This is a genomic window from Pseudomonas ekonensis (genome assembly GCF_019145435.1).
Taxonomy (GTDB): domain Bacteria; phylum Pseudomonadota; class Gammaproteobacteria; order Pseudomonadales; family Pseudomonadaceae; genus Aquipseudomonas; species Aquipseudomonas ekonensis.
Genome location: NZ_JAHSTS010000001.1, coordinates 1 through 55,090 on the forward strand (window position 1 = coordinate 1; position 55,090 = coordinate 55,090).

General features: G+C 59.9%; 62 protein-coding genes and 4 tRNA genes (1 of these 66 cut by a window edge). 56 read left to right on the forward strand and 10 right to left on the reverse strand.

What is annotated here, in order from left to right:
- Window positions 1-72 precede the first annotated feature (72 nt).
- The 50 genes from birA (at window position 73) to bfr (ending at window position 36,670) form a co-directional block, all read left to right on the forward strand.
- Complete coding sequence (gene birA, locus KVG96_RS00005) at window positions 73-1,026, forward strand: bifunctional biotin--[acetyl-CoA-carboxylase] ligase/biotin operon repressor BirA (protein WP_217892413.1); 954 nt, start codon at window positions 73-75, stop codon at window positions 1,024-1,026.
- A complete protein-coding gene (locus KVG96_RS00010; RefSeq protein ID WP_217890372.1) occupies window positions 1,016-1,762 on the forward strand; it encodes a pantothenate kinase in 747 nt (248 codons plus the stop codon). The genes birA and KVG96_RS00010 overlap by 11 nt, the downstream gene beginning before the upstream one ends.
- A gap of 7 nt (window positions 1,763-1,769) precedes the next feature.
- Window positions 1,770-2,207: a hypothetical protein gene (locus KVG96_RS00015; protein WP_217890373.1), complete on the forward strand. Its 438-nt coding sequence runs from the start codon at window positions 1,770-1,772 to the stop codon at window positions 2,205-2,207.
- 143 nt (window positions 2,208-2,350) lie between these two features.
- Window positions 2,351-2,435, forward strand: a tRNA-Tyr gene (locus KVG96_RS00020).
- A gap of 25 nt (window positions 2,436-2,460) precedes the next feature.
- Window positions 2,461-2,534, forward strand: a tRNA-Gly gene (locus tag KVG96_RS00025).
- Window positions 2,535-2,560: 26 nt separating this feature from the next.
- Window positions 2,561-2,636 (forward strand) — tRNA-Thr (locus KVG96_RS00030).
- 83 nt (window positions 2,637-2,719) lie between these two features.
- On the forward strand, window positions 2,720-3,913 hold the full coding sequence (gene tuf, locus KVG96_RS00035; RefSeq protein ID WP_217890374.1) for an elongation factor Tu: 1,194 nt from the start codon (window positions 2,720-2,722) through the stop codon (window positions 3,911-3,913).
- Between the two features lie 53 nt (window positions 3,914-3,966).
- A tRNA-Trp gene (locus KVG96_RS00040) sits at window positions 3,967-4,042 on the forward strand.
- A gap of 45 nt (window positions 4,043-4,087) precedes the next feature.
- Entirely contained in the window at window positions 4,088-4,456 is a 369-nt protein-coding gene (secE, locus tag KVG96_RS00045; protein WP_085585790.1) for a preprotein translocase subunit SecE, read from the forward strand.
- Between the two features lie 9 nt (window positions 4,457-4,465).
- Complete coding sequence (nusG, locus tag KVG96_RS00050) at window positions 4,466-4,999, forward strand: transcription termination/antitermination protein NusG (protein WP_007957598.1); 534 nt, start codon at window positions 4,466-4,468, stop codon at window positions 4,997-4,999.
- 117 nt (window positions 5,000-5,116) lie between these two features.
- The gene (gene rplK, locus KVG96_RS00055) at window positions 5,117-5,548 is read left to right on the forward strand and encodes a 50S ribosomal protein L11 (RefSeq protein ID WP_003176435.1); all 432 of its coding nucleotides are present in this window, start codon (window positions 5,117-5,119) and stop codon (window positions 5,546-5,548) included.
- Window positions 5,548-6,243 (forward strand): 50S ribosomal protein L1, encoded by a 696-nt coding sequence (rplA, locus tag KVG96_RS00060; RefSeq protein ID WP_217890375.1) that lies wholly within the window; start codon window positions 5,548-5,550, stop codon window positions 6,241-6,243. Before rplK ends, rplA begins: the two co-directional genes overlap by 1 nt.
- A gap of 197 nt (window positions 6,244-6,440) precedes the next feature.
- Window positions 6,441-6,941, forward strand: coding sequence for a 50S ribosomal protein L10 (gene rplJ, locus KVG96_RS00065; RefSeq protein WP_217890376.1), 501 nt, complete (start codon window positions 6,441-6,443; stop codon window positions 6,939-6,941).
- Window positions 6,942-7,021: 80 nt separating this feature from the next.
- Window positions 7,022-7,393, forward strand: a complete 372-nt coding sequence (rplL, locus tag KVG96_RS00070; protein ID WP_085585796.1) for a 50S ribosomal protein L7/L12 — start codon at window positions 7,022-7,024, stop codon at window positions 7,391-7,393.
- Between the two features lie 218 nt (window positions 7,394-7,611).
- On the forward strand, window positions 7,612-11,685 hold the full coding sequence (rpoB, locus tag KVG96_RS00075; RefSeq protein ID WP_217890377.1) for a DNA-directed RNA polymerase subunit beta: 4,074 nt from the start codon (window positions 7,612-7,614) through the stop codon (window positions 11,683-11,685).
- 63 nt (window positions 11,686-11,748) lie between these two features.
- Window positions 11,749-15,948, forward strand: coding sequence for a DNA-directed RNA polymerase subunit beta' (gene rpoC, locus KVG96_RS00080; RefSeq protein ID WP_217890378.1), 4,200 nt, complete (start codon window positions 11,749-11,751; stop codon window positions 15,946-15,948).
- A gap of 216 nt (window positions 15,949-16,164) precedes the next feature.
- Entirely contained in the window at window positions 16,165-16,536 is a 372-nt protein-coding gene (gene rpsL / locus KVG96_RS00085) for a 30S ribosomal protein S12 (protein WP_003186084.1), read from the forward strand.
- 108 nt (window positions 16,537-16,644) lie between these two features.
- Complete coding sequence (gene rpsG / locus KVG96_RS00090) at window positions 16,645-17,118, forward strand: 30S ribosomal protein S7 (protein ID WP_016772941.1); 474 nt, start codon at window positions 16,645-16,647, stop codon at window positions 17,116-17,118.
- A gap of 30 nt (window positions 17,119-17,148) precedes the next feature.
- Window positions 17,149-19,281, forward strand: coding sequence for an elongation factor G (gene fusA, locus KVG96_RS00095; RefSeq protein WP_085585802.1), 2,133 nt, complete (start codon window positions 17,149-17,151; stop codon window positions 19,279-19,281).
- 30 nt (window positions 19,282-19,311) lie between these two features.
- On the forward strand, window positions 19,312-20,505 hold the full coding sequence (gene tuf, locus KVG96_RS00100; RefSeq protein ID WP_217890374.1) for an elongation factor Tu: 1,194 nt from the start codon (window positions 19,312-19,314) through the stop codon (window positions 20,503-20,505).
- 156 nt (window positions 20,506-20,661) lie between these two features.
- Window positions 20,662-20,973 carry a 30S ribosomal protein S10 gene (gene rpsJ, locus KVG96_RS00105; RefSeq protein ID WP_003186070.1) on the forward strand — a complete coding sequence of 104 codons (312 nt, stop codon included), beginning with the start codon at window positions 20,662-20,664 and terminating at the stop codon, window positions 20,971-20,973.
- An 80-nt stretch (window positions 20,974-21,053) separates the two neighbouring features.
- Window positions 21,054-21,689 (forward strand): 50S ribosomal protein L3, encoded by a 636-nt coding sequence (rplC, locus tag KVG96_RS00110; protein WP_085585804.1) that lies wholly within the window; start codon window positions 21,054-21,056, stop codon window positions 21,687-21,689.
- Window positions 21,690-21,701: 12 nt separating this feature from the next.
- Window positions 21,702-22,304, forward strand: a complete 603-nt coding sequence (gene rplD, locus KVG96_RS00115) for a 50S ribosomal protein L4 (RefSeq protein ID WP_007924200.1) — start codon at window positions 21,702-21,704, stop codon at window positions 22,302-22,304.
- Window positions 22,301-22,600 carry a 50S ribosomal protein L23 gene (gene rplW, locus KVG96_RS00120; protein ID WP_002555488.1) on the forward strand — a complete coding sequence of 100 codons (300 nt, stop codon included), beginning with the start codon at window positions 22,301-22,303 and terminating at the stop codon, window positions 22,598-22,600. Before rplD ends, rplW begins: the two co-directional genes overlap by 4 nt.
- Before the next feature lie 14 nt (window positions 22,601-22,614).
- On the forward strand, window positions 22,615-23,439 hold the full coding sequence (gene rplB, locus KVG96_RS00125; RefSeq protein WP_011063775.1) for a 50S ribosomal protein L2: 825 nt from the start codon (window positions 22,615-22,617) through the stop codon (window positions 23,437-23,439).
- A 16-nt stretch (window positions 23,440-23,455) separates the two neighbouring features.
- Window positions 23,456-23,731: a 30S ribosomal protein S19 gene (rpsS, locus tag KVG96_RS00130; RefSeq protein ID WP_085585806.1), complete on the forward strand. Its 276-nt coding sequence runs from the start codon at window positions 23,456-23,458 to the stop codon at window positions 23,729-23,731.
- An 11-nt stretch (window positions 23,732-23,742) separates the two neighbouring features.
- Window positions 23,743-24,075: a 50S ribosomal protein L22 gene (gene rplV / locus KVG96_RS00135; protein WP_003304070.1), complete on the forward strand. Its 333-nt coding sequence runs from the start codon at window positions 23,743-23,745 to the stop codon at window positions 24,073-24,075.
- Window positions 24,076-24,088: 13 nt separating this feature from the next.
- Entirely contained in the window at window positions 24,089-24,775 is a 687-nt protein-coding gene (gene rpsC / locus KVG96_RS00140; RefSeq protein ID WP_003176422.1) for a 30S ribosomal protein S3, read from the forward strand.
- A 12-nt stretch (window positions 24,776-24,787) separates the two neighbouring features.
- Window positions 24,788-25,201 carry a 50S ribosomal protein L16 gene (gene rplP, locus KVG96_RS00145; RefSeq protein ID WP_003228729.1) on the forward strand — a complete coding sequence of 138 codons (414 nt, stop codon included), beginning with the start codon at window positions 24,788-24,790 and terminating at the stop codon, window positions 25,199-25,201.
- Window positions 25,201-25,392, forward strand: a complete 192-nt coding sequence (rpmC, locus tag KVG96_RS00150; protein WP_002555481.1) for a 50S ribosomal protein L29 — start codon at window positions 25,201-25,203, stop codon at window positions 25,390-25,392. Before rplP ends, rpmC begins: the two co-directional genes overlap by 1 nt.
- Before the next feature lie 2 nt (window positions 25,393-25,394).
- Entirely contained in the window at window positions 25,395-25,661 is a 267-nt protein-coding gene (gene rpsQ / locus KVG96_RS00155) for a 30S ribosomal protein S17 (protein WP_003194644.1), read from the forward strand.
- A gap of 23 nt (window positions 25,662-25,684) precedes the next feature.
- Window positions 25,685-26,053 carry a 50S ribosomal protein L14 gene (gene rplN / locus KVG96_RS00160; protein WP_024778329.1) on the forward strand — a complete coding sequence of 123 codons (369 nt, stop codon included), beginning with the start codon at window positions 25,685-25,687 and terminating at the stop codon, window positions 26,051-26,053.
- A gap of 11 nt (window positions 26,054-26,064) precedes the next feature.
- Window positions 26,065-26,379, forward strand: coding sequence for a 50S ribosomal protein L24 (rplX, locus tag KVG96_RS00165; protein WP_003186046.1), 315 nt, complete (start codon window positions 26,065-26,067; stop codon window positions 26,377-26,379).
- A 20-nt stretch (window positions 26,380-26,399) separates the two neighbouring features.
- Window positions 26,400-26,939 carry a 50S ribosomal protein L5 gene (rplE, locus tag KVG96_RS00170; RefSeq protein WP_022641376.1) on the forward strand — a complete coding sequence of 180 codons (540 nt, stop codon included), beginning with the start codon at window positions 26,400-26,402 and terminating at the stop codon, window positions 26,937-26,939.
- 13 nt (window positions 26,940-26,952) lie between these two features.
- Window positions 26,953-27,258: a 30S ribosomal protein S14 gene (gene rpsN / locus KVG96_RS00175; RefSeq protein WP_022641375.1), complete on the forward strand. Its 306-nt coding sequence runs from the start codon at window positions 26,953-26,955 to the stop codon at window positions 27,256-27,258.
- Between the two features lie 208 nt (window positions 27,259-27,466).
- Window positions 27,467-27,859, forward strand: coding sequence for a 30S ribosomal protein S8 (gene rpsH / locus KVG96_RS00180; RefSeq protein WP_003228724.1), 393 nt, complete (start codon window positions 27,467-27,469; stop codon window positions 27,857-27,859).
- Window positions 27,860-27,871: 12 nt separating this feature from the next.
- Complete coding sequence (gene rplF, locus KVG96_RS00185; protein WP_085585808.1) at window positions 27,872-28,405, forward strand: 50S ribosomal protein L6; 534 nt, start codon at window positions 27,872-27,874, stop codon at window positions 28,403-28,405.
- Window positions 28,406-28,415: 10 nt separating this feature from the next.
- The gene (rplR, locus tag KVG96_RS00190; protein ID WP_085585810.1) at window positions 28,416-28,766 is read left to right on the forward strand and encodes a 50S ribosomal protein L18; all 351 of its coding nucleotides are present in this window, start codon (window positions 28,416-28,418) and stop codon (window positions 28,764-28,766) included.
- Between the two features lie 3 nt (window positions 28,767-28,769).
- Window positions 28,770-29,270, forward strand: coding sequence for a 30S ribosomal protein S5 (gene rpsE / locus KVG96_RS00195; RefSeq protein WP_085585812.1), 501 nt, complete (start codon window positions 28,770-28,772; stop codon window positions 29,268-29,270).
- A 2-nt stretch (window positions 29,271-29,272) separates the two neighbouring features.
- Complete coding sequence (rpmD, locus tag KVG96_RS00200) at window positions 29,273-29,449, forward strand: 50S ribosomal protein L30 (RefSeq protein WP_026144795.1); 177 nt, start codon at window positions 29,273-29,275, stop codon at window positions 29,447-29,449.
- 3 nt (window positions 29,450-29,452) lie between these two features.
- Window positions 29,453-29,890, forward strand: coding sequence for a 50S ribosomal protein L15 (gene rplO / locus KVG96_RS00205; RefSeq protein WP_003228720.1), 438 nt, complete (start codon window positions 29,453-29,455; stop codon window positions 29,888-29,890).
- The gene (secY, locus tag KVG96_RS00210) at window positions 29,891-31,219 is read left to right on the forward strand and encodes a preprotein translocase subunit SecY (RefSeq protein WP_003228718.1); all 1,329 of its coding nucleotides are present in this window, start codon (window positions 29,891-29,893) and stop codon (window positions 31,217-31,219) included.
- Between the two features lie 27 nt (window positions 31,220-31,246).
- Window positions 31,247-31,363, forward strand: a complete 117-nt coding sequence (gene rpmJ, locus KVG96_RS00215) for a 50S ribosomal protein L36 (protein WP_002555468.1) — start codon at window positions 31,247-31,249, stop codon at window positions 31,361-31,363.
- Window positions 31,364-31,493: 130 nt separating this feature from the next.
- Window positions 31,494-31,850 (forward strand): 30S ribosomal protein S13, encoded by a 357-nt coding sequence (gene rpsM / locus KVG96_RS00220; RefSeq protein ID WP_003186020.1) that lies wholly within the window; start codon window positions 31,494-31,496, stop codon window positions 31,848-31,850.
- 30 nt (window positions 31,851-31,880) lie between these two features.
- A complete protein-coding gene (gene rpsK / locus KVG96_RS00225; protein WP_002555466.1) occupies window positions 31,881-32,270 on the forward strand; it encodes a 30S ribosomal protein S11 in 390 nt (129 codons plus the stop codon).
- An 18-nt stretch (window positions 32,271-32,288) separates the two neighbouring features.
- A complete protein-coding gene (gene rpsD, locus KVG96_RS00230; RefSeq protein WP_011063772.1) occupies window positions 32,289-32,909 on the forward strand; it encodes a 30S ribosomal protein S4 in 621 nt (206 codons plus the stop codon).
- Window positions 32,910-32,931: 22 nt separating this feature from the next.
- The gene (locus KVG96_RS00235) at window positions 32,932-33,933 is read left to right on the forward strand and encodes a DNA-directed RNA polymerase subunit alpha (RefSeq protein ID WP_003186012.1); all 1,002 of its coding nucleotides are present in this window, start codon (window positions 32,932-32,934) and stop codon (window positions 33,931-33,933) included.
- Window positions 33,934-33,975: 42 nt separating this feature from the next.
- A complete protein-coding gene (gene rplQ / locus KVG96_RS00240) occupies window positions 33,976-34,362 on the forward strand; it encodes a 50S ribosomal protein L17 (protein WP_007955635.1) in 387 nt (128 codons plus the stop codon).
- 239 nt (window positions 34,363-34,601) lie between these two features.
- Window positions 34,602-36,056, forward strand: a complete 1,455-nt coding sequence (locus KVG96_RS00245; protein WP_217890379.1) for a catalase — start codon at window positions 34,602-34,604, stop codon at window positions 36,054-36,056.
- A 149-nt stretch (window positions 36,057-36,205) separates the two neighbouring features.
- Window positions 36,206-36,670, forward strand: coding sequence for a bacterioferritin (gene bfr / locus KVG96_RS00250; RefSeq protein WP_085585816.1), 465 nt, complete (start codon window positions 36,206-36,208; stop codon window positions 36,668-36,670).
- A gap of 63 nt (window positions 36,671-36,733) precedes the next feature.
- Here bfr and uvrA read toward each other — a convergent pair whose 3' ends face one another.
- Complete coding sequence (gene uvrA / locus KVG96_RS00255; RefSeq protein ID WP_217890380.1) at window positions 36,734-39,568, reverse strand: excinuclease ABC subunit UvrA; 2,835 nt, start codon at window positions 39,566-39,568, stop codon at window positions 36,734-36,736.
- A gap of 191 nt (window positions 39,569-39,759) precedes the next feature.
- Between uvrA and KVG96_RS00260 the strand changes: the two genes are divergently transcribed.
- Both KVG96_RS00260 and KVG96_RS00265 read left to right on the forward strand, forming a co-directional pair.
- The gene (locus KVG96_RS00260) at window positions 39,760-41,157 is read left to right on the forward strand and encodes an MFS transporter (RefSeq protein ID WP_217890381.1); all 1,398 of its coding nucleotides are present in this window, start codon (window positions 39,760-39,762) and stop codon (window positions 41,155-41,157) included.
- A gap of 9 nt (window positions 41,158-41,166) precedes the next feature.
- On the forward strand, window positions 41,167-41,691 hold the full coding sequence (locus KVG96_RS00265; RefSeq protein ID WP_085585822.1) for a single-stranded DNA-binding protein: 525 nt from the start codon (window positions 41,167-41,169) through the stop codon (window positions 41,689-41,691).
- Between the two features lie 146 nt (window positions 41,692-41,837).
- On the opposite strand, the gene KVG96_RS00270 is transcribed toward KVG96_RS00265, so the two are convergent.
- From KVG96_RS00270 to KVG96_RS00300, 7 genes are all read right to left on the reverse strand, one after another.
- On the reverse strand, window positions 41,838-42,995 hold the full coding sequence (locus KVG96_RS00270; protein WP_217890382.1) for a glutathionylspermidine synthase family protein: 1,158 nt from the start codon (window positions 42,993-42,995) through the stop codon (window positions 41,838-41,840).
- 2 nt (window positions 42,996-42,997) lie between these two features.
- Complete coding sequence (locus KVG96_RS00275) at window positions 42,998-43,687, reverse strand: DUF1190 domain-containing protein (protein ID WP_217890383.1); 690 nt, start codon at window positions 43,685-43,687, stop codon at window positions 42,998-43,000.
- 17 nt (window positions 43,688-43,704) lie between these two features.
- Complete coding sequence (locus tag KVG96_RS00280) at window positions 43,705-44,130, reverse strand: DUF350 domain-containing protein (RefSeq protein WP_217890384.1); 426 nt, start codon at window positions 44,128-44,130, stop codon at window positions 43,705-43,707.
- A gap of 15 nt (window positions 44,131-44,145) precedes the next feature.
- Window positions 44,146-44,796 (reverse strand): DUF2491 family protein, encoded by a 651-nt coding sequence (locus KVG96_RS00285; RefSeq protein WP_217890385.1) that lies wholly within the window; start codon window positions 44,794-44,796, stop codon window positions 44,146-44,148.
- 291 nt (window positions 44,797-45,087) lie between these two features.
- Complete coding sequence (locus tag KVG96_RS00290) at window positions 45,088-45,786, reverse strand: PspA/IM30 family protein (protein ID WP_085585831.1); 699 nt, start codon at window positions 45,784-45,786, stop codon at window positions 45,088-45,090.
- A 17-nt stretch (window positions 45,787-45,803) separates the two neighbouring features.
- Window positions 45,804-46,472, reverse strand: a complete 669-nt coding sequence (locus KVG96_RS00295; protein ID WP_217890386.1) for a YjfI family protein — start codon at window positions 46,470-46,472, stop codon at window positions 45,804-45,806.
- Between the two features lie 153 nt (window positions 46,473-46,625).
- Window positions 46,626-47,180 carry a cysteine hydrolase family protein gene (locus KVG96_RS00300; RefSeq protein WP_217890387.1) on the reverse strand — a complete coding sequence of 185 codons (555 nt, stop codon included), beginning with the start codon at window positions 47,178-47,180 and terminating at the stop codon, window positions 46,626-46,628.
- 101 nt (window positions 47,181-47,281) lie between these two features.
- Here KVG96_RS00300 and KVG96_RS00305 point away from each other — a divergent pair, with 101 nt between their 5' ends.
- The 4 genes from KVG96_RS00305 to KVG96_RS00320 all read left to right on the forward strand — a co-directional run bounded on the left by KVG96_RS00305 (window position 47,282) and on the right by KVG96_RS00320 (window position 53,736).
- Window positions 47,282-48,277, forward strand: coding sequence for a GlxA family transcriptional regulator (locus tag KVG96_RS00305; RefSeq protein ID WP_217890388.1), 996 nt, complete (start codon window positions 47,282-47,284; stop codon window positions 48,275-48,277).
- 42 nt (window positions 48,278-48,319) lie between these two features.
- Window positions 48,320-51,703, forward strand: coding sequence for an AAA family ATPase (locus KVG96_RS00310; RefSeq protein ID WP_217890389.1), 3,384 nt, complete (start codon window positions 48,320-48,322; stop codon window positions 51,701-51,703).
- Between the two features lie 175 nt (window positions 51,704-51,878).
- Complete coding sequence (locus tag KVG96_RS00315) at window positions 51,879-53,015, forward strand: DUF3182 family protein (protein ID WP_217890390.1); 1,137 nt, start codon at window positions 51,879-51,881, stop codon at window positions 53,013-53,015.
- Entirely contained in the window at window positions 52,978-53,736 is a 759-nt protein-coding gene (locus KVG96_RS00320; protein ID WP_217890391.1) for an alpha/beta hydrolase family protein, read from the forward strand. The genes KVG96_RS00315 and KVG96_RS00320 overlap by 38 nt, the downstream gene beginning before the upstream one ends.
- Window positions 53,737-53,802: 66 nt before the next feature.
- Here KVG96_RS00320 and KVG96_RS00325 read toward each other — a convergent pair whose 3' ends face one another.
- Together KVG96_RS00325 and clsB are read right to left on the reverse strand one after the other, a co-directional pair.
- Window positions 53,803-54,783 (reverse strand): lysylphosphatidylglycerol synthase domain-containing protein, encoded by a 981-nt coding sequence (locus KVG96_RS00325; RefSeq protein ID WP_217890392.1) that lies wholly within the window; start codon window positions 54,781-54,783, stop codon window positions 53,803-53,805.
- On the reverse strand, window positions 54,780-55,090 hold the end of the coding sequence (gene clsB, locus KVG96_RS00330) for a cardiolipin synthase ClsB (protein WP_217890393.1). The gene runs 973 nt beyond the window's last position; only the last 311 of its 1,284 coding nucleotides appear in the window; the start codon falls outside the window, past its right edge; its stop codon occupies window positions 54,780-54,782. The genes KVG96_RS00325 and clsB overlap by 4 nt, the downstream gene beginning before the upstream one ends.

Here is a 55,090-nt window from a genome sequence, read left to right on the forward strand (position 1 = left end):
TGTACGTCGACTTTCTATGCAACGGTGCAGGGCATGGCTATCATTCGGGCCTCATTACGAGGCGAGATCCGCATGCTGACGTTGTTGAATCTCCTGAAGGATGGTCAGTTCCATTCCGGTCAGGCCCTGGGAGCCGCATTAGGCATCAGTCGAAGTGCCGTATGGAAGCAGCTCCAGCATCTGGAGACCGAGCTTGGGCTGTCCATTCATAAGGTCCGGGGGCGGGGCTATCAACTGGCGGCTCCCTTGATGCTGCTTGATCCCCACAAGATAGCGGTGGAGCTAAAGGGCTGGCCGTCTTTCATCCTGGACTCAATTGACTCCACCAACGCGGAAGCGTTGCGGACGATTGAGCAAGGGAAGCCTGCGCCATTTTTGGTGCTGGCCGAGCGGCAGCTGGCGGGCCGCGGTCGCCGTGGGCGCAAATGGGTGAGTCCGTTTGCCGAAAACCTCTATTACAGCCTCGTTTTGCGCATTGATGGCGGCATGCGTCAGTTGGAAGGGTTGAGTCTTGTTGTGGGGCTGGCGGTTATGCAGGCCTTGCGTAAGCTGGGTGTGCCTGGATTGGGGTTGAAGTGGCCTAATGACGTCCTGGTCGGGCGAAAGAAAATTGCCGGTATCTTGCTGGAAATTGTCGGTGATCCGGCTGATGTCTGCCATGTAGTGCTAGGTATCGGTATCAACGTCAATATGCAGGCTGCGGACGAGGTGGATCAGCAATGGACATCGATGCGGCTCGAATCAGGCAAAAGCCATGACCGGAACCTGCTTGTGGTTGAGTTGAGCCATCAGCTTCAGGCTTATCTGCGGCGGCATCAGGTTGAAGGGTTCTCTGTGCTCCAGGCAGAGTGGGAAAGCAATCACCTGTGGCAGGATCAACCGGTTTCTCTCACTGCCGGCGTCAATCGAACGGACGGCGTGGCTCTTGGCATCGACAGTCATGGAGCACTGCGTCTGAAGGTGGATGGTGTGGAAAAGACCTATAGCGGTGGTGAGCTCAGTTTGAGGTTGCGTGATGATTCTTGAGCTCGATTGCGGTAACAGCTTTATAAAGTGGCGAGTGCTGAGCGCCAAAGCCGACGCGGTGGTTCAAGAGGGTGTTGTTGACTCTGACCAGGCGCTGCTCGATGCCTTGCATGGGCTGGCTATTTCGCTGCAGCGCTGTCGTCTGGTTAGCGTCAGAACCGCAGAGGAAACGAGCGATCTCATCAAGCTCCTGGAGCGTGATTTCCGCTTGCCTGTTGTGTGTGCGGCGCCGGCGCGTGAGATGTCCGGAGTCAGAAATGGATATGAAGAGTATGAGCGTCTGGGGCTCGACCGTTGGTTGGCGATGCTCGGAGGTTACCGCCTGGCCTCGGGCGCATGTCTGGTTCTCGATTTCGGTACGGCGGTGACCGCCGACTTCGTTGCGGCGGACGGTGAGCATTTGGGTGGTTTCATCTGTCCCGGCATGCCGCTGATGCGCAACCAGTTGAGGACCCACACCCGAAAGATTCGCTATGGAGATCAGGCGGCCGAGCGTGCGTTGGTGAGTCATGCGCCTGGGCGCAGCACTGTGGAGGCAGTGGAGCGCGGTTGCTCATTGATGCTGAGGGGGTTTGTATTGACTCAGATCGAGCTGGCCCGCGCCTACTGGGGGGGCGACTTTACTGTGTTCGTGACCGGGGGCGATGCTGACCTGGTATCGGGAGTCGTGCCGGAGGCAAAGGTCGTTCCCGATTTGGTGTTCGTGGGCCTGGCGATGGCCTGTCCTTTTTCCTGAGGTACGTATGCGTTGGTTGTTCCTGCTGCTTTTGGTTCTCAATGTGTTTTATTACGTCTGGCATCAGCAGGAAGCGCCTTTGCGCGCAAAGGACGTCACGACTCTGAGTCTCTATCGGGGGGCGCAGCAGGATATCCGTTTGCTCAGCGAGGCCAAGGGTGTTTCTCGCGAGAAAAAGAATGTCGCGTCGGCCAGTGGCGAGTGCCTGTATGTGGGTGGCGTAGGCAGGGCCGAAGAGGTGCAGCTTCTCGGTCGGCGTTTGAGTGAGCTGGGCATCAAGGCCCAGCAGTTGCAGAAAGAGTCGTCAGAGGCTGCCTATTGGTTCCGTATCTCACCCGAAAGCCAGGGTTTGCTGGACGAAGGGCAGCTGCAAAACCTTTCCAAGGAATTCAATGAGTTAAAACATAAAATAATGATGTGTGAGGGGGTTGCGCCCTCCGAATAGTTTGCATAGAATGGCGCCCGCTCCACAGCGAAGACCTGAAGAGGTTGAAGCGGTGGGGTGATGTCAAAGCAGCTAACCTCAAGATTTTAAATGAGAAAATGCTTGACAGAAGGCTGGCATAGTATAGAATGCCGGCTCGCTTAGGAGGGGTTCCCGAGCGGCCAAAGGGATCAGACTGTAAATCTGACGTCTACGACTTCGAAGGTTCGAATCCTTCCCCCTCCACCAGATTTTAGCGTGAGCTGCAGGCTCCGCGGGTATAGTTTAGTGGTAGAACCTCAGCCTTCCAAGCTGATGATGCGGGTTCGATTCCCGCTACCCGCTCCAAGTTTGCAGGTTGTGCAAAGTGTTACGCTCTTGTAGCTCAGTTGGTAGAGCACACCCTTGGTAAGGGTGAGGTCAGCGGTTCAAATCCGCTCAAGAGCTCCATATGACAAGGCAGATATGAAAATATCTGCCTTTGTTTTAATGGTCTGCGTAGTTCGCTTAATTCTACTCCTAGGGTGATTTCGATGGCTAAGGAAAAGTTCGAACGTAGTAAGCCGCACGTCAACGTCGGTACCATTGGTCACGTTGACCACGGTAAAACCACTCTGACCGCTGCGTTGACTCGCGTTTGCTCCGAGGTTTTCGGTTCGGCTGTTGTTGACTTCGACAAGATCGACAGTGCCCCGGAAGAGAAGGCTCGTGGTATCACCATCAACACTGCGCACGTAGAGTACGATTCGAACATTCGTCACTACGCGCACGTTGACTGCCCGGGTCACGCCGACTACGTCAAGAACATGATCACCGGTGCTGCCCAGATGGACGGCGCGATCCTGGTTTGCTCGGCCGCCGACGGTCCGATGCCACAAACCCGTGAGCACATCCTGCTGTCCCGTCAGGTAGGCGTTCCGTACATCGTGGTTTTCCTGAACAAGGCTGACCTGGTAGACGACGCTGAGCTGCTGGAACTGGTTGAGATGGAAGTTCGCGACCTGCTGTCCACCTACGACTTCCCAGGCGACGACACTCCGATCATCGTTGGTTCGGCCCGTATGGCGCTGGAAGGCAAAGACGACAACGAAATGGGCACCAGCGCTGTCAAGAAGCTGGTTGAGACTCTGGACAGCTACATCCCAGAGCCAGAGCGTGCCATCGACAAGCCGTTCCTGATGCCGATCGAAGACGTGTTCTCGATCTCGGGTCGCGGTACCGTTGTGACCGGTCGTGTTGAGCGTGGCGTTGTCCGCATCCAGGAAGAAGTTGAGATCGTCGGTCTGCGCGACACTCAGAAAACTACCTGCACCGGCGTTGAAATGTTCCGCAAGCTGCTCGACGAAGGTCGTGCTGGCGAGAACTGCGGCGTTCTGCTGCGCGGCACCAAGCGTGACGACGTAGAGCGTGGCCAGGTTCTGGTCAAGCCAGGTTCGGTCAAGCCGCACACCAAGTTCACCGCAGAAGTCTACGTGCTGAGCAAGGAAGAAGGCGGTCGTCACACTCCGTTCTTCAAAGGCTACCGTCCACAGTTCTACTTCCGTACCACTGACGTGACCGGTAACTGCGAACTGCCGGAAGGCGTTGAAATGGTAATGCCAGGTGACAACATTCAGATGACTGTTACCCTGATCAAGACCATCGCAATGGAAGACGGTCTGCGCTTCGCTATCCGTGAAGGCGGTCGTACCGTCGGCGCCGGCGTCGTAGCTAAAGTTATCGAGTAAACAGTTGTAATGTCTTTTTCGGGCCGGCATAATGGTCGGCCTGATTTTGTTTTAGGTCAGTAGCTCAATTGGCAGAGCGACGGTCTCCAAAACCGTAGGTTGGGGGTTCGATTCCCTCCTGACCTGCCAGATTCACTCGGTGTGTCTGGCTTTCTTTTCACAGGATCTTCACAGATGACTCCTAAAGCTGAAGCCCAAAGCTCTCGCTTTGATCTGATCAAGTGGCTTGTAGTGGTTGCCTTGGTGGTTGTCGGTGTTGTCGGCAATCATTATTTTTCCGCTTCGCCGATCCTGTACCGCGTGCTTGCTCTGCTTGCCATTGCTGCTGTTGCTGCCTATGTGGGTCTGCAAACTGCCAAGGGTAAGTCGTTCTTCGCGCTGGCAAAGGAAGCTCGTACCGAGATTCGTAAAGTCGTATGGCCAACTCGTCAGGAAACCACGCAGACTACGCTCATCGTCGTAGCTGTTGTCTTGGTTATGGCGTTGCTGCTGTGGGGGCTTGACTCCCTCCTCGGTTGGCTTGTTTCCCTGATTGTAGGCTAAGGGTGTCCCGTGGCTAAGCGTTGGTACGTTGTGCATGCTTACTCGGGTTACGAGAAGCATGTAATGCGCTCCCTGATCGAGCGTGTGAAGCTGGCTGGCATGGAAGATGGCTTCGGCGAAATTCTGGTTCCCACTGAAGAAGTGGTTGAAATGCGTAATGGCCAGAAGCGCAAAAGCGAACGCAAGTTCTTCCCAGGCTATGTGCTGGTTCAAATGGATATGAACGAGGGTACTTGGCACTTGGTCAAGGATACTCCTCGGGTGATGGGCTTCATCGGTGGTACTGCCGACAAGCCTGCACCAATCACTGACAAAGAGGCAGAAGCAATTCTGCGTCGTGTTGCCGATGGTAGCGACAAGCCTAAGCCGAAGACTTTGTTCGAGCCGGGTGAGACTGTTCGTGTCAATGACGGTCCTTTCGCTGACTTTAACGGCGTTGTTGAAGAAGTTAACTACGAAAAGAGCCGGATCCAGGTCGCAGTGCTCATTTTCGGACGCTCTACTCCGGTGGAGCTGGAGTTCAGTCAGGTCGAAAAGGTCTAACTGGGCAAGCATCCCAACCCCGCAGCCGTAGGCTGTGGGGTTTTGTCGTCACTGGGATAAACGCGCAAGTAACCGGGGAGCCTTTCGAGGCGTTCGAACCCGTAATTGGAGTGCCTCATGGCCAAGAAGATTACCGCTTACATCAAGCTGCAAGTGAAGGCCGCTCAGGCTAACCCAAGCCCACCCGTCGGTCCTGCTCTGGGTCAGCACGGCGTGAACATCATGGAGTTCTGCAAGGCTTTCAACGCCCGTACCCAGGGTCTTGAGCCAGGTCTGCCGACTCCAGTGATCATCACTGTCTACAGCGACCGCAGCTTCACTTTCGAAACCAAATCCACCCCTGCTTCGGTTCTGCTGAAGAAGGCGGCCGGTCTGACCAGCGGCTCCGCTCGTCCGAACACCGTTAAGGTTGGCACTGTTACCCGTGCTCAGCTGGAAGAGATCGCGAAAACCAAAAACGCGGATCTGACTGCAGCTGATATGGATGCAGCCGTGCGTACTATCGCCGGCTCTGCTCGTAGCATGGGCCTTAACGTGGAGGGTGTGTAATGGCTAAGCTGACCAAGCGTCAAAAGGCTATCGCCGGCAAAATCGAAGCAGGCAAGGCCTACAACATTGTAGAAGCCGCCGCTCTGCTGGCCGAGCTGTCGACTGTCAAGTTCAGCGAGTCGTTCGACGTTGCTGTAAACCTGGGCGTAGACCCACGTAAATCCGACCAGGTTGTTCGTAGCGCTACCGTGCTGCCGCACGGCACCGGCAAAACCGTTCGCGTTGCCGTGTTCACCCAGGGCCCGGCTGCTGAAGCCGCTTTGGCTGCCGGCGCTGACCGCGTAGGCATGGACGATCTGGCTGCAGAAATGAAAGCCGGCGACCTGAACTACGACGTAGTCATCGCATCCCCGGATGCCATGCGCGTTGTGGGTCAGTTGGGTCAGGTTCTCGGTCCTCGCGGCCTGATGCCTAACCCTAAAGTCGGTACCGTGACTCCAGACGTCGCTGGCGCTGTCAAAAACGCCAAGGCCGGTCAGGTTCGCTACCGCACCGACAAAAACGGCATCATCCACACTTCCGTTGGCAAGATCGGTTTCGACGCCGTCAAGCTGAAGGAAAACGTTGAAGCCCTGATCGCTGATCTGAAGCGTATCAAGCCGGCTTCCTCGAAAGGTATCTACGTCAAGCGCGTTACCCTGAGCACCACCATGGGCCCAGGTCTGGTCATCGACCAGAGCTCGCTGGACGCGTAAGACAATAAGCGGCGCGAGCGATCGCGCCACTTGAAGATTGGGGTCCCTGCCTGGCGGGGGCTATCCAAGACCGTAGGCGGCGCAAGTCTTAAACCTCAAGCCTACGCAGATGGTGCTCCCGGTTCCTTACCGAATCAGACACCAAAACGACATCCGGCTTCGGCCAGATGAAACGGTAACAAGCAGGAGTTTTACCCGTGGCAATTAAACTCGAAGACAAGAAGGCCATCGTCGCTGAAGTCAACGAGGCTGCCAAAGTCGCTCTGTCCGCTGTCGTGGCTGATGCCCGTGGTGTGACTGTAGGCGCAATGACCGGACTCCGTAAAGAGGCTCGCGAAGCTGGCGTATACGTGCGTGTCGTACGTAACACCCTGCTCAAGCGCGCCGTTGCCGACACTGAATTCAGTGTCCTCAACGACGTGTTCGCTGGCCCGACCCTGATCGCGTTCTCCAACGAACACCCGGGCGCTGCTGCCCGTCTGTTCAAGGAATTCGCCAAGGGTCAGGACAAGTTCGAGATCAAGGCAGCTGCGTTCGACGGCAAGTTCCTTGCCGCCAACCAGATCGACGTGCTGGCAACCCTGCCAACTCGCGACGAGGCTATCGCACAGCTGATGAGCGTTATCCAAGGTGCTACCAGCAAGCTGGCTCGTACCCTGGCAGCTCTGCGCGACCAGAAAGAAGCTGCTGCTGCCTAAGGCGGCGTAGAACCTTTCGAAATCAAACGTTTAATTTGATGGCCGCGTAGGCTGTCACCCCAATACAGGAATTCATAGTCATGTCTCTGACTAACGAACAAATCATCGAAGCAATCGGCCAGAAAACCGTTCTGGAAATCGTTGAGCTGATCAAAGCGATGGAAGAAACCTTCGGCGTTACCGCTGCTGCCGCCGTTGCCGCTGGTCCAGCTGCTGGCGCTGCTGCTGCCGTTGAAGAGCAAACCGAGTTCAACGTTGTCCTGGTTGAAGCCGGCGACAAGAAAGTGAACGTGATCAAGGCAGTTCGTGAACTGACCGGTCTGGGCCTGAAAGAAGCCAAAGAGAAAGTCGACGGCGCTCCTCAGGTTGTAGCTGAAGGCGTTTCGAAAGAAGCCGCTGAAGACGCTAAGAAGAAGCTGGAAGAAGCAGGCGCTAAAGTCGAGCTGAAGTAAGCATCGACTTTGCTCCTCCAGCCCGAGCGTCAAGCGAAAGGCTGATGGCTGGTGGCTTATGCCACCGGCCTTTTTCCGTTATTGGCGACCGGCCATGCCGGCGCCGATAACGGATCCACCACCCGATGCGGTGGCGCAAACCAAGGGGTTTGCACGATTTTCTGGCTGCTCCCGCCGGGAGGGGCCAAACAAGCAGGTGACCAAGCTGGGGAACGCTGATGGCTTACTCATATACTGAGAAAAAACGTATCCGCAAGGACTTTAGCAAGTTGCCGGACGTCATGGATGTGCCGTACCTCCTGGCCATCCAGCTGGATTCGTATCGTGAATTCTTGCAAGCGGGAGCGACTAAAGATCAGTTCCGCGACGTGGGCCTGCATGCGGCCTTCAAATCCGTTTTCCCGATCATCAGCTACTCCGGCAATGCTGCGCTGGAGTACGTCGGCTATCGCTTGGGCGAGCCGGCATTTGATGTCAAAGAATGCGTATTGCGCGGTGTGACTTTCGCCGTACCTTTGCGGGTAAAAGTGCGCCTGATCATTTTCGACAAAGAATCGTCGAACAAAGCGATCAAGGACATCAAAGAGCAAGAAGTCTACATGGGTGAAATCCCCCTGATGACTGAGAACGGTACCTTCGTGATCAACGGTACCGAGCGTGTGATCGTTTCCCAGCTGCACCGTTCCCCGGGCGTGTTCTTCGACCACGACCGTGGCAAAACGCACAGCTCCGGCAAACTGCTGTACTCCGCGCGCATCATTCCTTACCGCGGTTCGTGGCTGGACTTCGAGTTCGACCCGAAAGACTGCGTATTCGTGCGTATCGACCGTCGTCGCAAGCTGCCGGCTTCCGTGCTGCTGCGCGCGCTCGGCTATACCACCGAAGAAGTGCTCGACGCGTTCTACACCACCAACGTATTCCACGTGAAGAGCGAAGGCTTGAGCCTGGAACTGGTGCCTCAGCGCCTGCGTGGTGAAGTCGCCGTCCTCGACATCCAGGACGACAAAGGCAAGGTGATCGTAGAGCAGGGCCGCCGTATTACCGCCCGCCACATCAACCAGCTGGAAAAAGCCGGGATCAAAGAGCTGGACGTGCCGCTGGACTACGTCCTGGGCCGCACCACCGCCAAGGCCATCGTGCATCCGGCCACCGGCGAAATCCTGGCAGAGTGCAACACCGAACTGTCGACCGACCTCCTGGTGAAGATCGCCAAGGCCGGCGTTGTTCGCATCGAGACTCTGTACACCAACGACATCGACTGCGGTCCGTTCGTCTCCGACACGCTGAAGATCGACTCCACCAGCAACCAACTGGAAGCGCTGGTCGAGATCTATCGCATGATGCGTCCGGGCGAGCCGCCGACCAAAGACGCTGCCGAGACCCTGTTCAACAACCTGTTCTTCAGCCCAGAGCGCTATGACCTGTCTGCGGTCGGCCGGATGAAGTTCAACCGTCGTATCGGTCGCACCGAGATCGAAGGTTCGGGCGTGCTGTGCAAGGAAGACATCGTTGCGGTCCTGAAGACCCTGGTCGACATCCGTAACGGCAAAGGCATCGTCGACGACATCGACCACCTGGGTAACCGTCGCGTTCGCTGCGTAGGCGAAATGGCCGAGAACCAGTTCCGCGTTGGCCTGGTGCGTGTCGAGCGCGCGGTCAAAGAGCGTCTGTCGATGGCTGAAAGCGAAGGCCTGATGCCGCAAGACCTGATCAACGCCAAGCCAGTGGCTGCGGCGGTGAAAGAGTTCTTCGGTTCCAGCCAGCTGTCGCAGTTCATGGACCAGAACAACCCGCTCTCCGAGATCACCCACAAGCGTCGTGTGTCCGCACTCGGCCCGGGCGGTCTGACCCGTGAGCGCGCAGGCTTCGAAGTCCGTGACGTGCACCCGACCCACTACGGTCGCGTCTGCCCGATCGAAACGCCTGAAGGTCCGAACATCGGTCTGATCAACTCCCTGGCCGCATATGCGCGCACCAACCAGTACGGTTTCCTCGAGAGCCCGTACCGTGTGGTGAAAGAGGGTGTGGTCACCGACGACATCGTGTTCCTGTCCGCCATCGAAGAAGCCGATCACGTGATCGCGCAGGCTTCGGCGACCATGAACGAGAACAAGGTGCTGGTCGACGAGCTGGTGGCCGTGCGTCACCTGAACGAATTCACCGTCAAGGCGCCGGAAGACGTCACCCTGATGGACGTTTCGCCGAAGCAGGTAGTTTCGGTTGCGGCGTCGCTGATTCCGTTCCTCGAGCACGACGACGCCAACCGTGCGTTGATGGGTTCCAACATGCAGCGTCAGGCTGTACCAACCCTGCGCGCCGACAAGCCGCTGGTGGGTACCGGCATGGAGCGCAACGTTGCCCGTGACTCCGGCGTTTGCGTCGTGGCCCGCCGCGGCGGCGTGATCGACTCCGTCGATGCCAGCCGTATCGTGGTTCGCGTTGCCGATGACGAAGTCGAAACCGGTGAAGCCGGTGTCGACATCTACAACCTGACCAAGTACACCCGCTCCAACCAGAACACCTGCATCAACCAGCGTCCGCTGGTGAGCAAGGGTGACAAGGTTCAGCGTGGCGACATCATGGCCGACGGCCCGTCCACCGACATGGGTGAACTGGCGCTGGGTCAGAACATGCGCATCGCGTTCATGGCGTGGAACGGCTTCAACTTCGAAGACTCCATCTGCCTGTCCGAGCGTGTGGTTCAGGAAGACCGCTTCACCACGATCCACATCCAGGAACTGACCTGCGTGGCCCGTGACACCAAGCTTGGCCCAGAGGAAATCACTGCGGACATCCCGAACGTGGGTGAAGCCGCACTGAACAAGCTGGACGAAGCCGGTATCGTCTACGTCGGCGCCGAAGTCGGCCCTGGCGACATCCTGGTCGGCAAGGTCACTCCGAAAGGCGAGACCCAGCTGACTCCGGAAGAGAAACTGCTGCGCGCGATCTTCGGTGAGAAGGCCAGCGACGTTAAGGACACCTCCCTGCGCGTGCCGACCGGCACCAAGGGTACTGTCATTGACGTTCAGGTCTTCACCCGTGATGGCGTCGAGCGCGACAGCCGTGCCCTGTCGATCGAGAAGAGCCAGCTCGACGAGATCCGCAAGGATCTGAACGAAGAGTTCCGCATCGTCGAAGGCGCGACCTTCGAGCGTCTGCGTGCCGCTCTGGTCGGTCACAAGGTCGAAGGCGGTGCCGGTCTGAAGAAAGGCCAGGACATCACCGACGAAGTGCTGGACGGTCTTGAGCATGGCCAGTGGTTCAAGCTGCGCATGGCTGAAGACGCTCTGAACGAGCAGCTCGAGAAGGCCCAGGCCTACATCGTCGACCGTCGCCGTCTGCTGGACGACAAGTTCGAAGACAAGAAGCGCAAGCTGCAACAGGGCGATGACCTGGCGCCGGGCGTGCTGAAGATCGTCAAGGTGTACCTGGCTATCCGCCGTCGTATCCAGCCGGGCGACAAGATGGCCGGCCGTCACGGTAACAAGGGTGTGGTCTCCGTGATCATGCCGGTTGAAGACATGCCGCACGATGCCAACGGCACCCCGGTCGACGTCGTCCTCAACCCGCTGGGCGTACCTTCGCGTATGAACGTCGGTCAGATCCTCGAAACCCACCTGGGCCTCGCGGCCAAGGGCCTGGGCGAGAAAATCAACCGGATGGTCGAAGAGCAGCGCAAGGTCGCTGAACTGCGTACCTTCCTGGACGAGATCTACAACCAGATCGGCGGTCGCAACGAAGACCTCGACAGCTTCTCCGATCAGGAGATCCTGGATCTGGCGAAGAACCTGCGTGGCGGCGTACCAATGGCCACCCCGGTGTTCGACGGCGCCAAGGAACGCGAGATCAAGGCCATGCTGAAACTGGCGGACCTGCCAGAAAGCGGCCAGATGCAACTGACCGACGGCCGTACCGGCAACAAGTTCGAGCGCCCGGTCACCGTTGGCTACATGTACATGCTGAAACTGAACCACTTGGTAGACGACAAGATGCACGCGCGTTCTACCGGTTCGTACAGCCTGGTTACCCAGCAGCCGCTGGGTGGTAAGGCGCAGTTCGGTGGTCAGCGTTTCGGGGAGATGGAGGTCTGGGCACTGGAAGCTTACGGTGCTGCCTACACCCTGCAAGAAATGCTCACAGTGAAGTCGGACGATGTGAACGGCCGGACCAAGATGTACAAGAACATCGTGGACGGCGATCACCGTATGGAGCCGGGCATGCCCGAGTCCTTCAACGTGTTGATCAAGGAAATTCGTTCCCTCGGCATCGATATCGATCTGGAAACCGAATAACACGTGACGCGATCGAGAGCGGGGCAGGATTGCCCGCTCTCTGCTCCGCCAGGAGGAAAGGCCTTGAAAGACCTACTGAATTTGCTGAAAAACCAGGGTCAAGTCGAAGAGTTCGACGCCATCCGCATCGGATTGGCCTCGCCTGAGATGATCCGTTCGTGGTCGTTCGGTGAAGTTAAAAAGCCGGAAACCATCAACTACCGTACGTTCAAGCCTGAGCGTGACGGCCTGTTCTGCGCCAAGATCTTTGGCCCGGTAAAGGATTACGAGTGCCTGTGCGGTAAGTACAAGCGCTTGAAGCATCGTGGTGTGATCTGCGAGAAGTGCGGCGTTGAAGTCGCGCTGGCCAAGGTTCGTCGTGAGCGCATGGCGCACATCGAACTGGCTTCGCCGGTTGCCCACATCTGGTTCCTGAAGTCGCTGCCGTCCCGTATCGGCCTGCTGATGGACATGACCCTGCGTGATATCGAGCGCGTTCTCTACTTCGAGAGCTATGTCGTCATCGACCCGGGCATGACCACCCTTGAAAAGGGTCAGCTGCTGAACGACGAGCAGTATTTCGAAGCGCTGGAAGAGTTCGGTGACGATTTCGACGCCCGCATGGGTGCCGAGGCTGTCCGCGAGCTGCTGCACGCTATCGACCTGGAACACGAGATTGGCCGTCTGCGCGAAGAGATTCCGCAAACCAACTCCGAAACCAAGATCAAGAAGCTGTCCAAGCGCCTGAAGCTGATGGAAGCCTTCCAAGGCTCCGGCAACCTGCCTGAGTGGATGGTGCTGACCGTTCTGCCGGTTCTGCCGCCGGACCTGCGTCCGCTGGTTCCGCTGGATGGCGGTCGCTTCGCGACTTCCGACCTCAACGATCTGTATCGTCGGGTGATCAACCGTAACAACCGTCTGAAGCGTCTGCTTGACCTGTCCGCTCCGGACATCATCGTGCGCAACGAAAAGCGCATGCTGCAGGAAGCTGTCGACGCACTGCTCGACAACGGCCGTCGCGGTCGCGCCATCACCGGTTCGAACAAGCGTCCTCTGAAGTCCCTGGCCGACATGATCAAGGGTAAGCAAGGTCGTTTCCGTCAGAACTTGCTCGGTAAGCGCGTTGACTACTCGGGCCGTTCGGTGATCACCGTAGGTCCGACCCTGCGTCTGCACCAGTGCGGTCTGCCGAAGAAGATGGCTCTGGAGCTGTTCAAACCGTTCATTTTCGGCAAGCTGGAGATGCGCGGTCTGGCGACCACCATCAAGGCGGCCAAGAAAATGGTCGAGCGCGAGCTGCCGGAGGTTTGGGACGTTCTCGCTGAGGTGATCCGCGAACACCCGGTTCTGCTCAACCGTGCACCGACCCTTCACCGTCTGGGCATCCAGGCGTTCGAACCGGTACTGATCGAAGGTAAGGCCATTCAGCTGCACCCTCTGGTCTGCGCCGCGTACAACGCCGACTTCGACGGTGACCAAATGGCCGTTCACGTGCCGCTGACGCTGGAAGCCCAGCTGGAAGCGCGCGCGCTGATGATGTCGACCAACAACATCCTGTCGCCAGCCAACGGTGAGCCGATCATCGTTCCGTCGCAGGACGTGGTACTGGGTCTGTACTACATGACCCGTGAAGCGATCAACGCCAAGGGCGAAGGTCGTGTGTTCGCGGATCTGCAGGAAGTCGACCGCGTGTTCCGCGCCGGCGAAGCCGCGCTGCACGCCAAGATCAAGGTTCGTATCAACGAAACCGTGAACGACCGTGACGGCAACAGCGTGAGCAACACACGTATCGTCGACACCACCGTCGGCCGTGCGCTGCTGTTCCAGGTTGTGCCGAAAGGCCTGTCGTTCGACGTCGTCAACCTGCCGATGAAGAAGAAGGCGATCTCCAAGCTGATCAACCAGTGCTATCGCGTGGTGGGTCTGAAAGAGACCGTGATCTTCGCCGACCAGTTGATGTACACCGGTTTTGCCTACTCGACCATTTCCGGCGTTTCCATCGGCGTTAACGACTTCGTTATCCCGGATGAAAAAGCCCGCATCATCGGTGCCGCCACCGACGAAGTGAAAGAGATCGAGAGCCAGTACGCCTCCGGCCTGGTGACCCAGGGCGAGAAGTACAACAAAGTGATCGACCTTTGGTCGAAAGCGAACGACGAAGTCTCCAAGGCGATGATGGCCAACCTCTCGAAAGAGAAGGTCATCGACCGTCACGGCGACGAAGTCGAGCAGGAATCGTTCAACTCGATGTACATGATGGCCGACTCGGGTGCGCGGGGTTCCGCAGCACAGATTCGTCAGCTCGCCGGTATGCGTGGCCTGATGGCCAAGCCGGACGGCTCCATCATCGAGACGCCGATCACCGCGAACTTCCGTGAAGGTCTGAGCGTACTCCAGTACTTCATCTCGACCCACGGTGCTCGTAAAGGTCTGGCGGATACCGCGTTGAAGACTGCGAACTCCGGTTACCTGACCCGTCGTCTGGTTGACGTGGCACAGGATCTGGTCGTGACCGAGATCGACTGCGGCACCGAGCACGGTCTGCTGATGACGCCGCACATTGAAGGCGGCGACGTTGTCGAGCCGTTGGGTGAGCGCGTACTGGGCCGTGTGGTTGCCCGTGACGTGTTCAAGCCGGGCACCGAGGACGTCATCGTTCCTGCCGGCACCCTGGTCGACGAGAAGTGGGTCGAGTTCATCGAGCTGAACAGCATCGACGAAGTGGTCGTGCGTTCGCCGATCAGCTGCGAAACCCGTTACGGCATCTGCGCCAAGTGCTACGGCCGCGATCTGGCCCGTGGTCACCAGGTGAACATCGGTGAAGCGGTCGGCGTCATCGCCGCCCAGTCCATCGGTGAGCCGGGTACCCAACTGACGATGCGTACGTTCCACATCGGTGGTGCGGCAAGCCGTACTTCCGCTGCCGACAGCGTTCAGGTGAAGAACGGCGGTACCGTCCGTCTGCATAACCTGAAGCACGTTGAGCGCGTGGACGGCAACCTGGTTGCGGTGTCCCGTTCCGGTGAGCTGGCGATCGCCGACGACTTCGGTCGTGAGCGCGAGCGTTACAAGCTGCCTTACGGTGCCGTGCTTTCGGTCAAGGAAGGTGACAAGGTCGACGCTGGCGCCATCGTGGCGAAGTGGGATCCGCACACTCACCCGATCGTGACCGAAATGAAAGGTAACGTGACCTACGTGGGCATGGAAGAGGGCATCACGATCAAGCGTCAGACCGACGAATTGACCGGTATGACCAACATCGAAGTGCTCGACGTCAAAGACCGTCCGGCTGCCGGCAAGGACATCCGTCCTGCGGTGAAGATGGTCGACGACAACGGCAAGGATCTGTTGCTGCCGGGCACTGACGTTATCGCTCAGTACTTCCTGCCGGCGAACGCGCTGGTCGGTGTTGCGGACGGTGCGAAGATCGCGATCGGTGACGTTATCGCGCGTATCCCGCAAGAGACTTCGAAGACCCGTGACATCACCGGTGGTCTGCCGCGTGTTGCCGACCTCTTCGAGGCCCGTCGTCCGAAAGAGGCGTCGATCCTGGCTGAAGTCAGCGGCACCATCGCGTTCGGTAAAGAGACCAAGGGCAAGCGCCGTCTGGTCATCACCCCGAACGACGGCAGCGATCCGTACGAGGAGCTGATTCCGAAGTGGCGTCACCTGAACGTGTTCGAAGGCGAACAGGTTAACCGCGGCGAAGTCATCTCCGACGGTCCGAGCGATCCGCACGACATCCTGCGTCTGCTGGGTGTGAGCGCGCTGGCCAAGTACATCGTCAACGAGATCCAGGACGTTTACCGTCTGCAAGGCGTGAAGATCAACGACAAGCACATCGAGACCATCCTGCGTCAGATGCTGCGCAAGGTCGAGATCTCCGAGTCGGGCGACTCCAGCTTCATCAAGGGCGACCAGATGGAACTGACCCAGGTGCTGGTGGAGAACGAGCGTCTGAACGCGGAAGACAAGTTCGTCTCCAAGTTCACCCGTGTTCTGCTGGGTATCACCAAGGCGTCGTTGTCGACCGAATCGTTCATCTCGGCGGCTTCCTTCCAGGAAACCACCCGGGTGCTGACCGAAGCGGCCGTCACCGGCAAGCGCGATTACCTGCGCGGCCTGAAAGAAAACGTGGTCGTGGGTCGTCTGATCCCGGCCGGTACCGGTCTGGCCTACCACAGCGAGCGCAAGCGTCGTCGTGATGCGGACAAACCGTTGCGCGTAAGCGCCAGTGAAGTGGAAGCTGCACTGACCGAAGCGCTGAACTCGAGCGGTAACTGAGTTCTGCGGTAAATGAGCGTAAGGCCCTGACCGCTCCGTTCATCGAATCGAGACATTTTGTCGAGTTTCGGTGGGCGGGGAGGCCGGGGCCTTGCCTTGACTGGGGGCAAGATCCTCTTTAGACTCTTGATCCCCTAAATTTGGCGGGAATCCGTTCCCGCCATTTTGCTTTTCTTGCAAGACAATAGCGTCGCAAGACAACAGTGGAGCTAGTAGATGGCAACTATCAACCAGCTGGTACGTCAGCCGCGTAAGCGTATCGTCGAGAAATCCGACGTGCCTGCGCTGCAGAACTGCCCGCAACGTCGTGGCGTGTGCACCCGCGTGTACACCACTACGCCGAAAAAACCTAACTCGGCACTGCGTAAAGTATGCCGTGTGCGTCTGACCAACGGTTTCGAGGTTTCCTCGTACATCGGCGGTGAAGGCCACAACCTGCAAGAACACAGCGTGGTTCTGATCCGTGGCGGTCGTGTAAAAGACTTGCCAGGTGTTCGTTACCACACCGTTCGCGGCTCCTTGGATACTTCCGGCGTTAAAGGCCGTAACCAGGGTCGTTCGAAGTACGGTACCAAGCGTCCGAAGTAATCGGCCGCTTAGCAGTTATTCATTTTATTGAGTCGATAAGAGTAAGGTCGGGCACGCATCCGAAGGATCTGTCCCGAGCTAACCTGAAGACCGTTTGAGGGCTTATCAATGCCAAGACGTCGCGTAGCAGCCAAGCGTGAGATTCTGGACGATCCGAAATACGGAAGCCAAATCCTCGCCAAATTCATGAACCACGTTATGGAAAGCGGCAAGAAAGCCGTTGCCGAACGTATCGTTTATGGTGCCCTGGAAACCGTTGCGGCCCGTAAGGCTGGCACCGATCCCCTGGAACTCTTCGAAAAAGCACTCGACGCCATCGCTCCGCTGGTCGAAGTGAAGTCGCGCCGCGTTGGTGGTGCTACTTACCAGGTTCCGGTCGAGGTTCGTCCTTCCCGTCGTAACGCTCTGGCAATGCGCTGGTTGGTAGACTTCGCCCGCAAGCGTGGCGAGAAGTCCATGGCCCTGCGTTTGGCTGGCGAGCTGCTGGATGCTGCTGAAGGTAAAGGTGCAGCAGTTAAGAAGCGTGAAGACGTGCACCGTATGGCCGAAGCCAACAAGGCTTTCTCGCACTACCGCTTCTAATATCAGCATCATTCATTTTGCGAGGGCTTTATGGCTCGTACTACAGCAATCAACCGCTACCGTAACATTGGTATTTGCGCCCACGTTGACGCGGGCAAGACTACCACTACCGAGCGGATCCTGTTCTACACAGGTCTGAGCCACAAGATGGGCGAGGTGCACGACGGCGCCGCGACCACCGACTGGATGGTGCAGGAGCAGGAGCGGGGTATCACCATTACCTCCGCTGCCGTTACCACTTTCTGGAAAGGTTCCCGTGGTCAGTACGACAACTACCGCGTAAACGTCATCGATACCCCTGGCCACGTAGACTTCACCATTGAAGTAGAGCGTTCGCTGCGTGTACTCGACGGCGCGGTCGTTGTTTTCTGCGGCACTTCCGGTGTTGAGCCTCAGTCCGAAACCGTATGGCGTCAAGCCAACAAGTACGGCGTTCCACGTGTTGTTTACGTGAACAAGATGGACCGTGCCGGCGCAAACTTCCTGCGCGTTGTCGGCCAGATCAAAAACCGTCTGGGCCACACCCCGGTTCCGGTTCAGCTGGCCATCGGTGCAGAAGATAACTTCCAGGGTCAGGTCGACCTGATCAAGATGAAGGCTATCTACTGGAACGAAGACGACAAAGGCACCACCTATCGCGAGGAAGAGATTCCTGCCGATATGGTTGAGCTGGCCAACGAATGGCGCAACAACATGGTCGAGGCTGCGGCCGAAGCCAACGAAGAACTGATGAACAAGTACCTTGAAGAAGGTGACCTGTCCGTCGAAGAGATCAAGGCTGGTCTGCGCGCCCGTACCCTGGCGAGCGAGATCGTTCCTGCGGTCTGCGGTTCCTCGTTCAAGAACAAGGGCGTTCCCCTGGTTCTCGACGCCGTTATCGACTTCCTGCCGGCTCCGACCGAGATCCCTGCAATCCAGGGCATCCACCCGGACAACGTCGAAGACGAAAACGCTCCGAAGATCGAGCGTCACGCCGACGACGCCGAGCCGTTCTCGGCTCTGGCGTTCAAGATTGCCACCGACCCGTTCGTGGGCACTCTGACCTTCGTCCGCGTCTACTCGGGCTTCCTGACCTCCGGTGACTCCGTCATCAACTCGGTCAAGGGCAAGAAAGAGCGCGTTGGTCGTATGGTGCAGATGCACGCCAACCAGCGTGAAGAGATCAAGGAAGTGCGCGCAGGCGACATCGCCGCTCTGATCGGCATGAAGGACGTCACCACCGGTGACACCCTGTGCGATCTCGAGAAGCAAGTGATCCTTGAGCGTATGGACTTCCCTGAGCCTGTGATTTCGGTTGCTGTAGAGCCGAAGACCAAGCAAGACCAGGAGAAGATGGGTATCGCACTGGGCAAGCTGGCTCAGGAAGACCCGTCGTTCCGCGTCAAGACCGACGAAGAGACCGGCCAGACCATCATCTCCGGTATGGGTGAGCTGCACCTGGACATCCTCGTTGACCGCATGAAGCGCGAGTTCAACGTCGAGGCCAACATCGGCAAGCCGCAGGTTTCGTACCGCGAGAAGATCAGCAAGAGCAACGTTGAGATCGAAGGCAAGTTCGTTCGTCAGTCCGGCGGTCGCGGTCAGTTCGGTCACTGCTGGATCCGTTTCTCGGAGCCAGACGTTGACGAGAAGGGCAACATCACCGAAGGCCTGGTCTTCACCAACGAAGTTGTGGGTGGTGTGGTTCCGAAGGAATACATCCCGGCTATCCAGAAGGGTATCGAAGAGCAGATGAAGAACGGCGTCGTTGCCGGCTATCCGCTGATCGGCCTGAAGGCTACCGTGTTCGATGGTTCCTACCACGACGTCGACTCCAACGAGATGGCGTTCAAGGTGGCGGCCTCCATGGCGACCAAGCAGCTGGCCCAGAAGGGTGGCGGTGTTGTGCTTGAGCCGATCATGAAGGTTGAAGTAGTAACCCCAGAAGACTACATGGGTGACGTGATGGGTGACCTGAACCGTCGTCGTGGTCTGATTCAGGGTATGGAAGACTCGGTGTCCGGTAAGGTAATCCGTGCTGAAGTTCCACTGGGTGAGATGTTCGGTTATGCGACCGACGTCCGTTCCATGTCTCAGGGTCGCGCGAGCTACTCCATGGAATTCTCCAAATACTCCGAAGCTCCGTCGAACATCGTCGAAGCTCTCGTTAAAAAACAAGGCTGATTCAGCCCTTTAGGCTAGGAGTTTATTGTCGTGGCTAAAGAAAAATTTGAACGTAGTAAACCGCACGTCAACGTTGGCACCATCGGTCACGTTGACCACGGTAAAACCACTCTGACCGCTGCCCTGACCCGTGTTTGCTCCGAGGTTTTCGGTTCGGCCGTTGTTGACTTCGACAAGATCGACAGCGCCCCGGAAGAGAAGGCTCGTGGTATCACCATCAACACTGCGCACGTAGAGTACGATTCGAACATTCGTCACTACGCGCACGTTGACTGCCCGGGTCACGCCGACTACGTCAAGAACATGATCACCGGTGCTGCCCAGATGGACGGCGCGATCCTGGTTTGCTCGGCCGCCGACGGTCCGATGCCACAAACCCGTGAGCACATCCTGCTGTCCCGTCAGGTAGGCGTTCCGTACATCGTGGTTTTCCTGAACAAGGCTGACCTGGTAGACGACGCTGAGCTGCTGGAACTGGTTGAGATGGAAGTTCGCGACCTGCTGTCCACCTACGACTTCCCAGGCGACGACACTCCGATCATCGTTGGTTCGGCCCGTATGGCGCTGGAAGGCAAAGACGACAACGAAATGGGCACCAGCGCTGTCAAGAAGCTGGTTGAGACTCTGGACAGCTACATCCCAGAGCCAGAGCGTGCCATCGACAAGCCGTTCCTGATGCCGATCGAAGACGTGTTCTCGATCTCGGGTCGCGGTACCGTTGTGACCGGTCGTGTTGAGCGTGGCGTTGTCCGCATCCAGGAAGAAGTTGAGATCGTCGGTCTGCGCGACACTCAGAAAACTACCTGCACCGGCGTTGAAATGTTCCGCAAGCTGCTCGACGAAGGTCGTGCTGGCGAGAACTGCGGCGTTCTGCTGCGCGGCACCAAGCGTGACGACGTAGAGCGTGGCCAGGTTCTGGTCAAGCCAGGTTCGGTCAAGCCGCACACCAAGTTCACCGCAGAAGTCTACGTGCTGAGCAAGGAAGAAGGCGGTCGTCACACTCCGTTCTTCAAAGGCTACCGTCCACAGTTCTACTTCCGTACCACTGACGTGACCGGTAACTGCGAACTGCCGGAAGGCGTTGAAATGGTAATGCCAGGTGACAACATTCAGATGACTGTTACCCTGATCAAGACCATCGCAATGGAAGACGGTCTGCGCTTCGCTATCCGTGAAGGCGGTCGTACCGTCGGCGCCGGCGTCGTAGCCAAAGTCATCGAGTAAGTCTCTTTTAGAGTCAGCTTGATGAAGTGAAAAAGCCTCCGCTCAGCGGGGGCTTTTTTATTGGGTTGACACCTATATGGGGCGTCTATAGAATTGCGCCTCCTTTTAACGGGCGTATTGCGCCCGGTGGGAATAGCAGCCGGAGTCTGAAATCCAATGCAAAATCAGCAAATCCGTATCAGGTTGAAGGCTTTTGACCATCGCCTGATCGACCAATCAACCCAGGAAATCGTGGAAACCGCGAAACGTACTGGTGCTCAAGTGCGTGGTCCTATTCCACTGCCTACCCGTAAAGAGCGGTTTACCGTTCTGGTTTCCCCGCACGTCAACAAAGACGCGCGTGACCAGTACGAAATCCGCACTCACAAGCGTGTACTGGACATCGTCCAGCCAACGGATAAAACCGTTGATGCGCTTATGAAGCTGGATCTTGCGGCCGGTGTGGAAGTGCAGATCAGCCTCGGCTAAGACTTGGTCTTGGTCGTGTAACGCTCTGAAATGGGCGGCCATAGCGGGTGAAAGCCCCGTACACTCATGAGGTTTACAACATGACTATTGGTGTAGTCGGTCGTAAATGCGGTATGACCCGTATTTTCACCGAAGAAGGTGTCTCCATTCCGGTCACGGTCATCGAGATCGAGCCGAATCGCGTCACCCAGTTCAAAACTGAAGAAACCGATGGCTATCGTGCAGTGCAAGTCACTGTCGGCGAGCGTCGTGCTTCGCGCGTAACAGCTGCTCAGGCAGGCCACTTCGCCAAGGCGAACGTCGCTGCCGGTCGTACCGTCCTGGAATTCCGTCTTGAAGAAGGCGAATACAAGGCCGGCGACCTGATCAACGCTGAAATCTTCGCCGCTGGTCAACTGGTCGACGTGACCGGTCAGTCCAAGGGTAAAGGCTTCCAGGGTACGATCAAGCGCTGGAATTTCCGCGGGCAAGATAACACCCACGGTAACTCCGTATCCCACCGCGTCCCAGGCTCTATCGGCCAGTGCCAGACTCCTGGTCGTGTATTCAAGGGCAAGAAAATGTCCGGTCATATGGGCGCCGAGCGCGTGACCGTACAGTCCCTCGAAGTAGTGCGCGTGGACGCTGAACGCAATCTGTTGTTGGTCAAGGGCGCTGTTCCTGGCGCTACTGGCGGCAACGTGGTTGTACGTCCAGCAGCCAAGGCTCGCGGTTAAGGGGAAGCTGACATGCAATTAAATGTAAATGACGCTCAAGCGATCGAAGTTTCCGAACTGACATTTGGCGGCGAGTTCAACGAGACGCTGGTTCACCAAGCAGTCGTGGCCTACATGGCTGGCGGCCGTCAAGGTAGCAAGCAGCAGAAGACCCGTTCCGACGTTTCCGGTGGCGGCAAGCGCCCATGGCGTCAGAAAGGTACTGGCCGTGCTCGTGCCGGTACTATCCGTAGCCCAATCTGGCGCGGCGGCGGCACCACCTTCGCAGCTCGTCCACAAGATCACTCCCAGAAGCTGAACAAGAAGATGTACCGCGCAGCAATGCGTTCCATCCTTGCTGAGCTGGTGCGTACTGATCGTCTGGTCGTGGTTCAGGATTTCGCTGTTGAAACTCCGAAAACCAAAGATCTGCTGGGTAAGCTGAACAACATGAGCCTGACCGACGTTCTGATCGTGTCGGACGCTGTTGACCAGAACCTGTACCTGGCTGCTCGCAACCTGCCGCACGTAGATGTACGTGACGTGCAAGGTTCCGATCCAGTTAGTCTGATCGCATACGACAAGGTGTTGATCACCGTGTCGGCCGTGAAGAAATTCGAGGAGCTGCTGGGATGAACCAGGAACGCGTATTTAAAGTTCTGCTTGGCCCGCACGTTTCCGAGAAGGCTACGGTTCTGGCAGACAAGAAAGGCCAGTTCGTTTTCAAGGTTGCCACTGACGCAACCAAGCTGGAAATCAAGAAGGCCGTCGAAAGCCTGTTCAGCGTGAAAGTGGAGCGCGTGACTACCCTGAACGTTCTGGGTAAGAGCAAGCGTACCGCTCGCGGTCTGGGCAAGCGTAATGACTGGAAGAAGGCAGTTATCTCCCTTCAGCCAGGCCAAGATCTCGATTTCAGCAGCAGTGCTGAGTAAGGAAGGGGTGCATCATGGCAATCGTTAAATGCAAACCGACTTCCCCTGGCCGCCGTTTTGTGGTCAAGGTGGTCAACCAGGAGCTGCACAAAGGCGCTCCTCACGCACCGCTGCTCGAGAAAAAATCGAAGTCTGGTGGTCGTAACAACAATGGCCGCATCACCACTCGTCACGTTGGTGGTGGTCATAAGCAGCATTACCGTCTGGTCGACTTCCGTCGCAACGACAAAGACGGCATCGCCGCCACTGTCGAGCGTATCGAATACGATCCAAACCGTACCGCTCACATCGCCCTGCTGCTGTACGCAGATGGCGAGCGTCGCTACATCATCGCCCCTAAAGGCGTGAGCGCTGGTGACCAGCTGATCGCAGGTGCCCTGGCACCGATCAAGCCGGGCAACGCTCTGCAGCTGCGCAACATTCCAGTTGGTAGCACCGTACACGGCATCGAACTGAAGCCAGGTAAAGGCGCACAGATCGCTCGTTCCGCTGGTGCTTCGGCTCAGCTGGTCGCTCGTGAAGGCGTTTATGTGACCCTGCGTCTGCGTTCCGGTGAAATGCGTAAAGTCCTGGCTGAATGCCGTGCGACCCTGGGCGAAGTCTCGAACTCCGAGCACAGCCTGCGTTCGCTGGGTAAAGCCGGTGCCAAACGCTGGCGTGGCGTTCGCCCAACCGTTCGTGGTGTTGCCATGAACCCGGTTGACCACCCACATGGTGGTGGTGAAGGTCGTACCTCTGGTGGTCGTCATCCGGTATCGCCATGGGGCTTCCCGACTAAGGGCGCGAAGACTCGTGGTAATAAGCGTACCGACAAAATGATCGTCCGTCGTCGCAAGTAAATAGAGGGATACGACAGTGCCACGTTCTCTGAAAAAAGGTCCATTTATTGATCTTCACCTACTGAAGAAGATCGAAGTGGCGGCGGAAAAGAACGATCGCAAACCAGTTAAGACCTGGTCGCGTCGTTCGATGATCCTGCCACAAATGGTCGGTCTGACCATCGCAGTACACAACGGTCGTCAGCACGTCCCAGTTCTCGTCAACGAAGACATGGTCGGCCACAAACTGGGCGAGTTCGCCGGTACCCGCAACTATCGCGGGCACGTGGCAGACAAGAAAGCCAAGCGTTAAGGGGTAAGGAAATGGAAGTAGCCGCTAAGTTGTCGGGCGCTCGAATCTCCGCCCAGAAAGCCCGCTTGGTCGCCGACCAGATCCGCGGGAAGAAGGTGGGCGATGCGCTCAACCTGCTGGCTTTCAGCAGTAAGAAAGCCGCCGAGATCATGAAGAAAGTGCTGGAGTCGGCCGTAGCCAACGCCGAGCATAACGAAGGCGCAGACGTTGATGACCTGAAGGTCAGCACCGTGTTCGTCAACGAAGGGCGTTCGCTGAAGCGCATCATGCCACGTGCCAAAGGCCGTGCTGATCGCATCGTCAAGCGGTCTTGCCATATCACTGTCAAGGTTGCTGACAAGTAACGGAGTCGAAGAGATGGGTCAGAAAGTACATCCCATTGGCATTCGCCTGGGAATCGTCAAGGAGCACACCTCCGTCTGGTACGCAGACGGTCGGACTTATGCGGACTACCTGTTCGCTGATCTGAAGGTGCGTGAGTACCTCCAAGACAAACTAAAAAGCGCGTCCGTAAGCCGTATCGATATTCATCGTCCGGCTCAAACTGCACGCATCACCATCCACACCGCTCGTCCAGGTATCGTTATCGGGAAGAAAGGTGAAGATGTTGAAAAACTGCGTCAGGACCTGACCAAGCAAATGGGTGTGCCTGTGCACATCAATATCGAAGAGATCCGCAAGCCGGAGCTCGACGGTATGCTGGTTGCCCAGAGCGTAGCTCAGCAGCTGGAGCGTCGTGTGATGTTCCGTCGCGCCATGAAGCGCGCCGTACAGAACGCCATGCGCATTGGTGCCAAAGGCATCAAAATCCAAGTGAGCGGTCGTCTCGGCGGTGCTGAAATCGCACGTACTGAATGGTATCGCGAAGGTCGTGTGCCACTGCACACCCTGCGTGCCGACATCGACTATGCCAACTACGAAGCTCACACCACCTACGGTGTGATCGGTGTAAAGGTTTGGATCTTCAAAGGCGAAGTGATTGGTGGTCGCCAGGAAGAGCTGAAGCCGCAAGCACCAGCGCCTCGTAAAAAAGCTGCTAAGTAAGGGGTACGCCAAATGTTGCAACCAAAGCGTACGAAGTTCCGCAAGCAAATGACCGGCCACAACCGTGGTCTGGCACTGCGCGGTAGCAAAGTCAGCTTCGGCGAGTTCGCGCTGAAGTCTGTTGCTCGTGGTCGTCTCACCGCTCGTCAGATCGAGTCGGCACGTCGTGCCCTGACCCGTCACGTAAAACGTGGCGGCAAGATCTGGATCCGTGTATTCCCGGACAAGCCTATCTCCAAAAAACCACTCGAAGTTCGGATGGGTAAAGGTAAGGGTAACGTCGAATACTGGGTTGCCCAGATTCAGCCAGGCAAAGTCCTGTATGAAATCGAGGGTGTTTCTGAAGAGCTGGCGCGTGAGGCTTTCGCCCTGGCTGCTGCAAAGCTGCCGCTCGCCACCTCCTTTGTTAAACGGACGGTGATGTGATGAAAGCGAATGAACTTCGTGAAAAATCCGCACAGCAGCTGAACGAGCAACTGCTCGGCCTGCTGCGCGACCAGTTCAATCTGCGCATGCAGAAGGCAACTGGCCAGTTGGGGCAGTCTCATCTGCTCTCGCAAGTTAAGCGTGACATCGCTCGCGTGAAAACTGTGCTCAACCAGCAGGCAGGTAAGTGATCATGGCTGAAGCCGAAAAAACTGTCCGTACGCTGACTGGCCGTGTTGTCAGCGACAAGATGGACAAAACCATCACCGTTCTGATCGAGCGTCGCGTTAAGCACCCGATCTACGGTAAATACGTTAAGCGTTCGACTAAGCTGCACGCGCACGACGAAACCAATCAGTGCCACATCGGCGACAAAGTCACTATTCGTGAAACTCGTCCGATGGCCAAGACCAAGTCTTGGGCGCTGGTTGATGTTCTCGAACGCGCTGTGGAAGTCTAAGGGCTAGGGGTCGGAGAAATTATATGATTCAGACTCAATCCATGCTCGATGTGGCCGATAACAGCGGCGCTCGCCGCGTTATGTGCATCAAGGTGCTGGGTGGCTCCCATCGTCGTTACGCTGCCATTGGCGACATCATCAAGGTTACCGTGAAGGAAGCAATTCCTCGCGGTAAGGTGAAAAAAGGCCAGGTAATGACTGCTGTCGTAGTCCGTACCCGTCACGGCGTACGTCGTGCCGATGGCTCCATTATCCGCTTTGATGGCAACGCTGCTGTTCTGCTGAACAACAAGCAAGAGCCGATCGGCACCCGTATCTTTGGGCCAGTGACCCGTGAGCTTCGTACTGAGAAGTTCATGAAGATCGTCTCGCTCGCCCCAGAAGTGCTGTAAGGAGATCCGACATGCAAAAGATTCGTCGTGACGACGAGATCATCGTGATCGCCGGCAAAGACAAAGGTAAGCGCGGTAAGGTGCTGAAGGTTCTCGCTGACAACCGTCTGGTTGTCGGTGGTCTGAACCTGGTCAAGCGTCATACCAAGCCTAACCCGATGTCGGGCGTACAGGGCGGTATCGTCGAGAAAGAAGCGCCACTGCACGCTTCCAACGTCGCCATCTTCAACGGCGAAACCAACAAGGCTGACCGCGTTGGTTTCAAAGTAGAAGACGGTAAGAAAATTCGTGTCTTCAAGTCGACCCAAAAAGCGGTTGATGCTTGAACACTGCTAGGTAGAAGACCATGGCACGACTCCAAGAGATTTACCGGAAGGAAATCGCACCGAAACTTAAGGAAGAACTTAAGCTTTCGAACGTGATGGAAGTTCCGCGCGTTACCAAAATCACTCTGAACATGGGTCTGGGCGAAGCGATCGGTGACAAGAAAGTCATCGAGCACGCGGTAGCTGACCTGGAAAAGATCACCGGCCAAAAAGTCGTTGTGACTCACGCTCGTAAATCCATCGCGGGCTTCAAAGTCCGTGAAGGCTGGCCGATCGGTGTCAAAGTGACCCTGCGCCGTGAGCGTATGTACGAGTTCCTGGATCGTCTGCTGTCGATCTCCCTGCCTCGGGTTCGCGACTTCCGCGGCCTGAATGCCAAGTCCTTCGACGGTCGTGGCAACTACAGCATGGGCGTGAAAGAGCAGATCATCTTCCCGGAAATCGACTACGACAAGATCGATGCTCTGCGCGGTCTGGACATTACCCTGACCACCACTGCCAAGAACGATGACGAAGGCCGCGCTCTGCTGCGTGCTTTCAAATTCCCGTTCCGCAACTGATTGGAGTAGGAAAATGGCCAAGAAGAGCATGAAGAACCGTGAGCTGAAGCGTCAGCTCACCGTTGCCAAGTACGCCGCCAAGCGTGCAGCGCTGAAAGCGATCATCGTCGATCTGAACGCAAGTCCAGAAGCACGTTGGGAAGCTACCGTAGCCCTGCAGAAGCAACCACGTGACGCAAGCGCCTCGCGCATGCGTAACCGTTGCCGCCTGACCGGTCGTCCGCACGGCGTTTACCGCAAGTTCGGCCTGGGCCGTAACAAGCTGCGTGAAGCTGCCATGCGTGGTGACGTGCCAGGTCTGGTGAAAGCCAGCTGGTAAGCGCCTTCAAAACCCCGGTGGCCGGCTCGAAAGAGTCAGACCGCCGGTGGTCTTGAACTTGAATCAAGCCCCTTTTGGGGCTTGATTCATTTCCGGGGGGTGTCTAGAATGACCGGCTCGCCTGAGCCCGTGTTTTTTGTGCCCGGAATTTCTCGGCGACAAGTAGTAGCCGCAAGGCTAATTTTTCTGTTTTAGGAGCGTCTAGCCCATGAGTATGCAGGACCCGTTAGCGGACATGCTAACTCGAATCCGTAATGCCCAGATGGCTGAAAAGTCCGTCGTAAGCATGCCGTCTTCCACGCTGAAGGTGGCTGTAGCAAAAGTCCTGAAGGACGAAGGTTACATCGCGGGTTATCAGATCAGCAGCGAAACCAAACCTCTGCTGTCCATCGAGCTGAAGTACTTCGAAGGCCGTCCGGTCATCGAGGAAGTCAAGCGCGTCAGCCGTCCAGGCCTGCGCCAGTACAAGTCCGTCGAAGATCTGCCAAAAGTACGTGGCGGCCTCGGCGTGTCTATCGTCTCCACCAACAAAGGTGTGATGACTGATCGTGCTGCGCGCGCTGCCGGTGTCGGCGGCGAAGTTCTTTGCACAGTGTTCTAAGGGGGGATAAGCATGTCTCGCGTCGCTAAGAACCCCGTTAAGCTGCCGGCCGGCGTCGAAATCAAATTCGTAGGCCAACAGCTTTCGGTGAAGGGTGCCAAGGGCACTCTCGAACTGAACGTCCATTCGTCCGTTGAGATCGTTGAAGAAGCCGGTGAGCTGCGTTTCGCTGCTCGCAATGGCGATCAACAGACCCGCGCAATGGCCGGTACCACTCGTGCGTTGGTAAACAACATGGTCCAGGGCGTAAGCCAAGGCTTCGAGCGCAAGCTCCAGCTGGTCGGTGTTGGTTACAAGGCGCAAGCAAAAGGTCAGGTTCTGAACCTGGCTCTTGGCTTCTCGCACCCTGTGGATTACGAACTGCCGGCAGGCATCACTGCTGAGACTCCTAGCCAGACCGATATCCTGATCAAGGGCATCGACAAGCAGCTGGTAGGTCAAGTGGCCGCCGAGATCCGCGACTTCCGTCCACCAGAGCCTTACAAAGGTAAAGGTGTGCGCTACGCGGACGAAGTCGTCCGTCGTAAAGAAGCCAAGAAGAAGTAGGGCATAGCAAATGACCGACAAAAAAGTTACTCGACTGCGTCGCGCTCGCAAAGCACGCCTGAAAATGCACGAACTCGAAGTCGTGCGTCTCTGCGTGTTCCGCTCTTCGCAGCACATCTACGCCCAGGTCATTTCGGCCGACGGCAACAAAGTCCTGGCCAGCGCCTCGACTTTGGATAAAGAACTGCGTGATGGTGCCACCGGCAACATCGACGCGGCCACTAAGGTTGGCCAGCTGGTCGCTACGCGTGCTAAGGCCGTGGGCGTCTCGCAGGTGGCTTTCGACCGCTCTGGCTTCAAGTACCACGGCCGCGTTAAGGCGCTGGCTGATGCTGCTCGTGAAGCTGGGCTGGAGTTCTAAGTTATGTCAAATAACGACCAAAAGCGCGACGAAGGCTACATCGAGAAGCTGGTTCAAGTTAACCGCGTAGCCAAAACCGTTAAAGGCGGCCGTATCTTCACTTTCACCGCGTTGACCGTGGTGGGTGACGGTAAGGGTCGCGTTGGCTTCGGCCGTGGCAAGTCGCGTGAAGTGCCTGCTGCGATCCAGAAGGCAATGGAAGCTGCTCGCCGCAACATGATCCAGGTTGATCTGAACGGCACCACCCTGCAGTACGCCACCAAGTCCGCCCACGGCGCGTCGAAGGTGTACATGCAGCCTGCTTCTGAAGGTACCGGTATCATCGCTGGCGGCGCAATGCGTGCCGTTCTCGAAGTTGCTGGCGTTCAGAACGTTCTGGCCAAGTGCTACGGCTCGACCAACCCTGTAAACGTGGTTCACGCCACTTTCAAGGGTCTGAAGGCCATGCAGTCTCCTGAGTCCATTGCCGCCAAGCGTGGCAAGCGCGTTGAGGAGATCGTCTGATCATGGCTACCGTAAAAGTAACGCTGATCAAAAGCACCAGCGGCCGCATCCCTAGCCACAAACTGTGCGTGAAGGGTCTGGGTCTGCGTCGCATCGGTCACACTGTAGAAGTTCAGGATACTCCCGAGAATCGCGGGATGATCAACAAGGCCTACTACATGCTGCGTGTCGAGGGTTAATCGATGAAACTCAATGATCTGAGTCCAGCGCCGGGTTCCCGTCGCGAAAAGCATCGTCCGGGCCGTGGTATCGGTAGCGGTTTGGGTAAGACTGGTGGCCGTGGTCACAAAGGTCAGACCTCCCGTTCCGGTGGCACCATCGCTCCAGGCTTTGAAGGCGGTCAACAGCCGCTGCACCGTCGCCTGCCGAAGTTCGGTTTCGTTTCCCTGAAAGCCATGGATCGCGCAGAAGTGCGTCTGTCCGAGCTGGCCAAGGTGGAAGGCGACATCGTCACCGTGCAGTCCCTGAAAGATGCCAACGTGATCAACGTCAACGTACAGCGCGTGAAAATCATGCTGTCCGGTGAAGTGACTCGCGCTGTCACTATCGGCAAGGGAATCGGCGCCACCAAAGGTGCGCGCGCGGCTATCGAAGCAGCTGGCGGCAAGTTCGAGGAATAAATGGCTAAGCAAGGTGCTCTCTCTGCGCTCGGCAAAGGCGGTATGTCTGAACTCTGGGCTCGTCTGCGTTTTCTGTTCCTGGCGATCATCGTCTACCGAATAGGCGCACACATCCCGGTTCCAGGTATCAACCCGGACCGTCTCGCAGACCTGTTTCGACAGAATGAGGGGACCATTCTTAGCTTGTTCAACATGTTTTCCGGCGGCGCGCTGGAGCGGATGAGCATCTTTGCACTGGGGATCATGCCGTACATTTCGGCATCGATCATCATGCAGCTGATGACCGCCGTCAGCCCGCAGCTGGAGCAGTTGAAGAAGGAAGGTGAAGCTGGCCGTCGCAAGATCAGCCAGTACACCCGCTACGGCACCGTCGTCCTGGCTCTCGTCCAGGCCATTGGCATGTCCATTGGCCTGGCGGGGCAGGGCGTTGCGTTCACTGGTGACTTCGGCTTCCATTTCGTCGCGGTATCCACGTTTGTGGCTGGCGCGATGTTCATGATGTGGCTGGGTGAGCAGATTACTGAGCGTGGTGTAGGCAACGGTATCTCGATGCTGATTTTTTCGGGTATCGTCGCCGGTCTTCCGAGAGCGATCGGGCAGTCTTTCGAGTCTGCGCGTCAGGGTGACATCAACATTTTCGCCCTGGTTGCCATCGGTCTGCTGGCAGTAGCGATTATCGGTTTCGTGGTGTTCATTGAGCGTGGTCAGCGTCGTATCGCCGTTCACTACGCCAAGCGTCAGCAGGGCCGCAAGGTCTTTGCTGCGCAGACCAGCCACTTGCCGCTGAAAGTGAACATGGCCGGTGTCATTCCGGCTATTTTCGCAAGCAGCATTCTGCTGTTTCCGGCTTCGTTGGGTGCCTGGTTCGGTCAGTCTGAAGGTATGGGCTGGTTGCAGGACATCTCGCAGTCGATCGCTCCTGGTCAGCCGTTGAATATTCTGCTGTTTAGTGCAGGGATTATTTTCTTCTGCTTCTTCTATACGGCGTTGATGTTCAATCCGAAAGACGTAGCGGAAAACCTGAAGAAGTCCGGTGCCTTTATTCCGGGCATCCGTCCAGGTGAGCAGTCAGCGCGCTACATTGATGGCGTTCTGACTCGCTTGACCATGTTCGGTGCTCTTTACATGACGGCCGTGTGCCTGCTGCCCCAGTTCCTGGTGGTTGCGGCAAACGTTCCGTTCTACCTTGGCGGGACCTCGTTGCTGATCGTGGTCGTGGTTGTGATGGACTTTATGTCCCAAGTACAATCGCACCTCGTTTCGCACCAGTACGAATCCCTGATGAAGAAAGCCAACCTGAAGGGTTACGGCAGCGGCATGTTGCGCTGAGTACCCATAAGGTTCGAGGAGTTGGTGATGAAAGTTCGTGCATCGGTGAAAAAGCTGTGCCGTAACTGCAAGATTATTCGCCGCGAAGGTGTTGTTCGAGTAATTTGCAGCGCGGAACCGCGTCACAAGCAGCGCCAAGGCTGAGTGTGATCGTGCTTCAAGCCCGGCAGCTAGTGTGCTGCCGGGTTGATTATTTGTTATTACAGCGATATTATCTCGCGCCCTATTTCTTGGCTTCCGGGGCGTAGGTAGCTGTCAATTGGAGTCCCACTGAATGGCCCGTATTGCAGGCGTTAACATTCCAGATAACAAGCATACTGTTATCTCGCTGACCTACATCTATGGTGTCGGTCGCACTACCGCGCAGAAAATCTGTGCGGTGACTGGGGTAAACCCAGCAGCAAAGATCAAGGATCTGAGCGACGAGCAAATTGAACAGCTGCGTGGCGAAGTCGCGAAGTTCACCACTGAAGGTGACCTGCGTCGCGAAATCAACATGAAAATCAAGCGCTTGATGGACCTCGGTTGCTATCGCGGTCTGCGTCATCGTCGTGGTCTGCCAGTACGCGGTCAGCGTACCAAGACCAACGCGCGTACCCGTAAAGGTCCGCGTAAGCCGATCCGCAAGTAATCGCCCCAGCGAATCGACAGGAATTTAATCATGGCAAAACCTGCTGCTCGTCCTCGTAAAAAAGTTAAAAAGACAGTGGTTGATGGCATCGCCCACATCCATGCCTCTTTTAACAACACCATCGTGACCATCACCGACCGTCAAGGTAACGCTCTTTCCTGGGCTACCTCCGGTGGTTCGGGTTTCCGCGGTTCCCGCAAGTCCACCCCGTTCGCGGCTCAAGTAGCTGCTGAGCGTGCTGGTCAAGCTGCGCTGGAATACGGCCTGAAAAACCTCGACGTGAACGTCAAGGGCCCAGGTCCAGGTCGTGAATCCGCAGTCCGCGCTCTGAACGGCTGTGGCTACAAGATCGCCAGCATCACCGACGTGACGCCAATCCCGCACAACGGGTGCCGTCCGCCGAAGAAGCGCCGCGTGTAATCCAGGAGATTGTAAAGAATGGCTCGTTACATTGGTCCAAAATGCAAACTGGCTCGTCGCGAAGGCACCGATCTCTTCCTGAAGAGCGGCGTGCGCGCGATCGAATCGAAGTGCAACATTGAAGCAGCACCTGGTATCCACGGCCAGCGCCGCGGTCGCCAGTCCGACTACGGCACCCAACTGCGTGAGAAGCAGAAGGTTCGTCGTATCTACGGCGTTCTCGAGCGTCAGTTCAGCGGCTACTACAAGCAAGCCGCTGGCAAGAAAGGTGCAACCGGTGAAAACCTGCTGCAACTGCTCGAATGCCGTCTGGACAACGTCGTATACCGTATGGGCTTCGGCTCCACCCGTGCCGAATCCCGTCAGCTGGTATCGCACAAGTCGATCAGCGTTAACGGCCAGACCGTAAACGTTCCGTCCTACCAGGTTCGTGCTGGTGACGTGGTCGCTGTTCGCGAGAAGGCAAAAAACCAACTTCGCATTGTCCAAGCTCTCGATCTGTGTGCTCAACGTGGCCGCGTAGAGTGGGTAGAAGTAGACACTGAGAAGAAGTCGGGCGTTTTCAAGAACGTTCCAGCTCGCAGTGATCTGTCCGCCGACATCAACGAAAGCCTGATTGTCGAGCTCTACTCCAAGTAAGGGCTAGAAAATAGGTGCATCCATGCAGATTTCGGTAAATGAGTTCCTGACACCCCGCCATATTGATGTGCAGGTTGTCAGTCCAACCCGCGCCAAGATCACCCTCGAGCCTCTCGAGCGTGGTTTTGGCCACACCCTGGGCAACGCGCTGCGCCGCATCCTGTTGTCCTCAATGCCCGGCTGCGCAGTAGTCGAGGCCGAGATTGACGGTGTGCTCCACGAGTACAGCGCCATCGAAGGTGTACAGGAAGACGTAATTGAAATCCTGTTGAACCTTAAAGGTCTGGCTATCAAGCTGCACGGCCGTGACGAAGTTACGCTGACCTTGTCGAAGAAGGGTTCGGGGGTGGTTACCGCTGCCGATATTCAGCTGGATCATGATGTCGAGATCGTTAACCCCGATCACGTAATCGCTAACCTGGCGTCCAACGGCGCCCTGAACATGAAGCTCACCGTAGCTCGTGGTCGTGGTTATGAGCCGGCCGACTCGCGTCAAAGCGATGAAGACGAAAGCCGCAGCATCGGTCGCTTGCAGCTCGACTCTTCGTTCAGCCCGGTTCGCCGTATCGCATACGTGGTGGAAAACGCCCGTGTCGAGCAGCGCACCAACCTGGACAAGCTGGTTATTGATCTGGAAACCAACGGTACCCTGGATCCTGAAGAGGCCATCCGTCGTGCTGCAACCATCCTGCAACAGCAGTTGGCTGCGTTCGTCGACCTCAAAGGTGACAGTGAGCCAGTGGTTGTCGAGCAGGAAGACGAGATCGATCCGATCCTGCTTCGCCCGGTTGACGATCTGGAACTGACTGTACGTTCGGCCAACTGCCTTAAGGCGGAAAACATCTACTACATCGGCGACCTGATTCAGCGCACCGAAGTAGAGCTGTTGAAGACTCCGAACCTGGGCAAGAAATCCTTGACCGAAATCAAGGACGTTCTGGCCTCCCGCGGTCTGTCCCTCGGCATGCGCCTCGACAACTGGCCGCCTGCAAGTCTTAAGAAGGACGACAAGGCGACTGCCTGATCGTCGTAATCACCGAACGTTGTGTTTGGTAAGGAATGAACCATGCGTCATCGTAAAAGTGGTCGTCACCTGAGCCGCACCAGCTCCCACCGTAAGGCTATGTTCCAGAACATGGCGGTGTCGCTGTTCGAGCACGAGCTGATCAAAACTACTCTGCCAAAAGCCAAAGAACTGCGCCGCGTTGCCGAGCCGCTGATCACTCTGGCCAAGACAGACAGCGTTGCTAACCGTCGTCTGGCTTTCGACCGTACTCGTTCGAAAGCGATCGTCGGCAAGCTCTTCAACGATCTGGGCAAGCGTTACGCTACCCGTGAGGGTGGCTACCTGCGCATCCTCAAGTGCGGTTTCCGCGCTGGCGACAACGCTCCTATGGCGTACGTCGAGCTGGTTGATCGCGCTGTCGGCGGCGAAGCTGTATCCGCTGAGTAAGACGTCAGTCTGAAACAAAAAAACCGGGCCTGGTGCCCGGTTTTTTTGTGCCCGCAAGAAATGCGTCTTGCGTACAAGCCAATGCCTGCTTTCCGTTGTCATTATGTCGTGGGATGTGTAATTACAAATATCTATTGATGCCTGCAAGTTAATGAATTTGTAGCTGTCACATTGATGGTCAATACTCCCCACCAAGCCGATTAGCCGGCAGTTCCAGACTGACAGAGGAAGAAGATCGCATGAGCCAGAGCAAGACGCTTACGACCGCCAGTGGCGCACCTGTCGCCGACAACCAGAACTCTCGCTCCGCCGGGCCGCGGGGCCCATTGCTGTTGGATGACTTTCACCTGATCGAGAAGCTCGCCCACTTCAACCGCGAAAACATTCCGGAGCGTCGTGTGCATGCCAAAGGCTCGGGGGCTTACGGCACCTTCACGGTCACGCGCGACATCACTCAGTACACCCGGGCCAGTCTGTTCTCGGCGGTCGGCAAACAAACCCCGACGTTCCTGCGCTTCTCCACTGTGGGCGGTGAACGCGGCTCGGCAGACACTGAGCGGGATCCACGTGGCTTCGCGCTGAAGTTCTACACAGAGGAAGGCAATTGGGACATCGTCGGCAACAACACGCCAGTGTTCTTCATTCGTGACCCGCTGAAGTTCCCGGACTTCATCCACACCCAGAAACGCCTGTCGCAGAGCAACCTGAAAAGTGCACAGGCCATGTGGGATTTCTGGTCGCATTCCCCCGAGGCGCTGCACCAGGTCACGATCCTGTTTTCCGACCGCGGCATTCCCGACGGATACCGCCACATGCACGGCTTCGGCAGCCACACCTACAGCCTGATCAACGCCAACGGCGAACGTCATTGGGTGAAGTGGCACTACAAGACCCTGCAAGGCATCAAGAACCTGGCACCGGCGGACGCGGCCCGTTTGGCCGGCACCGATCCTGATTACGCCCAGCGTGATCTGTTTGAAGCCATCGAGCGCGGTGACTTCCCGAAATGGCGCGTGTGCATTCAGATCATGACCGAGGCCCAGGCCGCCGCGCATTACGAGAATCCGTTCGACGTGACCAAGACCTGGTCGCAGAAGGAGTTTCCGTTGATCGAAGTGGGCGAGCTCGAGCTCAACCGCAACCCGCTGAACTACTTTGCCGAGGTCGAGCAAGCGGCGTTCGGTCCAAGCAACATGGTGCCCGGCGTCGGCCTGTCGCCGGACCGCATGCTGCAAGGCCGCGTGTTCGCCTACGCCGATGCGCACCGTTACCGTGTCGGCACCAATCACCAGCAACTGCCGGTGAATGCACCGCGCAGCCCGGTGAACACCTATCAGCGCGACGGCTCCATGGCCTTCGGCAGCAACGGCGGGGCTGCGCCCAACTACGAGCCTAACAGCTACGTGGAGTCGCCGAAGCAGGCACCGCATTACGCGGAGCCGCCATTGGCCCTCAGCGGGGCTGCGGACCGCTACGATCACCGTGAAGACACCGACTACTACAGCCACGCCGGTGCGCTGTTCCGGCTGATGAGCGACGAGCAGAAGGCGTTGCTGACGAGCAACATTGCCGGTGCGATGGCCGGTGTGTCGAGCGATGTCGTCGACCGCCAGCTGCAGCATTTCTTCAAGGCCGACCCGGCGTATGGAGAAGCAATCGCAAAGCTGCTCAACGTACAGCTGAGCGAAGTCTAAACGAGAAGCAGAACCGCCCTCATTAGGGCGGTTTTTGCGTTATTTAGGCTGGTTTTCTAAGAATATCTTCGCTTTTATTGCGCGAAACGGGTGACCTTCCAGTCAGGTTGGTTCAAACTACAGACTTTCAGGAAGGGAGATGTAGGGCGATGCAAGGCCACCCAGACGTTATCGATTACCTCAACACGCTGCTGACCGGCGAACTGGCCGCGCGTGACCAATATTTCGTTCACTCGCGGATGTATGAGGACTGGGGATTCACCAAGCTCTACGAACGGATCAACCACGAGATGGAAGAAGAGGCCGGTCACGCAGACGCGCTGATGCGCCGGATCCTGATGCTCGAAGGCACGCCGCGCATGCGCCCGGATGACCTGGATGTCGGCACGACGGTGCCGGAAATGCTCGAGGCGGATCTGCGCCTGGAGTACAAGGTTCGCGCTGCGCTGTGCAAAGGCATCGAGCTCTGCGAGCAGCACAAGGACTACGTCAGCCGCGAGATCCTGCGGGTTCAGCTCAACGATACCGAGGAAGACCACACCTATTGGCTGGAAAAGCAGTTGGGCCTGATCAAGCTGATCGGTCTCGAGAACTACCTGCAATCCCACGCTTGAGGGTTGCGATGTAAAAGAGCCCCGGTCACTTCACGGTGACCGGGGCTTTTTCATGCCCGGGGATCAGGCCCGGTCGCGGATCAGCAACGGCTTGAGGTAATGGCCGGTGTGCGATTGCTTCATCTCGGCGACGTCCTCCGGCGTGCCGGTGGCGATGATCTGCCCGCCCTTGGAGCCGCCTTCAGGGCCCAGGTCCACCAGCCAGTCGGCGGTCTTGATCACATCCAGGTTGTGCTCGATCACCACCACGGTATTGCCGTGGTCGCGCAGGCGATGGAGCACGTCGAGCAGTTGCTGGATGTCGGCGAAGTGCAGGCCCGTGGTCGGCTCGTCGAGGATGTACAGGGTCTTGCCGGTGTCGCGCTTGGACAGCTCGCGGGACAGCTTGACCCGTTGCGCCTCGCCGCCGGACAGGGTCGTCGCCGACTGCCCGAGCTTGATGTACGACAGCCCCACGTCCATCAGCGTCTGCAGCTTGCGCGCCAGGGCCGGCACCGCGTCGAAGAACTCCCGCGCTTCCTCGATGGTCATTTCGAGGGTTTCGTGGATGCTCTTGCCCTTGTACTTGATCTCAAGGGTTTCGCGGTTGTAGCGCTTGCTCTTGCACACGTCGCACGGCACGTAGATGTCCGGCAGGAAGTGCATTTCCACCTTGATCAGGCCGTCGCCCTGGCAGGCCTCGCAGCGCCCGCCCTTGACGTTGAACGAGAAGCGCCCCGGGCCATAGCCCCGGGAGCGAGCCTCGGGGACGCCGGCGAACAGTTCGCGGATCGGCGTGAACAGCCCGGTGTAGGTCGCCGGGTTGGAGCGCGGTGTCCGGCCGATGGGGCTCTGGTCGATGTCGACCACCTTGTCGAGGTGTTCCAGGCCTTTGATGCTGTCGTGCGGCGCCGCTTCCAGGGTGGTGGCGCCGTTCAGCGCGGTGGCGCTCAGCGGGAACAGCGTGTTGTTGATCAGCGTCGATTTGCCCGAGCCGGACACGCCGGTCACGCACGTCAGCAGGCCGATCGGGATCTCCAGGTCGACGTTGCGCAGGTTGTTGCCGCGGGCGCCCTTGAGCGACAGCACCTGCTTCTTGTTGCGCGGCGTGCGCTTGGCGGGAACTTCGATCTTGACCCGCCCGGACAGGTACTTGCCGGTCAGGGACTCCGGATGCGCCATGACTTCGTCCGGCGAACCCTCGGCCACGATCTGCCCGCCATGGACGCCGGCGCCCGGGCCGATGTCCACCACGTAGTCGGCCAGGCGGATCGCGTCTTCGTCGTGCTCGACCACGATCACCGTGTTGCCGATGTCACGCAGGTGCTTGAGGGTGCCCAGCAGCCGGTCGTTGTCCCGCTGGTGCAGGCCGATGGACGGCTCGTCGAGGATGTACAGGACGCCGACCAGGCCTGCGCCGATCTGGCTGGCCAGGCGGATCCGCTGGGCCTCGCCGCCGGACAGGGTATCGGCGCTGCGGTCCAGCGACAGGTAGTCGAGGCCGACGTTGACCAGGAACTGCAGGCGCTCGCGGATCTCCTTGAGGATCTTGTCGGCGATCTCGCCGCGGCGGCCGGTCATCTTCAGGTCGCCGAAGTAGTCGCAGGCGTCGCCGATCGGCAGGTTGGTCACCGCCGGCAGGGTCTTCTCGCCGACCCATACGTGCCGTGCTTCGCGGCGCAGGCGGGTGCCGCGGCAATCCGGGCAGGCCTGGGTGCTGAGGAACTTGGCGAGTTCCTCGCGCACGCTGGCCGACTCGGTCTCGCGGTAGCGGCGTTCCAGGTTCGGCACGATGCCTTCGAACGGGTGCGAGCGCTTGACGATGTCGCCGCGGTCGTTGAGGTACTTGAAGTCGACGTTCTGCGAGCCGCTGCCGTGCAGGATGTACTTCTGGTGTTCGGCGGACAGCTGGTTGAATGGCTGCTCCAGGCTGAACCCGTAATGGGACGCCAGGGAGCCGAGCATCTGGAAGTAGTAGACGTTTCGCCGGTCCCAGCCGCGGATCGCGCCTTCGGCCAGGGTCAGTTCGCCGTTGACCAGGCGCTTGATGTCGAAGAACTGCTTCACGCCCAGGCCGTCGCAGGTCGGGCAGGCACCGGCCGGATTGTTGAAGGAGAACAGCTTCGGCTCCAGCTCGCTGATGGCGTGGCCGCAGACCGGGCAGGCGAAGCGCGCGGAGAAGATCATCTCCTCGCCCGGTTCGTCGTCCATCGGCGCCACCAGGGCGATGCCGTCCGCCAGCTTCAGCGCGGTCTCGAACGACTCGGCCAGGCGCTGCTGCAGGTCGGCGCGCACCTTGAAGCGGTCGACCACGACTTCGATCGTGTGCTTCTTCTGTTTATCCAGTTTCGGCAGTTCGTCGAGCTCGAAGAGCTTGCCGTTGACCCGGGCCCGGACGAAGCCCTGGGCGCGCAGCTCTTCGAACACCGACAGATGCTCGCCCTTGCGCTCGCGGATCACCGGCGCCAGCAGCATGAGCTTGCTGCCTTCGGGTTCGGCCAGCACCAGGTCGACCATCTGGCTGACGGTCTGCGCCTCCAGCGGGATGTCGTGGTCCGGGCAGCGCGGCGTGCCGACGCGGGCATAGAGCAGGCGCAGGTAGTCGTAGATTTCGGTGATGGTGCCGACCGTGGAGCGCGGGTTGTGCGAGGTCGACTTCTGTTCGATGGAGATCGCCGGCGACAGGCCTTCGATGGTGTCGACGTCGGGCTTTTCCATCATCGACAGGAACTGCCGGGCGTAGGCCGACAGGGACTCGACATAGCGGCGCTGGCCTTCGGCGTACAGCGTGTCGAAGGCCAGGGACGACTTGCCGGATCCGGACAGGCCGGTGATGACGATCAGCTTGTCCCGCGGCAGGGTCAGGTCGATGTTCTTCAGGTTGTGGGTACGGGCCCCACGAATCAGGATCTTGTCCAAAGTGGCCTCGCTCGGCGGGCGTCGAAAACACAGGAGTATAAGGCTAAATACTGGATGGATGCACACTATCGGGCGAAGGGATTTTTCCCTTGCATGAAGAGAATTTCATCTGCACGCGTCATAGCGTCGCGATATATCCCGTCAATCGGTGGGACTGGTAGAATCGCCGCCGGTTCACACGAGGTTTTTCCATGCACGATCCCCACAGCGAACGCATGAGTGGCAGCGAGACCCGCGCGGCGAGCGGTCTGGCCCTGGTGTTCGCCTTCCGTATGCTTGGCATGTTCATGGTGCTGCCGGTGCTGGCGACCTATGGCATGGACCTGGCGGGAGCGACCCCGGCCCTGATCGGGCTGGCGATCGGCGCTTACGGCCTGACCCAGGCGATTTTCCAGATCCCGTTCGGGATCATTTCCGACCGCATCGGCCGCCGGCCGGTGATCTACCTGGGCCTTGTGGTCTTCGCCCTCGGCAGCGTGCTGGCCGCCCAGGCCGATTCGATCTGGGGCGTGATCGCCGGGCGGATCCTGCAGGGCGCCGGTGCGATTTCCGCGGCGGTCATGGCGCTGCTCTCCGACCTGACCCGCGAACAGCACCGCACCAAGGCCATGGCCATGATCGGCATGACCATCGGCCTGTCGTTCGCCGTGGCCATGGTGGTCGGGCCGCTGCTGACCCGCGCGTTCGGCCTGTCCGGCCTGTTCCTGGCCACCGGCGCGATGGCGCTGGTCGGCATCGCGATCATCCTGTTCATGGTGCCGCGCTCCACCGGGCCGCTGAGCCACCGCGAGTCCGGCGTGGCCCGCCAGGCGCTGCTGCCGACGCTCAAGCATCCGGACCTGCTGCGCCTGGACCTGGGCATCTTCGTGCTGCACGCGATGCTGATGTCGAGCTTCGTCGCCTTGCCCCTGGCCCTGGTGGAAAAGGCCGGGCTGCCCAAGGAACAGCACTGGTGGGTCTACCTCACCGCGCTGCTGATCTCGTTCTTCGCCATGATCCCGTTCATCATCTACGGCGAGAAGCGACGCAAAATGAAACGAGTTTTGCTCGGCGCCGTGCTGACGCTGATGCTCACTGAGCTATTCTTCTGGCAGTTCGGCGACAGCCTGCGGGCGCTGGTGATCGGCACGGTGGTGTTCTTCACCGCGTTCAACCTGCTGGAGGCGTCCTTGCCGTCGCTGATCAGCAAGGTGTCGCCGGCGGGCGGGAAGGGCACGGCCATGGGCGTGTACTCCACCAGCCAGTTCCTGGGTTCCGCCCTGGGCGGGATCCTCGGCGGCTGGCTGTTCCAGCATGGCGGTCTGTCGGTTGTCTTCCTCGGATGTGCCGGCCTCGCTGCACTTTGGCTGGCCTTTGCTGTTACCATGCGCGAACCACCCTACGTGACGAGCCTGCGCTTGCCGTTGTCGCCCGAGGCGATCCGCGAAGCGGGTCTGGTCGAGCGCCTCAAGGCCCTCGTAGGGGTAACAGATGCAGTGATCGTCGCCGACGAAGCGGCTGTCTACATCAAACTGGATAAAGAATTAGTGGATCGCACCACCCTCGAACGCCTGGTGAACAACCCGGCCGAGGCGGCTTGCGAAGCCTAGGAGAACGTTATGGCCCGTGGGGTTAACAAAGTCATCTTGGTCGGCACTTGCGGCCAGGATCCCGAAGTACGCTACCTGCCCAACGGTAATGCCGTGACCAACCTGAGTCTGGCGACCAGCGAGCAGTGGACCGACAAGCAGACCGGCCAGAAGGTCGAGCGCACCGAGTGGCACCGCGTGTCGATGTTCGGCAAGGTCGCCGAGATCGCCGGCGAGTACCTGCGCAAAGGTTCGCAGGTCTACATCGAAGGCAAGCTGCAGACCCGCGAGTGGGAAAAGGACGGCATCAAGCGCTACACCACCGAAATCATCGTCGACATGCAGGGCACCATGCAGCTGCTGGGCGGCCGTCCGCAACAGGGCGACCAGAACAACTACCAGCAGGGCGGCGGCAACAACTACCAGCAGTCGGCCCCGCGCCAGCAGGCTCCGCGTCCGCAGCAGTCGGCTCCGCAGCAGCGTCCGGCGCCGCAGCAGGCCGCACCGCAGCCGGCTCCGGACTTCGACAGCTTCGATGACGACATTCCGTTCTGATTCGTTGCTGCACCTGCGCTGAATGAAAAAAGGCCCGTCGTTGAACACGACGGGCCTTTTTCGTTGGTGGCAGGCGGTGCCTTGGCCGACGCCATCGCCAGCCCGCTGGCGATGGCGTCAGTGAGAGCACCACATGGCAGGATCGCTCAGTCAAGGATCAGGTGCGGCAGGAACCGGCTCGAGTCCTTGGTGATCAGGCTGTTGTCTTCCCGTACGCCGATCCCCGCCGCCTGGTCGCCGATCACCCAGGAACCGATCAGCGTGTAGCTGTCGCCGAACTTCGGCAAAGGCGCGAATTCCTGCAGGATGAACGGCGCATCGGTGTAGGGCCCGTCCTCTTTGACGGTCAGGCCTTCTGCGGTCTGCAGCTCGATGTTGGCGCCTTCCCGGGAGAAGTACGGCTTGCGAACCCAGCCTTTGGGCACCGCAGCGCTCGGGTTCGGGTCGAGGTGGGCAGCCAGCAGGTTCGGATGGCCCTTGTGCATTTCCCACAACAGCGGCAGCACGCCCTTGTTGGAGAGGATGGCCTTCCACGCGGGCTCGAAGAACTGCGTGTCGCACTGGGCGATCGCCGCGCCGAACGGTTCGTGGAAGATGAACTCCCAGGCGTGCAACTTGAACAGGTGGGGGATCCAGCGCTCCTCCAGGTCGACGAAGCGGCCGTCGGCGCTCAGGCCGATGTCTTCGATGTCGATGTGGCGCGATTCGATGCCGGCCTTTTCCGCGATCAGGCGCAGGTAGTCCGTGGTGCCCTTGTCCTCGACGGAACCTTTCATGGAGGCGAAATAGAACGGCCGCTTCAGCTGCAGATGGACGAAAGCCTCGTGCAGGCGGGTGTCGATGCTGTTGAACTGGTCGGCGTGCGCCGGCAGCGTCCCGCGCGCGATGCCCTGTTCCAGCCAGCCCCACTGGAACGCCGCCGCCTCGTAGAGGCTGGTGGGGGTATCGTAGTTGAGCTCCAGCAGCTTCGCCGGGCCGTTGCCGCTGTAGGAGAAGTCCATGCGCCCGTACAGATGCGGATGACCCTCCAGCCAGGACGTGCGGATCATGTCGTAGTACGGCGCGGGAATGCTCAGGCGGTCCAGCAGCTCTTCGCTGTGCACCACCCGGTCCACCAGGTCCATGCACATCTCGTGCAGTTCGGCGGTCGGGTCCTCAAGGTCGTTTTCGATCTGCGCCAGGGTGAAGCGGTAGTACGCGCTTTCGTCCCAGTAAGGTTCGTCGTCGATGGTGTGGAACAGAAAGCCGAGGCTTTCGGCCGTCTGTTTCCAGTCGGGGCGCTCGGCGCACAGGATCTTTTCCATGGTCAGCTGCTCGAGCGACCCCAGCCGCCCCAGCCGCTGCGGGCGCTGGACTGGCTGCCGAAACCGCCGCGGGAGGTGGCCGAGGCCACGTTGACCGGTTTGCGGTAGTCGCTGTCGTAGTCCTGCCGGCTTCTGGCCGGCGCCGACTCGATCCGCCGGTTCAGCGTCGAGGTGTCATAGGTCTGGCGCGTGTTGCGTTCGCGGTAGACCGGCGGCGGGCTGTAGGTCGAACGGCTGTTGCTCAGGGCGTTGCCGATCAGCAGGCCGGTGAGGAAACCGTTGCCCGAACCGCCGGACGAGTGGGTGGTATGGGTCGTTTGGGCGGCCTGGGCTTCGCCGGCCGGCATCGGCGCATCGGCGATCGCATCCAGGTCCTGCACCGCTTCGCCGTTGCGCGGCACCTTGAAGCCCCCCAGCTTCGGCACGAACCGGCCGGCGGAATTCTTCTGGCACCAGTCGGCGGCAAAGTCTGCGTCGCAGGCGGCCTTGTCGTCGTAGGCCGGGGCGATGCGCCGGTGTTCGGCCAGGGCCGCGACGTACGCGTCCGAGCAGATGTCCGCCGCCACGTCGGCATCCACGCACTGTTCCACGCTCTGGAAGCTGCGCGGTTGCTCCACCGCGCCAGCCTGGCCGGAGATGGCCAGCGCCACCGAGGCGGCCAGGGACATCTGAACGTACTTGCTTCGTTTCATCACAGGCTCCCTGCCGGTCAGTTGGACGGTGTCATGCACGCAGCGTTGAGCATGCCCACGCTGATCGCCACGGCAGCGACGTAGATGCCGGAGGCGATTTCGCCGTTGGCGATGCGCTGGGACGTGCCCTTGAGCACCAGGCCGGTGGCCAGGAACGCCAGCAACTGAACCGCAGCGGCGATCACCGCCCAGAGGACGAAGTCGAGGAGGTTGATCGAGTAGGCGATGACGTTGCTCGCCGGGATGGCGAAACCGATGATCGCGCCGGACAGGGCGATGGCCGCGGCGCTGTTGCCGCTGCGGATCAGCTCGAATTCCTTGTGGGGGGTGATGCGGGTGTAGACGAACTGAAACAGCATGAACAGCAGCACGGCACCGATCAGGTAGACGACGAATCCGACCAGTGCGGTCTTGTTCAGGGAAACGGACAGCGCTTCCAGCATGGCAAACTTCCTTTTTTAAACAGTGCTCAGGTCGGTGGTGTACAGCGAGATGCCCAGCGAGGTGCTCAGGCTGACGGTGCCTTCTTCGTCCTGTTCGACGGAGAACAGCAGCAGTTCGCGACGCTCGGTCAGGCCGGTTTCCCGGGCGTAGAGCATCGAGTGGTGTTCGATGGTGTAGGTCTCGTCCGGGTTGGCGACGTGTTCGGTCAGCGGCACCAGTTCGGTCTGGCCGCGTTCGGTGCCCCACTCACGGCTGAACGACACGCCGTTGAGGGAGTAGGTCGGCAGGCCGACGGGGCTTTGGGCGCCGGCCAGGCGCTGCAGTTCCGCGTCGCTGTTGACGGTCACGTAGTCGACGTAGTTGAACAGCGTCACCGATTCGATCTGGTCGTCGCCGGTCACGTGGACCTGCAGCCAGAAATCTTCGTTGTCCAGGTAATAGCGGTGCAGCTTGTTCGACTGGCCGAGGTCGATCCAGCCGGCGCTCCAGATCGCCTGGGCGTCGGGCACCCGCACCGACGAGCTGCCGTCGAGCAGAAGCCCCAGGGTCGAGTCGAAACGGATTGCCTTGCCCTGCGCCAGGCCGAGCGGGCCGTCTGACGGTCCGGACGTTTGCGGTGCCGTCTGCCGGTTGCTGGTGCCCAGCAAGTCTTTGAACCATCCCATGGGTACTGTCCTTGAGGCGGGTGGAGGTGATCGTCAGCGAAAAGCGCGGCTAGTGTACCGGGCTGCGGGCTGAACGAGCAGAGGGATTTGCCGATGCCGGAGCGACTGCCTCGTCCTGCGGTGCCCTGGCAGACGCCTTCGCGGGCAAGCCCGCTCCCACAGAGGGGGCGGTGAATGCCGAGTCTGCGGTCACCGCCCTGCAATGTGGGAGCGGGCTTGCCCGCGAAGGCGGGGTGTCAGGCGACAGTGGTTTCAACTGACCGCCCGCTCCCGCAGATGTTGTTGCAGGGATTACTGGGCCGACTTCTGCTTCAGGCGCTCAAGGATCGCGTTGGCGCTGCCTTCGTTCGGCGTGATGCCGGCTTCGCGCAGCTTGCGGTCCAGGTCGTTGCCGGTCGAGGCATCGGCCAGTTCGTCCGCAGCGCTGAGCTCGGCGGCACGCTGTTGCTGCTTGGCTTGCAGACGGTTCAGCGTACCGACGGCGGTCTCTAGCTTGCCGTTGGCGCCGCCGCTGGCGATGGAGGCGCTGACCTGGGCCTTCTGCACGCTTTCGCGGGCCTTGGCCATGTCCACTTGCTGGCGCAGGCTCTTGATCCGCGCTTCGGCCTTGTTGATGTCCTTGCGCATGTTCTCGGCGTAGGTGCCGAATTCGTCGCTTTGTTTCTTCTCGGCGTCGAGGTCGTTGGTCAGGGTCGAGATCGCTTCGGCCACTTCCAGCGCCAGGTCTTCGCGGCCGGCGTTCAGGGCCGACACGGCCTTGGCTTCCAGGTCCTTGATCTTGGCGTCGTACTCGCTCACGCGGTCGGCGGACAGCTTGTGCTTGGCCATGATGGTGACCAGCTCGCGGCGGGCGTTGGACAGGGCGCTGTCGGCATCGCGGATTTCCTGGTCGAGGATGCGCAGGGCCTGTTGGTCGACGATCGCTTCGCCGACTTCGTTGGCGCCGCCGCGCAGTGCGGTGAACAACTTGCTCCAGATGGACTGAGTCATTGGATTTTCCCTGTTGGTTACTTGAAGAAGTGCGCGAAGGCTTCGCTGGCGCGCTGCACGTTGTCGACCAGGGTCTTCACCTCGGTGACCACGTTGGTCAGGCTCGACTCGGCGCTGAGGGCGCCGAACATGTTGTAGACGGTCTGGCCGTTGGGCATGGACTCGATGCCGATGGACGACAACGGGAACATTTCCCGGCTGCGCAGCACGGCGTCGTTGAAGGCGCGCACGTCGGTGATCGAGTCGATGTCCACCAGCACGGTGTCGACGATGATCTGCGCACCGGCGATGGCGATGTGAATCGGCAGGCCGCCGAATTCGTTCATCTCCAGCTTGAGGCTGGGTTCGGAGCTCTGGATCAGAGACAGCGTGATCTCCTGCGAAACGACCTCGTCCAGCGCCTTGAAGGCGGTGTAGAGGCTATCGATGTTCCAGTTGTTGCCTGCGCTCATGTAATTCTCCGACATGAATGAGCCAGCCAGAATCGGTTGGCGTAGCTGTTGCTCCATTTGCTTGAGCACGCCCCGGTTCTCCGGGAGCACCCAAGCTTCGTGTTTCACATAACCGGCGGCCGCCAGGCCCGCGCGCATCTGCTTCATGTAGAAGCTCGACGGTTTCTTCGCGGACGGTGTCGAGCGCACTCCCTTGGGGCTTTTCGGTTCCGCATCGGGGGAGCGGCTTTTCATGGCGATGACTCCGTTATGAACATCTCACGCGTGAGCCACACTACAGCCAATCCAAAATGCCATCAATGGCTCACGCGTGAGATTTTTTCCGCCGCCCGAAAGAAGGCCCGCAACAGGGCGGGCCAAGGTTTTTCCAGTTGTTTCAAGCCAAGGTCAGCGGCTGGCCGACAGGAACTCGGCGGTGGAGACCACGGTGGCGTAGGCAAAGGCCAGCGACGCCATGAAGGCGGCATGGACATGGGCGGCCGGCACGGTGAGGCCGTTGAATTCCAGGTCACGGGTGGCGCAGGCGTCGTGGATCACCGTGACGCCGTAGCCCAGGTCCGCGGCGGCCCGGGTGATGCCGTCGATGCACATGTGGCTCATGCTGCCGACCACCACCAGTTCCTTGATGCCTTGCCCGTCGAGCAGCGCCTGCAGTTCGGTGTCGCGGAACGAATTGACGAAATGCTTGAGCACCACCGGCTCGCCGGCGCGGTTGAGCACTTTGGGGTGCAGCTTGGCGCCGTCGGAGCCGGGGGTGAAGAACGGCGCGTCGGCGGAGGTGAATTCGTGGCGGATGTGGATCACCGCGTCGCCCGTTTCGCGGAACGTGGCGAGCAGCCGGGCGGCGTTGTCGGCGGCGGCGTCGGCGCCGGTCAGCGTCCATTTGCCTTGGGGGAAGTAGTCGTTCTGGATATCGACTAGGATGAGCGCTTGCTTGGCCATGGGTGTGTCCTCGAAGGTTGGCGTGTCTGTGGGTTCAGTATTGGCGACGGGGCGCGTTCCGAGGATTGGCCGCCCCGACATTACACAGGGGAAAACTGACAATGGGCGCAGAAAGGGCCGTCGTCGAGCTGGGGGTGCTGATCTATCCCGGCGCGCAGATGGCGGCGGTGCATGGCCTGACCGACCTGTTCGCGGTGGCCGACGCCATCGCCGCCGAACATCAGACCGTGCAGCGCCCGCTGCTGCGGGTCAGCCATTGGCGGGCGGAAGACGAACGTGCGCCGGCGCGGGTCTACGACAGCCGCCCCGGCCCGGATGCCGGGCTGGTGGCGGTGACGATTCCACCCTCCATCGGCGGCTTCGATGCCGCAGCGGTGCCGGCCGGGCTGATGCCCTGGCTGCGCCAGCGGCACGCCGCCGGCGCGACGCTTGGCGGCGTCTGCGTGGGCTCCTGGCTGATGGCCGAAAGCGGCCTGCTGGACGGACGCCGCGCCACCGCGCACTGGACGGCGGCCAAGGCCTTCGCCGAACGCTATCCGGCCATCGAACTCAAGGCCGACACGCCGATCGTCGATGACGGCGACCTGATCACCACCGCCGGGCTGATGGCCTGGTCGGAGCTGGGGCTGCGGCTGGTCGACCGGCTGCTGGGGCCGAGCGTGGCCAGTGCCACCGCGCGGTTCCTGGTGGTGGAGCACATCGACAGCGCCAGCGAATGCGGCAGCAACTTCGCGCCGATCCTCAACCATGGCGACGCGGCGATCCTCAAGGTGCAGCACTGGCTGCAGGGCACCGGCGCGACCGACGTGTCGCTCGCGGCCATGGCCGAACGCGCCGCCTTGGAGGAGCGCACCTTCCTGCGCCGCTTCCGCGCGGCCACCGGCCTGAAACCCACCGAGTACTGCCAGCACCTGCGGGTGGGCAAGGCCCGGGAACTGCTCGAATTCACCAACGGCACCATCGACCATATCGCGTGGACGGTGGGGTATCAGGACCCCGGCGCGTTCCGGGCCACGTTCAAGAAGATCACGGGGCTGGCGCCGAGCGATTACCGCAAGAGATTTGGTAGCATGCCGCCATCACCGATCCGCCCCTGACAGGCCTCGGATCGGTCTCGCGCCGTACCGACAAGGATGTTCATGAACATGACCCCCGACAGCAATCCACGAGGTTCCGCCGGTGGCGCCGCCAGCACCGGCGGGGCGGTCTATGCCGGCTCCGTCGGGGCATGGTGCGCCGTCGAGATGCTGCTGGGCAATGCGGCGTCGCTGCCCTGGAAACTGAGTGACCGGCACAGCATTGTGTCGATCACCTGCGAGAGCTCTACGCAGGTTGACGATCTGGTGTTGCGGCTGCTGCCCGAAGGCTCGGTCTACATTCAGGTCAAGCACGGCCTGGTGATGGGGCCTGAGTTCGACAAGGCGATGTACCAGATGGTCCGGCAGTTCTGGAGCGACGGGTTTTCCCGCACCGAAGATCGCCTGGTCATCGCCACGGACTCTTCCGCGTCGGGCACGGTACGGGTGGCAGTACCGCAAGTGTTGAGTTCGTGCCGCGATCTGGCCAGCGACGCAAAGCTTGAAGGATGCGTGACCAGCGAGGCGACGGGGGCGGCGTTCAAGCGGTTGCGAACCTGCTTCGTCGACGAGTCGAAAAGACTGAAAAAGACGGATGCGGACATCGAGGAGGGCTTTCGCGGGTTTCTGGGCTGCACCCACCTGACGGTCTTCGATACGCTCCTGGATCTGGCACGACATCACGCGATAGAGAAACTGCGTCAGGTCGTCGATCCGCAGCAGGCCCCGCAAGCGTGGGTCCAGTTGAACGACACCTGCCTCGACATGGCAAGAAACCGCAAGTCCGTGGACCGTCCGGGACTGTGGAACATCCTCCGGCGCGAGCGTATCGATGTGTCCCATCACCGGTTGTCGTTGGCCGGGATGCAGGTGCGGCTCGAAGACATATTCCGGGGCATGACCGAACAGCGGATCGATCAGTTGATGGCGCTCGGGAAGTTCACGCCGGATCTCTACGTGCCGCGTGTGGATCTGGACAGGCACCTGGAGCGGTTCCGTGCGAGATCCGAATCCTTGATGGTGATCGTGGGCGGCTCGGGCCAGGGTAAAACCTCCTGGTGCGCACAATGCAGCAGAGCGTTGACCGAACGTCCGACTTTGTTGATCGCAGCAGAAAGCCTGGAAGTCGGCGATGCCAGTCTGAACGACAGCCTGAGCCGGCTCATCGGCCGGTATGTCCATGAGCACGGCGGTTATCCGCTGCAAGCGCCCGAACTGTCGCAGTGGCTCAATCGCACGCCGCTGCTGGTGATCATCGATGGCCTGGACCGGGCGCCTTCGTTCAGCGGGCATCTGCATCGCTGGGTGGATGCCAGTCTGGCGCAACTGACGCAATCGCAGCTGCAACTGGTGCTGACCGGGCGCCCGGAAACCATGGAGCGCTTGAAGGCCCCGCTGGAGCTTTCTGAACGGGTGTATCAACCGCAGAAGGGCAGCCGGCAAATCCTGCTCAAGGATTTCTCCGAGGAGGAAGCGCTCGCCGCCGCCGGGCTTCTGGGCGATGTCGGGCTGGCGCGCTACCGGCACCCGAGCATGATGTCGTTCTGTGCGCAGATCCGTGCGCGGAGCGATGTCGAGTTGGAGGAAACACAGATCGTCGACGGCTTCATCGGGCACCGCCTGGGCCAGGCGATCAATGAGCACGACCTCCTCAACGAACGGCTGGAGCGGTTCGTCTGGCGCTTCGCGCACGCCCTGGCGCACTCGGAACAAGGGGTGCTGAGCGGGGCCGAAGCGTTCGATGTTCCAGGTTTCGACGAGTCAGCCTATGAGGCGCTCAGGCGCATCAATTTTATTGTCCAGGCGGAAGACGTGCTCCGTATCGAACCGGACCAGGTGTCGGAGCGCTTGCAGGGACGCCATCTGGATGTGGCGAAATCCATTGCCGGGCTGGGGCTGATCAAGGCTTTCCCCCTGAAGGTGGGCGCGTTGCGCTTTGCCTTGGCTGATCTCGCACGTCGTGATGCAGGACAGGCCAAGGTGCAATTGGCGCTCCTGGTCGAGCACGCGGGGCAGGAGCGGATGGGGATCGCCCGCAGCCTGGCCTGTTCGACCTTCGACGCATTGCCTGACTGGGGTTCGCTGGAGCCCTTGGCGGCGCAATTGGGGAAGGGCTACCCGGGCAACAGCATCTCGTTGATGTTCGATTCCGGTAGCGTACTGCTCGACCTGATGGCGTCGGCACGCTGGACTGCCGGGCAACGGGTTCGCCTGCTCTGGACGCTGGCGACGACGGAGTCGGGATACGATTGGCGTCACAGGCATTGGAGAAGGATTGACCGGGAACCGAACTTCCATGTGACGCCCTGGCGCAAACGGATGCTGGCCGCCATACAGGATCCGCAGTCGGATGCCTGGCGTTTTTTGATTGAGCGCTTTGATTCGCAGGCAGCCTTCGAAGATTGCAACGAGGCCAACCTCGGGCACCTCGCCCAGGGGTTGTTCTTTCTCGGCGCCGAGACCTGCACCTGGACGGCGCTCCAGGCTTTGACGCAGTCAGAGGGCAAGGAAAGCGCGGACATGATGGAAATGCTCGCCAGAGAATACGCCGGGCAAGTGCTCGACCTGATGGCGCAAGTGCAGGCTTCGGCCCTGTTTGGGTTGAGGCACAAGCAGGCGCTGGCCCGGGGGCTGTCCGCACTGCCGGTCTCCCCGGCAATCGCGCAGGCCGCATCGGGGTTGATGGCGGCAACGGACGATCCCGAGCTGCGCACCACCTGTCTGCGCATGCTGGCGCGAGGAGGCGATGCGGCGTCGGTGCGGGAACTGATCAGCGCACCGGATTTGGCTGATGTCGATGTGGCCGTGTGCCTGGGTTATTCGGGCGCGCAGTTCCAGGCATTCGCCGAGCGTGTGTTCGAGCGGGTGCTGCAACGCGAAGTCGATGTGCAGGCCTTGAGCGGATTTCATTACGGGCTGGGCGCGCCTGAACAGATCGGTGCCCATTTCGCTGTGCTGGCGCCGCTTTTCACGCAAGTGCTTGAGCGGTTGCCCGAGGCCGCGAACCCGGTGGCGCTGATCCTTGAGAGCTATATTCGCAAAGCGATTGATCACGACGCGACATGGCCCGGCGTGTTTGAGCTCGCTGAGCGAGTCCTGTTCTCGGAAGACGTGGACGCGCGCCGAAAAATCATTTACGCCTGCACCGGGGAAGACTCGGATGCGCCGGGCATCGAGGGACAGCGGTTGCGTACCCGAATGATCGAAGCGCTGGTCGAGCGGGAGACGGATCCAGAGAACCTCGAATTGTTGCAGGTGAAACTCTTGTCCGATCAGATCGGTCACCCCGATGCGCCACGGTGGCTCTCTCGGATGATGGGCAAACAGGCCGACGTGCCCAGCGAGGATACGGTCATGCTGGCCGGGTTCAGGGGGGCGGAGGCTCAGCGGATCGAAGAGGTCGTGGATGCCGCCCGATCTCTCCTGGAAGGCGAAACGGCGTTGTGACCCCCTTCGTGCAGAATGCCGGGCACTTTCGGCGGGTCGTGCAAAATGAGACTGGCGCAGCGCCATCAGCCATTTGGCAGGCGCCTGAATCCGTTGGTTTTTTTCGAGGGCGGCACCTGGCCTGATCCCTGCACCGCTTCCGACTGAACCCATCGACCCGCCGGAAGGGGAGCCCATGACCCCGACATCCCGCAGGAAACTGGTGGTCGCCCACTCGGTGCGGCCCGGCGCGCCGCAACATGAGGTGCAGACCAACGCTGCGCTGGCCCGTTGGCTGGCGCAGATACTCGGGCTGAAGTTCGGCGGCGCCTTCGATCCCGGCAAGCACCGAGGTCGCGACCTTTACCTGTTGCCGACCCAGACCGTCGTCGGCCCCGAGGCGGCCCGGAACTTGGGCATTCACGGCCCGGACGACCTGTGGGGCGGCTACGTCGAGCACGATTTCATCGGCACCAAGGCCATCAGCCACGGACTGCGCAGCCATCAGGCCCACGCGCCGGCGGGGTGGTCGCCGCTCTTTTCCGAGCGGGTGCGCACGGTCGTGCTCGACGGCCTGAGCGTGTTCGCCCTCGAGGATGCGCGGCCCGCCGCCGAGCACCTGCTGTACGGCGGGCCGATCCGCCTCAAGCCGATCCATGCCTGCGCCGGCCGGGGACAGGAGGTGATCGGCAGCCTCGACGCCCTCGATGAACGGCTCGCGCGGCCGGACGCCGCAACGCTGTTCGGCGACGGCGTGGTGCTGGAGCAGGACTTGAGCGGTGTGGTCACCCACAGCGTCGGCCAGTCGTTCATCGGCGGCACGGTGCTCAGTTACTGCGGCGATCAATACTTGACCGAAGACGCGTCAGGCGAAGCCGTCTACGGCGGCTCGAACCTGCTGGCGGTGCGCGGCGGCTACGAGGCCCTGCTGGCGCTGGACCTGGCGGACGATGTGCGGCAGGCCGTCGGCCAGGCCCAGGTGTTCGACCGCGCCGCCGATGAGGCGTATCCGCGCTTCTACGCCTCGCGGCGCAACTACGACATCGCCCAGGGCCTGGACAGCGCCGGCCAACCGCGCAGCGGCGTGCTGGAACAGTCCTGGCGCATGGGCGGGGCGAGCAGCGCCGAGGTGGCGGCGCTGCAGTGCTTCGTCAACGACCCGCAGATGCCGGCGGTCTATGTCTCATCCGTGGAAACCTACACCGACCGGGCCCTGCCGGCGGACGCCATCGAGGTCTACCGGGGCCCGGCGGAGCACAGCGGTTTCCTCCTCAAATATGTGACGGTCAACGCCTATGACGGCCAGAAGCGAAAGCATTCACATCGACATTGACGACGAACAGATGAGCGGGACGTTCCTCAGCCCCAAGTCCAAGGTGCCCGGCGTGCTGTTCGTGCACGGCTGGGGCGGCAGCCAGGAGCGCGACCTGGAACGCGCCAAGGGCATCGCAGGGTTGGGGTGCGTGTGCCTGACGTTCGACCTGCGCGGCCACACCGGCGGCACCGGCATCCCCTTGAGCCGGGTCACCCGCGAAGACAACCTGCGCGACCTGCTGGCGGCCTACGACCGCCTGCTGGCCCACCCGGCGCTCGACACCTCGGCCATCGCCGTGGTCGGCACCAGCTACGGCGGCTACCTGGCGGCGATCCTCACCTCGCTGCGCCCGGTGCGCTGGCTGGCGCTGCGGGTGCCGGCGCTGTACCGCGACGAGCAGTGGCACCTGCCCAAGCGCGACCTGGACAAGGCCGACCTACGCGACTACCGCGCCACGTTGGTGCCGGCCGGCAGCAACCGTGCGCTGCACGCCTGTTCGCAGTTCACCGGGGATGTGCTGCTGGTGCAGTCCGAGACCGACGACTACGTGCCCCACGCCACGATCATGAGTTACCGCGCCGCGTGCCAGCAGACCCATTCGCTGACCCACCGCATCATCGACGGCGCCGACCACGGCCTGAGCGACCCGGTCTCGCAGCAGGCCTACACTTCGATCCTGGTCGACTGGATCACCGAAATGGTGGTGGGAGAGCGGTTGAGCATCATCCAGTCCCGCTGAGTCGGGTGGTGCGCCTGCTGGCGCCATCGCCGGGAGGCGGGCGCCCGCGGAACAATGGCGCCGTCTTCAGGAGGCCTTTCTCTCGATTCGCAGCGCCTTGGCCTTGGCCTCCACCACCAGGTACATCACCACCGTGATCAGCAGCGGCAGCAGGAAATAGACCGCCCGGTACGCCAGCAGCCCCGCCACCAGGCTGCCCCGCGACGCCTCGTGCTGGAGCAGGGCGACGAACACCGCCTCCAGCACGCCGAGCCCCGCCGGAATGTGGGTGACGACCCCGGCGATCGCGCTGATCAGCAGCACCCCCAGCACCAGCGGATAGTCGAGCTTGCCCGGCAGCAGGGTGAAGATCACCGCCGCCATCAGCGACCAGTTGAAGGCGCCCAGCAGCAGTTGCAGCACCGCCATGCGCAGCGACGGCAAGTTGATTTCCACGCCCCGCACCGACCATTCCCGGCGCCGGGAAAACCGGCACGCCGCCAGGTAGCCGGCGCTGGCCAGCAACAGCAGGGCGCCCACCCCTTGCAGCGCATCGCTGCTCAGTTTCCAGCCCGGCGGCAGGTTCACCAGGCCGCTGCTGAACACGATGCCGGCGATGGTCATGTAGCCGAACCAGTTGGTGGCCAGGCTCAGGCCGAGGATCTTGGCGATGTTGCCCTTGCTGACGCCCAGCCGCGAGTACAGCCGGTAGCGCATGGCGATGCCGCCGACCCAGGCGCTGAGGTTGAGGTTGAAGGCGTAGCTGATCAGGCCCACCGGCAGGATCTGTTTCCAGGTCAGGTCCTGGCGGATGTAGGTGCGGCCGATCAGGTCGAAGCTGGCGTACACCAGAAAGCTAAGCAGCGTCAGGCCGGAGGCGATGAGCAGCGTGCGGGCCTTGAAGTCGGCCAGGGTCTGCAGCACTTCGGCCCATTCGATGCGGCTGGCGAACATCGTCAGCAGCACGATCAGCGCCAGGAAGAACAGCAGCGTCAGCGGGCGCTTCCAGCGATGCCGGCGGGAGCGGTCCGGCGTTGCCGGATGCGCCGTTTCAGTCAGGCGGCTCATCGGGTTTCGCTGCCTGGCGCTCGGGTGAACGGCGCCAGCCTGGGCTTGTGCGCCGGCAACCAACCGGCCATGGCCGGGAAGTGGCGCAGGAAGTGAAACACCAGCAAGCCCACGGTCATGCGCCAGAGCCGCCCGCGCGGCACGCTGGCGGGATCGACCGCCCGGCAATGGTCGCGGCTGAGCTGTTCCAGGTGTTCATGCAGTTCGCGGTTGAACGTGCGGTCGCGGATCAGCACGTTGGCCTCCAGGTTCAGCGACAGGCTCAACGGATCGAGGTTGCTCGACCCGACGGTGCTCCAGTCTTCGT

Coding starts and splice junctions, on each gene's coding strand:
- birA (WP_217892413.1), top strand. CDS start 73: ATGCTGACGTTGTTGAATCTCCTGAAGGATGGTCAGTTCCATTCCGGT.
- KVG96_RS00010 (WP_217890372.1), top strand. CDS start 1,016: ATGATTCTTGAGCTCGATTGCGGTAACAGCTTTATAAAGTGGCGAGTG.
- KVG96_RS00015 (WP_217890373.1), top strand. CDS start 1,770: ATGCGTTGGTTGTTCCTGCTGCTTTTGGTTCTCAATGTGTTTTATTAC.
- tuf (WP_217890374.1), top strand. CDS start 2,720: ATGGCTAAGGAAAAGTTCGAACGTAGTAAGCCGCACGTCAACGTCGGT.
- secE (WP_085585790.1), top strand. CDS start 4,088: ATGACTCCTAAAGCTGAAGCCCAAAGCTCTCGCTTTGATCTGATCAAG.
- rplK (WP_003176435.1), top strand. CDS start 5,117: ATGGCCAAGAAGATTACCGCTTACATCAAGCTGCAAGTGAAGGCCGCT.
- rplA (WP_217890375.1), top strand. CDS start 5,548: ATGGCTAAGCTGACCAAGCGTCAAAAGGCTATCGCCGGCAAAATCGAA.
- rplL (WP_085585796.1), top strand. CDS start 7,022: ATGTCTCTGACTAACGAACAAATCATCGAAGCAATCGGCCAGAAAACC.
- rpoB (WP_217890377.1), top strand. CDS start 7,612: ATGGCTTACTCATATACTGAGAAAAAACGTATCCGCAAGGACTTTAGC.
- rpsL (WP_003186084.1), top strand. CDS start 16,165: ATGGCAACTATCAACCAGCTGGTACGTCAGCCGCGTAAGCGTATCGTC.
- rpsG (WP_016772941.1), top strand. CDS start 16,645: ATGCCAAGACGTCGCGTAGCAGCCAAGCGTGAGATTCTGGACGATCCG.
- fusA (WP_085585802.1), top strand. CDS start 17,149: ATGGCTCGTACTACAGCAATCAACCGCTACCGTAACATTGGTATTTGC.
- rpsJ (WP_003186070.1), top strand. CDS start 20,662: ATGCAAAATCAGCAAATCCGTATCAGGTTGAAGGCTTTTGACCATCGC.
- rplC (WP_085585804.1), top strand. CDS start 21,054: ATGACTATTGGTGTAGTCGGTCGTAAATGCGGTATGACCCGTATTTTC.
- rplD (WP_007924200.1), top strand. CDS start 21,702: ATGCAATTAAATGTAAATGACGCTCAAGCGATCGAAGTTTCCGAACTG.
- rplW (WP_002555488.1), top strand. CDS start 22,301: ATGAACCAGGAACGCGTATTTAAAGTTCTGCTTGGCCCGCACGTTTCC.
- rplB (WP_011063775.1), top strand. CDS start 22,615: ATGGCAATCGTTAAATGCAAACCGACTTCCCCTGGCCGCCGTTTTGTG.
- rplV (WP_003304070.1), top strand. CDS start 23,743: ATGGAAGTAGCCGCTAAGTTGTCGGGCGCTCGAATCTCCGCCCAGAAA.
- rpsC (WP_003176422.1), top strand. CDS start 24,089: ATGGGTCAGAAAGTACATCCCATTGGCATTCGCCTGGGAATCGTCAAG.
- rplP (WP_003228729.1), top strand. CDS start 24,788: ATGTTGCAACCAAAGCGTACGAAGTTCCGCAAGCAAATGACCGGCCAC.
- rpmC (WP_002555481.1), top strand. CDS start 25,201: ATGAAAGCGAATGAACTTCGTGAAAAATCCGCACAGCAGCTGAACGAG.
- rpsQ (WP_003194644.1), top strand. CDS start 25,395: ATGGCTGAAGCCGAAAAAACTGTCCGTACGCTGACTGGCCGTGTTGTC.
- rplN (WP_024778329.1), top strand. CDS start 25,685: ATGATTCAGACTCAATCCATGCTCGATGTGGCCGATAACAGCGGCGCT.
- rplX (WP_003186046.1), top strand. CDS start 26,065: ATGCAAAAGATTCGTCGTGACGACGAGATCATCGTGATCGCCGGCAAA.
- rplE (WP_022641376.1), top strand. CDS start 26,400: ATGGCACGACTCCAAGAGATTTACCGGAAGGAAATCGCACCGAAACTT.
- rpsN (WP_022641375.1), top strand. CDS start 26,953: ATGGCCAAGAAGAGCATGAAGAACCGTGAGCTGAAGCGTCAGCTCACC.
- rpsH (WP_003228724.1), top strand. CDS start 27,467: ATGAGTATGCAGGACCCGTTAGCGGACATGCTAACTCGAATCCGTAAT.
- rplF (WP_085585808.1), top strand. CDS start 27,872: ATGTCTCGCGTCGCTAAGAACCCCGTTAAGCTGCCGGCCGGCGTCGAA.
- rplR (WP_085585810.1), top strand. CDS start 28,416: ATGACCGACAAAAAAGTTACTCGACTGCGTCGCGCTCGCAAAGCACGC.
- rpsE (WP_085585812.1), top strand. CDS start 28,770: ATGTCAAATAACGACCAAAAGCGCGACGAAGGCTACATCGAGAAGCTG.
- rpmD (WP_026144795.1), top strand. CDS start 29,273: ATGGCTACCGTAAAAGTAACGCTGATCAAAAGCACCAGCGGCCGCATC.
- rplO (WP_003228720.1), top strand. CDS start 29,453: ATGAAACTCAATGATCTGAGTCCAGCGCCGGGTTCCCGTCGCGAAAAG.
- secY (WP_003228718.1), top strand. CDS start 29,891: ATGGCTAAGCAAGGTGCTCTCTCTGCGCTCGGCAAAGGCGGTATGTCT.
- rpmJ (WP_002555468.1), top strand. CDS start 31,247: ATGAAAGTTCGTGCATCGGTGAAAAAGCTGTGCCGTAACTGCAAGATT.
- rpsM (WP_003186020.1), top strand. CDS start 31,494: ATGGCCCGTATTGCAGGCGTTAACATTCCAGATAACAAGCATACTGTT.
- rpsK (WP_002555466.1), top strand. CDS start 31,881: ATGGCAAAACCTGCTGCTCGTCCTCGTAAAAAAGTTAAAAAGACAGTG.
- rpsD (WP_011063772.1), top strand. CDS start 32,289: ATGGCTCGTTACATTGGTCCAAAATGCAAACTGGCTCGTCGCGAAGGC.
- KVG96_RS00235 (WP_003186012.1), top strand. CDS start 32,932: ATGCAGATTTCGGTAAATGAGTTCCTGACACCCCGCCATATTGATGTG.
- rplQ (WP_007955635.1), top strand. CDS start 33,976: ATGCGTCATCGTAAAAGTGGTCGTCACCTGAGCCGCACCAGCTCCCAC.
- KVG96_RS00245 (WP_217890379.1), top strand. CDS start 34,602: ATGAGCCAGAGCAAGACGCTTACGACCGCCAGTGGCGCACCTGTCGCC.
- bfr (WP_085585816.1), top strand. CDS start 36,206: ATGCAAGGCCACCCAGACGTTATCGATTACCTCAACACGCTGCTGACC.
- KVG96_RS00260 (WP_217890381.1), top strand. CDS start 39,760: ATGCACGATCCCCACAGCGAACGCATGAGTGGCAGCGAGACCCGCGCG.
- KVG96_RS00265 (WP_085585822.1), top strand. CDS start 41,167: ATGGCCCGTGGGGTTAACAAAGTCATCTTGGTCGGCACTTGCGGCCAG.
- KVG96_RS00270 (WP_217890382.1), bottom strand. CDS start 42,995: ATGGAAAAGATCCTGTGCGCCGAGCGCCCCGACTGGAAACAGACGGCC.
- KVG96_RS00275 (WP_217890383.1), bottom strand. CDS start 43,687: ATGAAACGAAGCAAGTACGTTCAGATGTCCCTGGCCGCCTCGGTGGCG.
- KVG96_RS00280 (WP_217890384.1), bottom strand. CDS start 44,130: ATGCTGGAAGCGCTGTCCGTTTCCCTGAACAAGACCGCACTGGTCGGA.
- KVG96_RS00285 (WP_217890385.1), bottom strand. CDS start 44,796: ATGGGATGGTTCAAAGACTTGCTGGGCACCAGCAACCGGCAGACGGCA.
- KVG96_RS00290 (WP_085585831.1), bottom strand. CDS start 45,786: ATGACTCAGTCCATCTGGAGCAAGTTGTTCACCGCACTGCGCGGCGGC.
- KVG96_RS00295 (WP_217890386.1), bottom strand. CDS start 46,472: ATGAAAAGCCGCTCCCCCGATGCGGAACCGAAAAGCCCCAAGGGAGTG.
- KVG96_RS00300 (WP_217890387.1), bottom strand. CDS start 47,180: ATGGCCAAGCAAGCGCTCATCCTAGTCGATATCCAGAACGACTACTTC.
- KVG96_RS00305 (WP_217890388.1), top strand. CDS start 47,282: ATGGGCGCAGAAAGGGCCGTCGTCGAGCTGGGGGTGCTGATCTATCCC.
- KVG96_RS00310 (WP_217890389.1), top strand. CDS start 48,320: ATGAACATGACCCCCGACAGCAATCCACGAGGTTCCGCCGGTGGCGCC.
- KVG96_RS00315 (WP_217890390.1), top strand. CDS start 51,879: ATGACCCCGACATCCCGCAGGAAACTGGTGGTCGCCCACTCGGTGCGG.
- KVG96_RS00320 (WP_217890391.1), top strand. CDS start 52,978: ATGACGGCCAGAAGCGAAAGCATTCACATCGACATTGACGACGAACAG.
- KVG96_RS00325 (WP_217890392.1), bottom strand. CDS start 54,783: ATGAGCCGCCTGACTGAAACGGCGCATCCGGCAACGCCGGACCGCTCC.